The organism is Streptomyces sp. NPDC045846 (assembly GCF_056431605.1).
This window is the reverse complement of sequence record NZ_JBWKKJ010000004.1, coordinates 224,934-281,747: the sequence shown is the minus strand read 5'-3', so window position 1 is coordinate 281,747 and position 56,814 is coordinate 224,934. Positions and strand designations below refer to the sequence as shown.

At 72.0% G+C, this 56,814-nt stretch carries 50 protein-coding genes, 1 tRNA gene and 1 riboswitch (2 of these 52 running past the window's edge); of the genes, 34 read left to right on the top strand and 17 right to left on the bottom strand.

The genetic code is table 11. The annotated features are described in order from the left end of the window. The 3 genes in view from AC07F3_RS13510 to AC07F3_RS13500 are tightly spaced (at most 13 nt apart) and all read right to left on the bottom strand, a layout consistent with a single transcriptional unit that may run on beyond the window. A protein-coding gene (locus AC07F3_RS13510) for an ABC transporter permease (protein ID WP_479113558.1) crosses the window boundary here: on the bottom strand, positions 1–632 show its 5' portion. The gene continues 355 nt to the left of window position 1, outside the view; 632 of the gene's 987 nt are visible here — the first part of the coding sequence; the start codon lies at positions 630–632; the stop codon falls past the left edge of the window. Beyond that, positions 629–1,573: an ABC transporter permease gene (locus AC07F3_RS13505; RefSeq protein WP_479113556.1), complete on the bottom strand. Its 945-nt coding sequence runs from the start codon at positions 1,571–1,573 to the stop codon at positions 629–631. The genes AC07F3_RS13510 and AC07F3_RS13505 overlap by 4 nt, the downstream gene beginning before the upstream one ends. Positions 1,574–1,586: 13 nt before the next feature. Further along, on the bottom strand, positions 1,587–3,335 hold the full coding sequence (locus AC07F3_RS13500) for an ABC transporter substrate-binding protein (RefSeq protein WP_479113554.1): 1,749 nt from the start codon (positions 3,333–3,335) through the stop codon (positions 1,587–1,589). 218 nt (positions 3,336–3,553) lie between these two features. On the opposite strand from AC07F3_RS13500, the gene AC07F3_RS13495 reads away from it, so the two are divergent. The 4 genes from AC07F3_RS13495 (at position 3,554) to AC07F3_RS13480 (ending at position 7,716) form a co-directional block, all read left to right on the top strand. Then, complete coding sequence (locus tag AC07F3_RS13495) at positions 3,554–4,699, top strand: NAD(P)/FAD-dependent oxidoreductase (protein ID WP_479113552.1); 1,146 nt, start codon at positions 3,554–3,556, stop codon at positions 4,697–4,699. Positions 4,700–4,830: 131 nt separating this feature from the next. Continuing rightward, positions 4,831–5,145, top strand: coding sequence for a (2Fe-2S)-binding protein (locus AC07F3_RS13490; protein WP_479113551.1), 315 nt, complete (start codon positions 4,831–4,833; stop codon positions 5,143–5,145). A 445-nt stretch (positions 5,146–5,590) separates the two neighbouring features. Beyond that, complete coding sequence (locus AC07F3_RS13485) at positions 5,591–6,961, top strand: FAD/NAD(P)-dependent oxidoreductase (protein WP_479113549.1); 1,371 nt, start codon at positions 5,591–5,593, stop codon at positions 6,959–6,961. A 47-nt stretch (positions 6,962–7,008) separates the two neighbouring features. Next, positions 7,009–7,716 (top strand): GntR family transcriptional regulator, encoded by a 708-nt coding sequence (locus tag AC07F3_RS13480; protein WP_479113547.1) that lies wholly within the window; start codon positions 7,009–7,011, stop codon positions 7,714–7,716. Between the two features lie 25 nt (positions 7,717–7,741). Here the strand turns inward: AC07F3_RS13480 and AC07F3_RS13475 are convergent, their stop codons facing one another. Then, positions 7,742–8,617 (bottom strand): AraC family transcriptional regulator, encoded by an 876-nt coding sequence (locus AC07F3_RS13475; protein ID WP_479113545.1) that lies wholly within the window; start codon positions 8,615–8,617, stop codon positions 7,742–7,744. Between the two features lie 367 nt (positions 8,618–8,984). Here AC07F3_RS13475 and AC07F3_RS13470 point away from each other — a divergent pair, with 367 nt between their 5' ends. Then, positions 8,985–12,146 (top strand): ATP-binding protein, encoded by a 3,162-nt coding sequence (locus AC07F3_RS13470; RefSeq protein WP_479113543.1) that lies wholly within the window; start codon positions 8,985–8,987, stop codon positions 12,144–12,146. Here AC07F3_RS13470 and AC07F3_RS13465 read toward each other — a convergent pair. The 6 genes from AC07F3_RS13465 to AC07F3_RS13440 all read right to left on the bottom strand — a co-directional run bounded on the left by AC07F3_RS13465 (position 12,124) and on the right by AC07F3_RS13440 (position 16,372). Further along, positions 12,124–12,918 carry an ABC transporter permease gene (locus tag AC07F3_RS13465; protein WP_469840122.1) on the bottom strand — a complete coding sequence of 265 codons (795 nt, stop codon included), beginning with the start codon at positions 12,916–12,918 and terminating at the stop codon, positions 12,124–12,126. The two genes, AC07F3_RS13470 and AC07F3_RS13465, sit on opposite strands and share 23 nt — an antisense overlap. Next, complete coding sequence (locus tag AC07F3_RS13460; RefSeq protein WP_479113541.1) at positions 12,915–13,898, bottom strand: ATP-binding cassette domain-containing protein; 984 nt, start codon at positions 13,896–13,898, stop codon at positions 12,915–12,917. The genes AC07F3_RS13465 and AC07F3_RS13460 overlap by 4 nt, the downstream gene beginning before the upstream one ends. A gap of 132 nt (positions 13,899–14,030) precedes the next feature. Continuing rightward, positions 14,031–14,792 (bottom strand): CbtA family protein, encoded by a 762-nt coding sequence (locus tag AC07F3_RS13455; RefSeq protein ID WP_479113540.1) that lies wholly within the window; start codon positions 14,790–14,792, stop codon positions 14,031–14,033. Positions 14,793–14,811: 19 nt separating this feature from the next. Then, positions 14,812–15,033 (bottom strand): CbtB domain-containing protein, encoded by a 222-nt coding sequence (locus tag AC07F3_RS13450; RefSeq protein ID WP_479113538.1) that lies wholly within the window; start codon positions 15,031–15,033, stop codon positions 14,812–14,814. Between the two features lie 36 nt (positions 15,034–15,069). Next, positions 15,070–15,187, bottom strand: a riboswitch (cobalamin riboswitch). Between the two features lie 424 nt (positions 15,188–15,611). Next, positions 15,612–16,028, bottom strand: coding sequence for a TOBE domain-containing protein (locus AC07F3_RS13445; RefSeq protein WP_479113536.1), 417 nt, complete (start codon positions 16,026–16,028; stop codon positions 15,612–15,614). A 270-nt stretch (positions 16,029–16,298) separates the two neighbouring features. Next, positions 16,299–16,372 (bottom strand) — tRNA-Gly (locus tag AC07F3_RS13440). A 500-nt stretch (positions 16,373–16,872) separates the two neighbouring features. Here AC07F3_RS13440 and dcd point away from each other — a divergent pair. Further along, positions 16,873–17,448 (top strand): dCTP deaminase, encoded by a 576-nt coding sequence (gene dcd, locus AC07F3_RS13435; protein WP_114040691.1) that lies wholly within the window; start codon positions 16,873–16,875, stop codon positions 17,446–17,448. Positions 17,449–17,450: 2 nt separating this feature from the next. Beyond that, entirely contained in the window at positions 17,451–17,957 is a 507-nt protein-coding gene (locus AC07F3_RS13430; RefSeq protein ID WP_479113534.1) for a phosphoribosyltransferase, read from the top strand. A gap of 70 nt (positions 17,958–18,027) precedes the next feature. On the opposite strand, the gene AC07F3_RS13425 is transcribed toward AC07F3_RS13430, so the two are convergent. Then, positions 18,028–18,984 carry a Yip1 family protein gene (locus AC07F3_RS13425; RefSeq protein ID WP_479113532.1) on the bottom strand — a complete coding sequence of 319 codons (957 nt, stop codon included), beginning with the start codon at positions 18,982–18,984 and terminating at the stop codon, positions 18,028–18,030. Between the two features lie 312 nt (positions 18,985–19,296). Here AC07F3_RS13425 and AC07F3_RS13420 point away from each other — a divergent pair, with 312 nt between their 5' ends. Further along, on the top strand, positions 19,297–20,382 hold the full coding sequence (locus tag AC07F3_RS13420) for a hypothetical protein (RefSeq protein WP_479113531.1): 1,086 nt from the start codon (positions 19,297–19,299) through the stop codon (positions 20,380–20,382). A 76-nt stretch (positions 20,383–20,458) separates the two neighbouring features. On the opposite strand, the gene AC07F3_RS13415 is transcribed toward AC07F3_RS13420, so the two are convergent. Then, positions 20,459–22,750, bottom strand: coding sequence for a (Fe-S)-binding protein (locus AC07F3_RS13415; protein WP_479113529.1), 2,292 nt, complete (start codon positions 22,748–22,750; stop codon positions 20,459–20,461). Positions 22,751–23,000: 250 nt separating this feature from the next. Here AC07F3_RS13415 and AC07F3_RS13410 point away from each other — a divergent pair, with 250 nt between their 5' ends. The 9 genes from AC07F3_RS13410 to AC07F3_RS13370 all read left to right on the top strand — a co-directional run bounded on the left by AC07F3_RS13410 (position 23,001) and on the right by AC07F3_RS13370 (position 32,536). After that, on the top strand, positions 23,001–23,849 hold the full coding sequence (locus AC07F3_RS13410; protein WP_479113527.1) for an NAD-dependent epimerase/dehydratase family protein: 849 nt from the start codon (positions 23,001–23,003) through the stop codon (positions 23,847–23,849). A gap of 13 nt (positions 23,850–23,862) precedes the next feature. Next, positions 23,863–24,906, top strand: a complete 1,044-nt coding sequence (locus AC07F3_RS13405) for an MraY family glycosyltransferase (protein ID WP_479113525.1) — start codon at positions 23,863–23,865, stop codon at positions 24,904–24,906. A gap of 29 nt (positions 24,907–24,935) precedes the next feature. Continuing rightward, the gene (locus AC07F3_RS13400; protein ID WP_479113523.1) at positions 24,936–25,712 is read left to right on the top strand and encodes an FkbM family methyltransferase; all 777 of its coding nucleotides are present in this window, start codon (positions 24,936–24,938) and stop codon (positions 25,710–25,712) included. A 548-nt stretch (positions 25,713–26,260) separates the two neighbouring features. Beyond that, on the top strand, positions 26,261–28,117 hold the full coding sequence (gene dnaK, locus AC07F3_RS13395; protein ID WP_479113521.1) for a molecular chaperone DnaK: 1,857 nt from the start codon (positions 26,261–26,263) through the stop codon (positions 28,115–28,117). Continuing rightward, positions 28,117–28,752, top strand: coding sequence for a nucleotide exchange factor GrpE (gene grpE, locus AC07F3_RS13390; protein WP_479113519.1), 636 nt, complete (start codon positions 28,117–28,119; stop codon positions 28,750–28,752). Before dnaK ends, grpE begins: the two co-directional genes overlap by 1 nt. 45 nt (positions 28,753–28,797) lie before the next feature. Further along, positions 28,798–29,979, top strand: coding sequence for a molecular chaperone DnaJ (gene dnaJ, locus AC07F3_RS13385; protein ID WP_479113517.1), 1,182 nt, complete (start codon positions 28,798–28,800; stop codon positions 29,977–29,979). A gap of 1 nt (position 29,980) precedes the next feature. Beyond that, entirely contained in the window at positions 29,981–30,448 is a 468-nt protein-coding gene (locus AC07F3_RS13380; protein WP_479113515.1) for a heat shock protein transcriptional repressor HspR, read from the top strand. Positions 30,449–30,598: 150 nt separating this feature from the next. Further along, positions 30,599–31,573 (top strand): LuxR C-terminal-related transcriptional regulator, encoded by a 975-nt coding sequence (locus AC07F3_RS13375; RefSeq protein WP_479113513.1) that lies wholly within the window; start codon positions 30,599–30,601, stop codon positions 31,571–31,573. 114 nt (positions 31,574–31,687) lie between these two features. Continuing rightward, positions 31,688–32,536, top strand: a complete 849-nt coding sequence (locus AC07F3_RS13370; RefSeq protein WP_479113511.1) for a helix-turn-helix transcriptional regulator — start codon at positions 31,688–31,690, stop codon at positions 32,534–32,536. 5 nt (positions 32,537–32,541) lie between these two features. Here AC07F3_RS13370 and AC07F3_RS13365 read toward each other — a convergent pair whose 3' ends face one another. Then, positions 32,542–33,519, bottom strand: a complete 978-nt coding sequence (locus AC07F3_RS13365; RefSeq protein WP_479113509.1) for a helix-turn-helix transcriptional regulator — start codon at positions 33,517–33,519, stop codon at positions 32,542–32,544. 340 nt (positions 33,520–33,859) lie between these two features. Here AC07F3_RS13365 and AC07F3_RS13360 point away from each other — a divergent pair, with 340 nt between their 5' ends. Further along, positions 33,860–34,192 carry a Rieske (2Fe-2S) protein gene (locus tag AC07F3_RS13360; RefSeq protein ID WP_114040705.1) on the top strand — a complete coding sequence of 111 codons (333 nt, stop codon included), beginning with the start codon at positions 33,860–33,862 and terminating at the stop codon, positions 34,190–34,192. A 101-nt stretch (positions 34,193–34,293) separates the two neighbouring features. Here the strand turns inward: AC07F3_RS13360 and AC07F3_RS13355 are convergent, their stop codons facing one another. Then, positions 34,294–34,707 (bottom strand): pyridoxamine 5'-phosphate oxidase family protein, encoded by a 414-nt coding sequence (locus tag AC07F3_RS13355; RefSeq protein ID WP_479113507.1) that lies wholly within the window; start codon positions 34,705–34,707, stop codon positions 34,294–34,296. Positions 34,708–34,837: 130 nt separating this feature from the next. Here AC07F3_RS13355 and clpB point away from each other — a divergent pair, with 130 nt between their 5' ends. Together clpB and AC07F3_RS13345 are read left to right on the top strand one after the other, a co-directional pair. After that, positions 34,838–37,438 (top strand): ATP-dependent chaperone ClpB, encoded by a 2,601-nt coding sequence (clpB, locus tag AC07F3_RS13350; protein ID WP_479113505.1) that lies wholly within the window; start codon positions 34,838–34,840, stop codon positions 37,436–37,438. Between the two features lie 130 nt (positions 37,439–37,568). Then, on the top strand, positions 37,569–38,114 hold the full coding sequence (locus AC07F3_RS13345) for a type III secretion system chaperone family protein (protein ID WP_479113503.1): 546 nt from the start codon (positions 37,569–37,571) through the stop codon (positions 38,112–38,114). Between the two features lie 13 nt (positions 38,115–38,127). Here the strand turns inward: AC07F3_RS13345 and AC07F3_RS13340 are convergent, their stop codons facing one another. Further along, on the bottom strand, positions 38,128–39,345 hold the full coding sequence (locus AC07F3_RS13340; RefSeq protein WP_479113501.1) for a hypothetical protein: 1,218 nt from the start codon (positions 39,343–39,345) through the stop codon (positions 38,128–38,130). A gap of 106 nt (positions 39,346–39,451) precedes the next feature. After that, complete coding sequence (locus AC07F3_RS13335) at positions 39,452–40,642, bottom strand: pyridoxal phosphate-dependent aminotransferase (RefSeq protein WP_479113499.1); 1,191 nt, start codon at positions 40,640–40,642, stop codon at positions 39,452–39,454. A gap of 112 nt (positions 40,643–40,754) precedes the next feature. Between AC07F3_RS13335 and AC07F3_RS13330 the strand changes: the two genes are divergently transcribed. The 14 genes from AC07F3_RS13330 (at position 40,755) to AC07F3_RS13265 (ending at position 55,534) form a co-directional block, all read left to right on the top strand. Continuing rightward, entirely contained in the window at positions 40,755–41,042 is a 288-nt protein-coding gene (locus AC07F3_RS13330) for a hypothetical protein (protein WP_479113498.1), read from the top strand. Positions 41,043–41,477: 435 nt separating this feature from the next. Further along, a complete protein-coding gene (locus AC07F3_RS13325; RefSeq protein WP_479113496.1) occupies positions 41,478–42,002 on the top strand; it encodes a DUF2617 family protein in 525 nt (174 codons plus the stop codon). An 84-nt stretch (positions 42,003–42,086) separates the two neighbouring features. Then, complete coding sequence (locus AC07F3_RS13320; RefSeq protein WP_479113494.1) at positions 42,087–43,676, top strand: polyamine aminopropyltransferase; 1,590 nt, start codon at positions 42,087–42,089, stop codon at positions 43,674–43,676. Positions 43,677–43,791: 115 nt separating this feature from the next. Further along, on the top strand, positions 43,792–44,622 hold the full coding sequence (locus AC07F3_RS13315) for an SRPBCC domain-containing protein (RefSeq protein WP_479113493.1): 831 nt from the start codon (positions 43,792–43,794) through the stop codon (positions 44,620–44,622). Positions 44,623–44,658: 36 nt separating this feature from the next. Continuing rightward, entirely contained in the window at positions 44,659–45,447 is a 789-nt protein-coding gene (locus tag AC07F3_RS13310) for an aldose epimerase family protein (protein ID WP_479113491.1), read from the top strand. A gap of 23 nt (positions 45,448–45,470) precedes the next feature. Beyond that, positions 45,471–46,019 (top strand): orotate phosphoribosyltransferase, encoded by a 549-nt coding sequence (gene pyrE / locus AC07F3_RS13305; protein ID WP_053726438.1) that lies wholly within the window; start codon positions 45,471–45,473, stop codon positions 46,017–46,019. Positions 46,020–46,253: 234 nt separating this feature from the next. After that, positions 46,254–47,276 carry a class II fructose-bisphosphate aldolase gene (gene fbaA / locus AC07F3_RS13300; protein ID WP_114040713.1) on the top strand — a complete coding sequence of 341 codons (1,023 nt, stop codon included), beginning with the start codon at positions 46,254–46,256 and terminating at the stop codon, positions 47,274–47,276. A 90-nt stretch (positions 47,277–47,366) separates the two neighbouring features. Continuing rightward, positions 47,367–48,515, top strand: coding sequence for a MalY/PatB family protein (locus AC07F3_RS13295; RefSeq protein ID WP_479113489.1), 1,149 nt, complete (start codon positions 47,367–47,369; stop codon positions 48,513–48,515). 536 nt (positions 48,516–49,051) lie between these two features. Further along, complete coding sequence (locus AC07F3_RS13290) at positions 49,052–50,509, top strand: MFS transporter (RefSeq protein ID WP_479114039.1); 1,458 nt, start codon at positions 49,052–49,054, stop codon at positions 50,507–50,509. 240 nt (positions 50,510–50,749) lie between these two features. Further along, positions 50,750–51,163, top strand: a complete 414-nt coding sequence (locus AC07F3_RS13285; protein ID WP_114040715.1) for a DUF3151 domain-containing protein — start codon at positions 50,750–50,752, stop codon at positions 51,161–51,163. 299 nt (positions 51,164–51,462) lie between these two features. Then, entirely contained in the window at positions 51,463–52,224 is a 762-nt protein-coding gene (locus AC07F3_RS13280; protein WP_479113487.1) for a DUF3152 domain-containing protein, read from the top strand. 102 nt (positions 52,225–52,326) lie between these two features. After that, positions 52,327–53,187, top strand: coding sequence for a tryptophan 2,3-dioxygenase family protein (locus AC07F3_RS13275; protein ID WP_479113485.1), 861 nt, complete (start codon positions 52,327–52,329; stop codon positions 53,185–53,187). Continuing rightward, the gene (kynU, locus tag AC07F3_RS13270; protein ID WP_479113483.1) at positions 53,180–54,370 is read left to right on the top strand and encodes a kynureninase; all 1,191 of its coding nucleotides are present in this window, start codon (positions 53,180–53,182) and stop codon (positions 54,368–54,370) included. Before AC07F3_RS13275 ends, kynU begins: the two co-directional genes overlap by 8 nt. Before the next feature lie 294 nt (positions 54,371–54,664). Further along, positions 54,665–55,534, top strand: coding sequence for an alpha/beta hydrolase family protein (locus AC07F3_RS13265; RefSeq protein ID WP_479113481.1), 870 nt, complete (start codon positions 54,665–54,667; stop codon positions 55,532–55,534). A 765-nt stretch (positions 55,535–56,299) separates the two neighbouring features. Here AC07F3_RS13265 and AC07F3_RS13260 read toward each other — a convergent pair. Next, on the bottom strand, positions 56,300–56,814 hold the final stretch of the coding sequence (locus AC07F3_RS13260) for a GDSL-type esterase/lipase family protein (RefSeq protein ID WP_479113479.1). It continues 682 nt past the right edge of the window; the window shows 515 of its 1,197 coding nt (coding positions 683–1,197); its start codon lies beyond the right edge, outside the window; it ends in the stop codon at positions 56,300–56,302.

Sequence of the window (56,814 nt, the reverse complement as noted above, 5' to 3'; positions counted from 1 at the left end):
TACATGGCGGCGTACAGGAAGGCGAGGGCGATCCAGGGGAGCAGCAGGTTGGAGGCCCAGTGCAGAGGGTCGGAGGTGAGGGAGACGTACTGCGGGTAGGGCAGGAGTCCGGCCACCCGGATCAGTCCGTAGATCAGCATCACCGAGGTGAAGTAGACCGGCAGCGAGGCGGCGGCGACCGCGCCCACCATCAGGGCCCGGTCGGTGAAGGTGTCCTTGCGCAGCGCGGCGGCGACCCCGGCGGACAGGCCGAGCAGCAGCCAGAGCAGGGCCGCGCCCACGGCGAGGGAGGCCGAGACGGGCAGCCGGTCCATGAGCAGCGCCCACACGGACTCGCTGTTCTCGTACGAGTAGCCCAGGCACGGGAAGTCGCAGTGCAGGGCGTACTGGCCGGTGCCCATGGTGCGGCCGGTGAAGATCCCGGAGGCGAAGTCCCAGAACTGGCGCCACAGCGGCTGGTCCAGGCCCATGTGGGCGCGGATGGCCTCCAGGCGTTCGGTGCTGCACGACTTGCCGCAGGCGGCGGCCGCCGGGTCGGAGGGCAGGACGTAGAAGATGGTGAAGGTGACGGCGGCGATCGCGATGAGCACCCCGATCACCCCGAGCACCCTGCGGGCGAGGTAGCGGGTCATGTGCGGCTCCCCCTCGGGTCGAGGACGTCGCGCAGCGCGTCGCCGAGCAGGGTGAAGGCGAGCACGGTCAGGAACAGACAGGCGCTCGGGATGACGAAGTACATCGGGTCGGTGTCGTAGAACGACACGCTCTCGGCGATCATCTGGCCCCAGGACGGGGTGGGCGGACGCACGCCCACGCCGAGGTAGCTGAGCGCGGCCTCGGTGGCGATCATGCCGGGGACGATGAGCGTGGTGTACGCGATGACGGGTCCGGCCACCCCGGGCAGGATGTCGCGGGTCAGGATGCGCCAGGGTCCGGAGCCGCCGACGCGGGCGGCGTCCACGTACTCGCGGTGTTTGAGCGAGAGGGTCTGGCCGCGCACCACGCGGGCGATGCCGGGCCAGCCGAACAGGCCGATGACGGCGGTCATCAGCAGGATGCGGTTGACGTCCTTGGCCACCGACATCATCGCGATCATGAAGATGAGGGACGGGAAGGACATGGTGAGGTCCATCAGGCGGGAGAGCACCGTGTCGGTGCGGCCGCCGAAGTAGCCGGCCGCGATCCCGGCGGCGGTGCCCGCGACCACGACGATGGCGGTCGCGCTCAGGGCGATGAGCAGGGAGACCTGGGCGCCGTGGACGACGCGGGAGAACAGGTCGCGGCCGGTGACGGGTTCGACGCCGAGCCAGTGGTCGGCGGAGATCCCGCCGAGCGGGCCGAGCGGCTGGCCGCCGAGGTAGGGGTCGACGGCGCTCTTGTCGAACGCGTCGGGCGCCCAGCCGCACAGCGCGCTGAGCAGCGGGGCGCCCGCCGCCATGAGGAGGAACAGGACGACGACGCCGAGGGAGATCTTCACGGAGGTGCGGCGGCGCAGCTCCGCGCGGGCCAGTCGCCAGGGCCCGCGGCCGGGAGCCGCCGCGGGCGCGGCGGCGGGGGTCTTCACCGAGGTGGTCATGGTCGGGCGGGCCTCAATTCCCGCTCTTGGCGGGGTTCTTGAGCCCGATGGTGGCGTAGTCGAGCTGCCCCTCGAAGGACGTCTGGCCGTAGCCGCCCGCGATGTTGGTGCCGAGCACCAGCGGCCAGCGCCGGACCAGGACGGGGACGGCGGGGGCCTTGGCGAGGATCTCGCCGTCGAGCTGCTGCCAGGCCAGGGCCGCGGCCTTGGCGTCGGGCATCGCGGAGATCTCGTCGATGCGCTTCATGGTCGCGTCGTCGCGGAAGAGCGAGTGGTTGCCCTGGTTGCCCTTGTCCTTGATGGAGCGCCCGTCGAAGACGAACGGCAGGAACGTGGAGCCGGACGGGTAATCGGGGCACCAGCCGGAGTAGACGATGTCCGTACGGTTCTTGGTGTCGCCGATGGTGGCGTAGAACGCGGACGGGTCCACGGTCTCGATGGTGACCTTGATCCCGGCCTTGGCGAGCGACTCCTGGATGGCCTCGGCGCGGCCCTTGTCGCCGGTGGAGACGGTCATCTTCGTCGCGAAACCGCCCGCCTTGCCCGCCTCCTTGAGCAGCTCCTTGGCCTTGGCGACGTCACCGGTGGCGGGGATCTTGAGGGTGTCGGGCTGCTTGCCGCCGAAGAGGGTGGCCGGCATGTAGGCGCTGGAGAGGTCGTTGAACGCGGGCCCGCCCGACGAGGTGAGCACCGCGTCCTTGTCGAGCGCGTACATCACCGCCTGGCGCACCTTCACATCGCTGAACGGGGCCCGTCCGGTGTCCATCTGGACCATGTCGGTGCAGTTGCTGGACTCGGCGACGAGGCGGGAGCGCACCTCGGCGCTCGGCAGCACCTTCGGCGCGCTCTCGGGGCGCAGCGCCGCCCAGGAGACCGCGGAGGCGTCCGCGCCCTGGCTGGCGATGAGGCGGTCGTCGATCTGGGTGCCCTTGAGCCCCATCGTCACCACGATGCGGTCCGGGTAGGCCTTGCGGACCGGGTCGGTCGAGGCGTCCCAGTGCGTGTTGCGCACCAGGGTGAGCTGCTTGTTGCGGTCGTAGGACTCGATCTTGTACGGGCCCGACGAGAAGGGTCTGTTGTCGTACTGGGGGCCGGTGTCCTTGGCCTGGGGCACGGGCGCGAACGTGGGCATGGCGGCGGCGTTGGGGAACTCGGCGAAGGGCTTGCGCAGTTCGAAGACGATCGTGTGGTCGTCGGGGACCTTGATCGAGTCGAGGTGCTTGCCCTGGGCGGGGCCCTGGTAGCCCTCGGCGCCGGTGAGGTAGCGGGCCGCGTAGTCGGCGCCGCCCGGCAGGTCGGGCGAGAAGGAGCGCTCCACGTTGTACTTGACGTCCCGCGCGGTGATCGGCGTGCCGTCCTCGTAGGCGAGCCCGGGTCTGAGGTGGAAGGTCCAGGTGCGGGCCCCGTTGGAGGCGGTGCCGAGGTCGGTCGCGAGGTCGGGCACCAGCTCGCCGCCGGCGGTTCCCGGGGCCGCCCGGTAGGTCACCAGGGTGCGGTAGAGCAGCCGGGTGCCGAAGTCCATGTCGGTCATGACCCAGTTGCGGGCCGGATCGAGGTGGGTGAAGTCCTGGTTGGACAGGACGGTGAGGGTGCCGCCCTTGACCGGGGTGCCACCGATCACCTTGCCCACGTTCTCGACGGCGGGGTTCCCCCTGCCCGACTGGCCCGCACTCGGGTGCTTCGCCCCGGAACAGCCGGCCGCGCCGAGGGTGAGCGTCGCCGTGAGGGCCACGGCGAGGGCGGTGCAGGTGCGCTTGTTCATCAGTGGTCACTCCGTGAACAGTTCGGACAGCCCCGGGAGGCTGGAATGTGACCCGTAACATAGTAATGTGAAATTGCACTGACAAGGTGTCGGGAACTCTTTTATCCTCCCTTGGCCGTACGGGGCCCACAGGGGAGGCCCCGTACGGGAGTTGCTCGCGGGGGCATCTTGGCAGGGCTGGTGCCATGTGAAATATTACTGAGGTGTCCATGAGATCCATGCGCAGCACCTCGGACGTCATCGTCGTGGGGGCCGGGGTCGTGGGGGCCGCGTGCGCCTACTACACGGCCCGCGCCGGCCTCTCCGTCACCGTGCTCGACCGCGGGCCGGTGGCGGGCGGCACGACGGGATCGGGCGAGGGCAACCTCCTCGTCTCCGACAAGGAACCGGGGCCGGAGCTCGAACTCGCCCGCCAGTCAAGCGTGTTGTGGGCCGAGCTCGCCGAACTGCTGCCCCGCGGGGTCGAGTACGAGCCCAAGGGGGGTCTCGTCGTCGCCTCCGACGAGACGGGGATGGCCGCGCTGCGCACCTTCGCGGCGGGCCAGGAGAAGGCGGGCGTGACCGTACGCGACGTGGCGGCCGACCGGTTGCACGACCTGGAGCCGCACCTGGCGAAGGGTCTCGCGGGCGGCGTCCATTATCCCCAGGACGCCCAGGTCATGCCCGCCCTCGCCGCCGCCCACCTGCTGCGCGCCTCGGGCGCCGAGGTGCGGCTCGGCGAGGAGGTCACCGGACTGCTGACCGGGCCCGGCGGCGCGGTGCGCGGGGTGCGGACCGCCACCGGGGTGCTGCACGCGCCCTACGTGGTGAACGCGGCGGGCCCCTGGGGCGGTGAACTGGCCCGACTGGCCGGGGTGTTGCTGCCGGTGCTGCCCCGGCGCGGCTTCGTCCTGGTCACCGAACCGCTGCCGCGCGTCGTGCGGCACAAGGTGTACGCGGCGGACTACATCGCCGACGTGGCCAGCGGCTCGGCCGCGCTCCAGACCTCGCTGGTGATCGAGGGCACCCGGGCGGGCCCGGTCCTGATCGGGGCGAGCCGCGAGCGGGTCGGCTTCGACCGGGGCCTGTCCGTCGAGGCCCTGTGCCGCCTCGCGGCCGGGGCGACCGCCCTGTTCCCGGTCCTCGCCGACGTGCGGACCATCCGTACGTACGCGGGCTTCCGGCCCTATCTGCCGGACCACCTCCCGGCGATCGGGCCGGACCCGCGCGTGCCCGGTCTGCTGCACGCGTGCGGCCACGAGGGGGCGGGCATCGGGCTCGCCCCGGCGACGGGCCGGATCATCGCGGACTGCCTGGCCGGGGTCCGACCCGCCCTCGACATCGGTCCGTTCGACCCGTCCCGGTTCGACACCGGCGCCGAGTGATCGCGTCCCGGGCACCCCGTGAGCGCCGCTGGACATCCACACGCTTAGCCATCCACACGCTGAGCCGTCCACACCGCTGGGAACATCCGCACCCCCAGGAACGTCCGTACCGCCAGGAAGGGAGGCCCTTGGTGGCCCGAAACCCGCTCGAACTGGCCGGGGCCCGCCCCGGGCCCGCCTTCGAGATCACCGTCGACGGGCGCCCCGTGCCCGCACTGCCCGGCCAGTCCGTCGCGGCCGCCCTGTGGGGCGCGGGCATCCTCGCCTGGCGCACCACCCGCGTGGGGGGCCGCCCGCGCGGGGCGTTCTGCGGCATCGGGCAGTGCTTCGAGTGTCTCGCGGTGATCAACGGGGTGCCGAACCGGCGGGCCTGCCTGGTGCCCGCGGGGCCCGGTGACGCGGTCCTCACGCAGGGAGGTCACGGTCGTGCCGACCTCGCCGTCTGACCCCGCCGGGGTGGGCCCCTGCGGGCCCTCCGCGTCGGGGTGCCTGGGGGATGCCGGGCCTTCCGCTTCGGGGTGCTCGGAGGGCGTCGGGGCTTCGCCCCGGGCCCCGCGCGCTGTGGCCCCGGGGCCTGCGGCGGCCGGGGGGTGCGCTCGGGGTTCGGCTGCGGACCGTGGTGGGCTGGTCGCGCAGTTCCCCGCGCCCCTCGGGGGTGGGCGGGACGGTTCGGCTGCGGACGGTTCTGGGCTGGTCGCGCAGTTCCCCGCGCCCCTGGGGGGTGGGGGTGATGCGGGTGTGTCCGGGGCGGGGTGCGCTCGGGGTTCGGCCTCGGACCGTGGTGGGCTGGTCGCGCAGTTCCCCGTGCCCCTGGGGGGTGGGGGTGGGCCGGTGGTGGGGTATGACCTTGCTGTGGTGGGGGGTGGGCCCGCTGGGCTTGCGGGGGCCGTTGTGGCGGCTGAACTCGGGTTGCGGGTCGCTCTGTTGGACCTCGCCGGGCGGGTCGGCGGGCAGTTCTACCGGCAGCCCGCTTCCGCGCTGCGCGCCCGGCGGCCCGAGGCGCTGCACCACGACTGGGCGGCCTTCGCCGATCTCCGGGCGCGCCTGGAGACCAGCGGGGTCACGCATCTCGCGGGCCACCACGTCTGGACGGTGGAGCGCGGGGGCGACACCGACTGGACCGTCCACGCCGTGACGGGCACCGACGGCGGAGACGAGCGGCCGGTACGGGTCCGGGCGCGGGCCGTGCTGCTCGCGACCGGCGCGTACGAGCGCCAACTGCCTTTCACCGGCTGGACGTTGCCGGGCGTGGTCGGGGCTGGGGGCGCGCAGGCCATGCTCAAGGCCGGACTCGTGCTGCCGGGGAAGCGGGTGGTGGTCGCGGGGAGCGGGCCGCTGCTGCTGGCCGTCGCCTCCTCGCTCGCCGGGGCGGGGGCCGAAGTCCCCGCCGTGGTCGAGGCGTCCGGATACCTCGGGTACGCCCGGCGTCCCGGCGCGCTCGCCGCCAACCCGCACAAGCTCGCCGAGGCGGCCGTGCACGGGGCGGCGCTGCTGCGGCACCGGGTGGCGCTGCGCACCCGCAGCGCGGTGACCGAGGTGCACGGCGCCGAACGCGTGGAGGCGGTCACCGTAACGCGGCTCGACGAACGGTGGCGGCCGATCGCGGGCACGGGCCGCGAGGTCGCCTGCGACGCGCTGGCCGTCGGGCACGGCCTGGTGCCCGGGATCGAGCTGGCCACCTCGCTCGGCTGCGCCACCCGCCGCACCCCCGACCACACCCTCGCCCTCGCCCTGGACCACCGCCTGGAGACCTCCGTACGCGGACTCTGGGCGGCAGGCGAACCGGGCGGCGTAGGGGGCGCCCAACTAGCGCGCTCAGAAGGGGAGTTGGCGGCGCGCGCGATCGTGGCCCGGCTCGGCGGGAACCCCGGACCGGGCGGGCGCGTGCGGCAGTTGCGGTCGCGCCGCACCCGGCTGCGCGCCTTCGCCGAAGCCATGGCGGCCACGCACGCGCCGGGCCCCGGCTGGACCGAGTGGCTGACCGACGACACCGAGGTGTGCCGCTGCGAGGAGGTGACGGCGGGCCGCATCCGCGAGGCCGTCGAGGAGGACGGCGCCCGGGACGCGCGCACGGTCAAACTGTTCACCCGGGCCGGCATGGGCTGGTGCCAGGGCCGGACGTGCGGGACGGCGGTGTCCTGCCTCGCGGGCGGCGCCGAACCGCCCGCCGAGCGGCGCCCGTTCGCGACACCGGTCCCGCTCGGAGCGCTGGCCGCCCTGGCTCCCGAGGTCTCGTCCGAGCAGAACGATTCGCAAAAGTAACGTGACATTGTACTCTGGGTCTCCGCTCGGTACGGAGGAACAGCAGCATGGGTCACCTGAAGCAGAGCAAGGTCATCGCCACCACCGAGCGACTGCGCGACCAGGTCGCCCACGCGCTGCGTGCCGCGCTGATCTCCGGCGAACTCCGCCCCGGCCAGGTCTACTCCGCGCCCGGCCTCGCCGAGGACTTCGGCATCTCCGCGACCCCCGTACGCGAGGCGATGCTCGACCTCGCGCGCGAGGGCCTGGTGGAGCCGGTGCGCAACAAGGGGTTCCGGGTGACCGAGGTCAACGAGCGCGACCTCGACCAGTACACCGAGATCCGGGCGCTGATCGAGGTCCCCATGGTCGGCCGGATCACCCGCACCGCGGACCGCGCCGACCTGGAGGCGCTCCGGCCGGTCGCCGAGGAGATCGTGCGCGCGGCCCGCGACCACGACCTCATCGGCTACCTGGAGGCGGACCGGCGCTTCCACCTCTCGCTGCTCGCGCTGGGCGGCAACGAGCGCCTGGTGGAGACGGTCGGCGACCTGCGCAAGCGCTCCCGCCTGTACGGCCTGACCGCGCTCGACCAGCGCGACGAGCTGATCCCGTCCGCCGAGGAGCACGTCGAGCTCCTCGATCTGATGCTGGCGGGCGACGCCCGGGCCGCCGAGAAGTGCATGACCCGGCACCTGGGCCACGTCCGCTCCCTGTGGGCGAGGAGCGAGGCCGCCGAGCCCAAGCCGAAGCGCCGCCTCGGCGCGGGACGCTGAACCCGTACGCCTAACGCCTAACGCCTTACGCCCCGGTCGGGCCGGTCCGCTCGACCGGTATCCACAGGGCGGCGTCGATCGTGTCGCCCACGGCGGAGGGCGGCGTGAGCAGGATTTCCGGGCCCGGCCTGCTCTGGTACGGGTTGGAGGGGAACCACTCCATGAACACGTCCCGCCACAGGTGCTGGAGCGCCTCGGGGAACGGCCCGGTGTTCTCGAAGACGGCCCAGGTGCCCGCGGGTACCCGGAGCGAGTCGAGGTCCTCGGGCGGCTCCGCCTGGGTCAACACGGCGTACCAGTAATCCAGTTCGGTGCCCTCGGCCCGGCTCGGGTCGAGGTCGTCGCAGGCCGAGACGATGCCCCGGGGTTCCTGGTCGGACAGCCGGTGGACGCGCTGCGCAGTCTCCTGCCCGACGTTCCGGATGAACTCGGCGATGGCCGGGTTGACCCCCGCGTGCACGAGCGGGACCCGTGCCTTCCTGCCGACCAGGTGGAACGCCTCCTTCTCCACGATCCGGTACCGCATGGTGGTGCTCCCTTCGACGACGAGGCGGAAGGACATCCGGGGCTGCGAGTGCAGGGCCGCGCCGGTCCGCCGGGCCTCACCGGGACCGACGCCGTGCACGGCACGGAACGCCCGCGCGAACGCCTCCCCCGACGTGTAGCCGTAGCGGACCGCGACATCGAGCAGGGTGCGCCGATCCGCGAGCACCTCGGCGCCCGCGACGGTCAGCCGCCTGCGCCGCACGTACTCCGACAGCGGCATTCCGGCCAGGGCGGAGAACAGGCGGCGGAAGTGGTACTCCGACGTCATCGCGATGCGGGCGAGTTCGCCCACGTCGATCTCTCCGGTCAGCCGGTCCTCGATGTGGTCCATGGCCTGATTGAGCCGCTTCAGCATCTCCCGGCCTCCCTTCCTTACGCGCTCCAAGCTATGAGCGCCGTGCCCCGGCCGACCCGACATTCTGTGCCCATGCCGATCGGGTAACCCCTTGACCCCGCTTTCGTCCGCGGGCCGCGGACGGCCGGTCGCGCAGTTCCCCGCGCCCCTAGCAGGGTCGTGCTGGGCTGCATGGGCATCTTTAGCCCGTCCGGCGTTTGAGGACGAGCGCCGTTCAGGCGCGAACGGGGTCTGGGGCGGAGCCCCAGGAGTTCTGGTCAGCCCTCAACCCCCGGAGGGTCTCGGGAAGGGGCGGGGTGGGGGACCAGGCCCGGTCGGAAGCGGACCGCGGGGGCGCGCGGGGCGCCACGCTGACTAGTCTGCTCAGGTGACCACCGAGTTGACCTTGCTGACCCGCGTCGCCTACCGCGGCCAAGAGGTGACGGCCCCCCGCCTGCGCGGCCTCCTCGCCCTGCTCGCAGAGGACTTGAGGGCGGGCTGCAGCACCGGGCGCCTCGTGGAGGGGCTGTGGCCCGAGGAACTGCCGGAACGCCCGGGCAAGGCGGTCCAGGTACTGGTCTCCCGCGTGCGCTCCCAGCTCGGCCCGGAAGTGATCGCCAGCACCCCGGCCGGCTACCGGCTCGCCCTCGCCGAGGACCAGGTCGACAGCTCGGCCCTGCTGCTGCACGCGGCGGCGAGCGAGGCGCGGGCCCGGGCCGGTGAGCCCGGCGAGGCGCTGGCCGAGGCCGAGGCGGGCCTCGCCCTGTGGGACGGCGTCGTGGACGCGGGGTCCGGCGAGGACCTGCACGACCCGGTCGCCGCGCTGCGCCTCGCCCGCGCCGGTGCGTACCGCACGCTGACCCGGTGCAGGGCGCTCGCGCTCGCCCGGGTGGGCCGCCGGGCCGACGCGGTCAGACCGCTGGCCCAGCTGGCCCGCGAACTGCCGCGCGACGAGGAGGTGTTGGCGGAGCTGCTGCGCTGCGAGGCCGCGACGGCCGGCCCCGCCGCCGCCCTCACCCGGTACGACACCTACCGGCGGGCGCTGCGCAACGAGCTCGGCGCCGACCCGGGCCCCGAACTGACCGCGCTGCACCAGGAGTTGCTGCGCGGCGAGGCCCCCCTGGTGCGGCACGGCGTGCTGCACGAGCCGAACCCGCTGCTCGGAAGGGACGCCGACCTCGCCGCGGTCGGCGGGCTGCTGCGCACCGCGCGGGTCGCCACCATCGTGGGCCCCGGAGGCCTCGGCAAGACCCGGCTCGCCCACGCGGTCGCGCGCGAGGCGGAGCAGCGGATCGTGCACTTCGTGCCGCTGGCCGGTGTGACCCTCGACGACGACGTGACCGCCGAGGTCGCCTCGGTGCTCGGTGCCAGCGCGGTGCGGTCGGTTCCGGGGCCCGCCGGGCTGGTCGCCGGGATCGCCGGAGCGCTCGGCCCGGGTCCCGCGCTGCTCGTCCTGGACAACTGCGAGCACGTCATCCGGGGCGCCGCCGAGCTGGTGCGGGCCCTGGTGTCGCGCTCGAAGGAGCTGCGCGTCCTGGCCACCAGCCGGGCACCGCTCGGCCTGACCTCCGAGTCCGTGTACGCGCTGCCGGAGCTGGGCCTCGTATCCACCGTGGAGCTGTTCCGCCAGCGGGCCCGGGCCGCCCGGCCGGACGCGGAGCTGCCCGAGCGGGCCGTCGAGGAGCTGTGCCGCCAGCTGGACGGCCTGCCGCTGGCGGTAGAGCTGGCCGCGGCGAGGGTCCGGGTGCTGTCCGTGCCCGAGATCGCCGGGCGGCTGCGGGACCGGTTCGCGCTGCTGCGCGGCGGCGGCCGTGACGTGCCCGAGCGCCACCGCACCCTGCGGGCCGTGGTCGAGTGGAGCTGGAACCTCCTGGAGCCCGAGGCGCAGGCCGCGCTGCGGGTCCTGTCGGTGTTCCCCGGCGGCTTCAACGAGTCCGCGGCCGAGCACGTCCTGGGCGACGAGGACGCGCTGTTCCTCCTGGAGCAGCTCGCCGACCAGTCGCTGATCAAGGCGGCCGACACGGCGTCCGGGGTGCGCTTCCACATGCTGGAGGCGGTACGGGAGTTCAGCGCCGCACGCCGGGCGGACGCGGCCGAGGAGGAGGCGGTCACGGACCGGTTCCTGGCCTGGGCTCGGGACTTCGGCCGGGCCCACAACGACGCCCTGTTCCGGCCGGACTCGCTGTCGTCGTGGGAGTTCGCCAGGAGCGAGCAGGACAACCTGGTGCTGGCCCTGCGGCACGCGCTCGTCCGCGACGACGGCCCGGCCCTCGCGGGCCTGACCGCGGTGCTCGCCTCGCTGTGGGCCACGGACTCCAACTACAGCCGCCTGGTGGGCATCGCCGCCGACACCGCGGGACCGCTCTCCCACTTCCGCCCGGGCCCCGAGGACGTCGAGTCCCTCCGGAGCGCGTCCGTGGTGTGCACCCTGAGCCTGTTCATGGGCTACGGGCCGCACGCCGTACGGCAGTTGGTCACCCTGCGCAGGCTGCCGCCCGCCGAGCCGGACACCCTGCTGCGCGCGCTCGACGTGGTGCTGCGGGCACTGCCCGACGCGCACCCGCCGCACTACACGCGCCTGCTGGAGCTGTGCGCGTCCGAGAACGCGATGCTGGCGGGCGTCGCGGAGTGCATCGCCAGCTATGTGTGGGAGTACGAGCGCGAGGTGGACCGGGCCCTCGAATCGGCCCGGCGCGGCATCGACGCCCTGGTCACCCTGGGCAATCCGGCCACCGAGATGCTGGGCCACGGCCGCATCAGCGAGCTGTGCCTCCAGACCGAGCGGGGCGAGGAGGCGTACCGGCATCTGCTGGCCACCGTGGAGGTCCTGGAGCGGGCCGGTGAGTGGGCCGAGGCGGCCGGCTGGCACGACCTGGCCGGGGTGCGCTGGGGGCTCGTCCTGGCGTGTCTGCAACGCGGCGAGATCGAGGAGGCGGAGCGCTGGCTGGAGATGGCCTCCCTGGAGCAGGTGCCCGAGTCGACCCGGGTCTTCAGCCCGGAGACCGGGTCGCGCGCGGAGATCGCCCTGTCGCGGGGCCTGACCGAGCTCGGGCTCGGCCTGTGGCGGCAGGCGGTCGCCCAGCTCCGCCAGGTCGAGGCGCTCTACCCGGACGACCCGTTCGTGGAGACGTGGTCCCAGCAGCTCCAGGCGACGGCGGTGGCCGCGCACGCCCGGTACGGCAGGCTCGAACCGGTCGCGGATCTGGTGGCCCGACTGCGTACGCGCGCCCTGGAGTTGACCGAGCGGACGGGCGGCGAGGGCAGTCCCGCCGAGCTGCCGGTGTCCGGCACCGTGCTGCTGGCCGTGGGCCTCGCCGAGCTCGCGCGGGGCAACACCGCGGCCGTACGCCTCGTCGCGATAGCCGAACGGCTGCGCGTGCACCGCGAGTTCCCGACGATGTCCTCCGCCCGGGCCCGGCAGGCCGCCGAGGACGCCGACGGGGCGGCGTACGCCGACGCGGTGTCGGAGTACGCCGCCCTGGGGCGTGACGAGCTCGAGGCGGCCGCCGCGCTGGTGCTGCGCGGCATCAGCGCTGCGGGTCTTGGTTGAACTTGGCCTTCGACCAGAAGTAGCCGAGCACCGTGAGGCCGACGGCCCAGGCGATGGCGAGCCATCCGTTGTTGCCGATCTCCGTGCCGAGCAGCAGACCGCGCAGGGTCTCGATGGCCGGGGTGAAGGGCTGGTACTGGGCGATCGGCTGGAACCAGCCCGGCATCGAGTGCAGCGGCACGAACGCGCTGGACAGCAGCGGCAGCAGGATGAGCGGCATCGCGTTGTTGCTCGCTGCCTCGGCGTTGGGGCTGATCAGGCCCATGCCGACGGCGATCCAGGTGAGCGAGAGGGCGAAGAGCACGAGCAGCCCGAACGCCGCGAACCAGTCCAGGACGGTGGCGTCGGTGGAGCGGAACCCGATGGCCACGCCGACCGCGCCGACGACCACGACACTGAGGATCGACTGGAGCACACTGCCGATGACGTGCCCGACGATCACCGAGCCGCGGTGGATCGCCATGGTGCGGAAGCGGGCGATGATGCCCTCGGTCATGTCGTTGGAGACGGAGATCGCGGTGCCCACCACGGTGCTGCCGATGGTCATCAGGAGCACGCCGGGGACGATGTAGGCGATGTACCTGGCCCGGTCGGGACCGCCGCCGCCGATGCCCATGCTCATGGTGTCGCCGAAGATGTAGACGAAGAGCAGCAGCAGCATGACGGGCGTGAGCAGCAGGTTCAGGGTGAGCGAGGGGTAGCGCCGGGCGTGCAGCAGGTTGCGGCGCAGCATGGTGGCGGAGTCGCGGACGGCGAGGGACAGGGAGCTCATCGGACGTTCTCCTTCTGGGCGCAGGCGGCGGCCGGTACGGGGGTGTCGGTGTGGCTGGTCAGGGCGAAGAACACGTCGTCGAGGTCCGGGGTGTGCACGGTCAGCTCGTCCGCCTCGATGCCGGCGGAGTCCAGCCAGTCGAGGATGGCGCGCAGCTCGCGCTGGGTGCCGTCGCTCGGGATCTGCAACGACAGCGACTCGTCGTCGCGGGTGGCGTCGCGCAGGGCGAGGGCGGCGCTCTCGTAGGCGCGGGGCTCGGCGAACCGGAGCAGCACGTGGCCGCCGGGGACCAGCCGCTTCAGCTCCTTGGCGGTGCCCTGGGCGACCAGCCTGCCGCCGTTCAACACCGCGATCCGGTCCGCGAGTTGGTCGGCCTCCTCCAGGTACTGGGTGGTGAGGAAGACGGTCACGCCGCCCGCGACGAGGCCGCGGATGATGTTCCACATGTTGTGCCGGCTGCGCGGGTCGAGTCCGGTGGTCGGCTCGTCCAGGAAGATGATCCGGGGGTTGCCGACCAGCGTCATGGCGATGTCCAGGCGCCGCTTCATGCCGCCGGAGTAGGTGGAGGCGGGCTTCTTCGCCGCCTCGGTCAGGTCGAAGCGCTCCAGGAGCTCGGCGGCGACCCGGCGGCCCTCGCGGCGCGAGAGGTGGTGCAGGTCGGCCATGAGCAGCATGTTCTCCTCGCCGGTGATCAGACCGTCCACGGCGGAGAACTGCCCGGTGACACCGATCGCGGCGCGGACCGCCTGCGCCTCGGTGGCCAGGTCGTGGCCGCCGACCCGCAGCTGCCCGGCGTCGGGGCTGATCAGCGTGGAGAGGATCTGTACGGCGGTGGTCTTGCCCGCGCCGTTCGGGCCGAGCAGCGAGAAGACGGTGCCCGCCGGGACGGCGAGGTCGATGCCGTCGAGGACCGTCTTGTCCCCGTAGGACTTGCGAAGCCCGGTGACTTCGATCGCGAGGTCGTTCGTCGTTTTCGTCATGCCGCAGAGCTTGCGGCCGAGCGGGTTCAGCGCGGTTTCAGGCGGGTTTCAGGGGCCTGGGGGGCCTGAAGTCCGGGAGATGCCGAAGGGCCCGCCGGGTGCGCGCCGACGGGCCCTCGGCTACTCAATTGCCTATTGGTGCACGTGAGTTGGAGGCTTGGCGGGCTCTCTTTCGGTGGCCGCGGGCGGGGGCGTGAGGACCCGTTCCGCGAGGTGTCCGAAGACAAGGCCGAAGGCGGTCCACAGGGTCAGCTGGATGGCGAGCGCCGCGAGGCGGAACTGCCACAGCAGGGTCGCGGAGAAGTCCTTGGGCACCTCGTCGACGGCCGGAAGGAAGCCGTAGGCGAGGCCGGTGACCAGCACGAAGAAGGCGCCGGCCGCGATGGTGGCGTTCCAGTTGCCCAGGCGCGGCGCGAGGCGCCTGCCGAGGATCACCGTGGCGAGGGCGAGCAGCACGCCGAGCGCCATCATCAGGAAGTACAGCAGGGTGCGTCTGCCGATGGTGTCGGGTTCGCCGACGGACGGCGGGTTCGCCGGGTACTTCAGGAACGGCACCAGGTAGACCGCGATCAGCGCGGCGGACGACAGCAGCAGGGCGGTCGCCCGGGGGCCGAAGCGGCCGATCCGGCCGAGCGCGAAGCAGAGGGCGAGCGCCGCGATGCCGCCGAAGGCGACACCGTAGACGAGGACGCCGGTGGCCAGGCCGCCGGTGGACTGGAGGGTGCGGCTGACGGCTTCCATGCCGTGATCGTGGGTGTGGGCGTCCTCGTAGGCGATGGCGGCGTCCACCCGCGGTTCGCCGAGGAGGTAGGCGACGGCGAGCGCGAGCAGCCCGGCGGCGAGGCCGGCGAGCATGCCGCGCACGAGGAGGCCCCGTACGGTCGTGGAGTTCATGGGGGCGGCCCGCTGCCGCTCAGTGGCAGGGGAAGCCGAGCAGGTGCCGGCCGTCGTGCACCCACTCGTGCACGTTCGCGCCGGAGACGAGGGAGGTGGCGCCCTGCTCGGCGCCGATGAAGTAGAGCAGGACCAGCATCAGGATGCCGAAGAAGACCGCCCAGGGGGCGATCGCGCCGATCGGCAGCTTCGCGGGTACGGCGGTGGGCGTGCTGGTCGGCTGGGCGGCGTACTGCGCCATGGCAGGACCTCCTGGGGGAACTCGCGTCCCGACTTGGTGGTGCACAGGACGACGGCTACGGGTCTGACTCGCCCGGCTGGGTGGCGGGCATACAGTGGCGCGACCGTGCCGGAGTCCCACCGGCTTCCGTTCTGCCGTCGTCATCAGCGACGAGAAGGTAGCGCGAAGCGGGAAGGGGGCCAAGGGCGCACGGAGGCCCCGGGGGCGCGCAGCGCCGCCAACTCGGCCTACCGCGGCCCGACTTGTCCTGACCGGGAGAACGCTCCATGACCGCCGGATTGCTGCTGATCTAGCCGCCCGCGGGCCGGGCGCCGCGCGAGGCACGCTTCGACGACGGCGACCCCCTGTCCCCCTCGGACCCGACCCGGGCCCGAAGGGCGACGCCCGAACTCCGCCCGTACGCAGCCCTGTTGACTGCAGTCTCGCCAGGCGGCGGAGGTGTTCGGCCGGGACGCGGTCGAGGTGCCCGAGCCGGCCGGCCGGGCGGACCGCCGGAACGTACGGGTGGGGCGGGCGCTGTGACGCGGGTGGGCGGGCCCGGGATGTGGATGGGCCCGGCCGACGCGTCGGAGGGGTGATCAGACGGAGAGCGAGATCTCGGTCGACTTGATCAGCGCGACGACCGTGCTGCCGGACGTGAGCGCGAGGTCGGCGACGGCGTCCTTGGTGATCGCGGCGGTCAGCTCGCCGCCCTGGACGTCGACCTTGACGGACGCCATGGCGCCGCCGGTGGCGATGTCGGCGACGGTGCCCGGGATCTGGTTGCGGATGGACAGACCCTCCACGGGGCCCGTGGCGAGCGAGACCTCGGTGGACTTGACCAGGGCCTTGACCGCGGAGCCCTCGGCGAGACCGAGCTCCTTGACGGCCTCCAGGGTGATCGCGGCCGTGACGACCTGGCCGCCCTCCAGCCGGACCTTGACGGTCGCCATGACCTCGCCGGGAGTGATGGCGGTGACGGTTCCGGCGATCTGGTTGCGGATGCTCAGGCTCATGGAGAAACGCCTCACGTGGTTGGTAGCGGTTTGTCAGGCTTTGACCTGCAACATGCTCCACGCTATCGGCGCGGCGAGCCCCCGTCGCGAAGGCCATCGCATCCGCGACCCTCGCCCGCCGGTACACCTGGCAGATCCGACCACCCCGAAGGCCCCGACTTTCCCGGGCCCCGCGACCCGGCCGGAAGCCCCGCGAAACGACAGCCCTTCGACCAGACCCGGAAAACAAACAACCCCCAGGCCGCGGGCCTGGGGGTGCATCAAGCGAAATGGAGCGAGTGACGGGAATCGAACCCGCGCTCTAAGCTTGGGAAGCTTATGTTCTACCATTAAACTACACTCGCGTGATCGTTTCCCATGGGGAAGCGGTCGTCGCTCACTCTACCCCATGCTCGGCCCCCGGTGGATTCACCGGGGGCCGTCGTGCTGTCGGGGGCCGGGATCCCGGTGCGGGCGGGGGGAGTTGGGGCGTACCGTGAAGGGTGTGCGCGTGGTCGGAGTGCCGCGTGGATCGCCGTCCTGTTCATCCCCTAATGTGGTGGTTTCTCCGTCCATGCTTGTTGGGGAAGGGACTTGAGCGACTTGATGGACTCGTTGGAGCGCACTGTCGTCCGTTGCGCCGGAGGGCATGTCTTCACCACGGATTCGTTTCCGATGCAGCAGCTCGGCACCGAGCGGATCGGGCCCGGTCGGCTGATCCGCTGTCCCCGGTGCGCACGGCTGCGTCATGCCGTGCCGGTGCTGATCGAACAGCGGTAGGGCCGGGCCGGTAGCCGCGGTGGACCACAGGCGCGCGGAGCCGTCCGATTGCGGACGGGCCGCGCGCCTTGCGTATCCTCGGGACGTGCTTCTCTCAGACAAGGACATCCGGGCCGAGATCGACTCCGGGCGGGTACGGATCGATCCCTACGACGAATCCATGGTGCAGCCGTCGAGCATCGACGTGCGCCTCGACCGCTTCTTCCGGGTGTTCGAGAACCACCGCTACCCGCACATCGACCCCGCCATCGAGCAGGCGGACCTGACGCGGCTCGTCGAGCCGGACGGGGACGAGGCGTTCATCCTGCACCCCGGGGAGTTCGTGCTCGCGTCGACGTACGAGGTCATCTCGCTCCCCGACGACCTCGCCAGCCGTCTGGAGGGCAAGAGCTCGCTCGGCCGGCTCGGGCTCGTCACGCACTCCACCGCCGGGTTCATCGACCCCGGCTTCTCCGGCCACGTGACCCTCGAGCTCTCCAACGTCGCCACGCTGCCGATCAAGCTGTGGCCGGGGATGAAGATCGGGCAGCTGTGTCTGTTCCGGCTGAGCTCGTCCGCCGAGGAGCCTTACGGGTCCGAGCGGTACGGATCCCGCTACCAGGGCCAGCGCGGGCCGACCGCCTCGCGGTCCTTCCTCAATTTCCATCGGACCCAGGTGTGAGCATGAACGACCAGAACGACGTGCGCGAGAACCTCACCTACGAGAAGTTCGGCGGCGCGATCCGCGAGCTCGCGCAGACCATCGCCGACGACGGCTACGAGCCCGACATCGTGGTGTCCATCGCGCGCGGCGGTGTCTTCGTCGCGGGCGGGCTCGCCTACGCCCTCGACTGCAAGAACATCCACCTGGTGAACGTCGAGTTCTACACGGGTGTGGGCACCACGCTGGAGATGCCGGTCATGCTGGCGCCCGTGCCCAACGCCATTGACTTCTCCGGCAAGAAGGTGCTGATCACGGACGACGTGGCCGACACCGGCAAGACGCTGAAGCTGGTGCACGACTTCTGTGTCGAGCACGTCGCCGAGGTCCGCAGCGCCGTCATCTACGAGAAGTCCCACTCCCTCGTGAAGTGCGAGTACGTGTGGAAGCGCACCGACGAGTGGATCAACTTCCCCTGGTCGGTCGAGCCGCCCGTCGTGCGGCGCGAGGGCCAGGTCCTCGACGCCTGAGCCGCGTCGCGGGAACAGCGAAGGGCCCCGCCGGGTCGCGACCCGGCGGGGCCCTTTCGCGTGCGTACGGCTAGATCGTGCCCAGTTTGATCAGCGAGAGCAGCGCGATCAGCTGGATCGCGGAGGCGCCCAGCGCCTTCGGCCAGGGCAGGTCGTGGGACTTGCTCACCATCGAGGTGAACAGCGCGCCCGCCGCCAGCCAGGTCGCCCAGCCGAGGACCTGGACCACGCCGTTGTTCCCGCCCAGGAACAGGGCCAGGAGCAGGCGCGGCGCGTCCGTCAGGGACATGATCAGCATCGAGAGGCCCACCGTCGGCTGCCACCCGCCGTCGCCGCCGAGCTGGCGGGCCAGGGTGTGGGTGACCGCGCCGAGGATCAGCCCGCCGACCACGAAGACGACGCCGGTGATGAGGACCACCGGGGCCGCCTTGGACAGCGCGGTGCTGATGACGTCCTCGCGGGCCTTGTCGAAACCGAAGATCGCCAGCATCCCGTAGAGGAACGTGACGATCAGCGCCGGGCCCCACACCGGGTAGTCCCGCATCTGCCAGAAGGTCGGGCCCGGCCGCGTCACGATGCCGGACAGGAGCTCCTTCCAGTGCAGCCGGGGCCCGCTGGGCGGGGCCGTGACCGCGCCCGCCCGGTAGGTCGCGCCGTCGCCGTACGGGTCCTCGCCGACGCTGAACGCCTGGGTGTGGCCCGGGTTGTTCGCGTACGGGTCCTGGGCGGGGGCGTAGCCCTGCGGCTGGCCCTCGCCCTGGTAGTACGGGTCGCCGAAGTACTCCGGCTCGTCCTGCTGCGGATAGGGCTGCCGGTACTGCGGCTGCCTGCCGCCGTACTGCGGCTGTCCCTGCCCGTAACCCTGCGGTCGCTGCTGCTGTGCGTGCCCCTGCCCATGCCCGTACTGCGGCTGCTGCCGGCCGTCCGGCCACTGCTGTGCCGGCGCCTGCTGCTGCCCTTGCTGTTGCGGTTGCCGCGGGGGGCGGTTGTTGTCCCGGCCGCCGCGTCCGATCCTGAATCCAGCCACGAATCGAACGTACCTGTTCCGCCGGTACGCCAACCGGGGGCCGCCGGAACCGGACGCCTTTGCGGCTGAGCTGTGACATCCCCTAGGGGATCCCGGAGCCGAGGCCCGCGAGGGGGCCCTTTTCGCAGTGTTTTGGTTGAATCCGGATCTGTTTACACGGCCGCGCCTCAAGCAGGAGGTAGCCGTTACATTGCCTACGCATTACCCAAACATCGCACTCGTAACTTTGTTGATGTCACCGCCACAAAGGGCCACGGACACGACATAACAGACAAGCCTCAGGCTTCTACGACGTTACGAGGAAGAGCACCCATGCGCGCCACCCGCCGAACCATCCGCACCGCCGCCATCGCCACCGGAGCCATCGCCGCTCTCGCCCTCCCGGCCGGTGCCGCCTTCGCCGACTCGCCCACCGCCCCGTCCGACCCCGGCGCCCGCCAGCAGGTGCTGCCCGGCACCGACGACCCGAAGCAGGACGACAAGAAGGACCAGGTCCTGCCCGACACGGACGGCAAGAAGGACGAGCAGTCGAAGAAGGACGACGGGTCGAAGAAGGATGACCAGTCCAAGAAGGACGAGCAGTCCAAGAAGGGCGACGCGAAGGATGACAAGAAGGGGGACGACTCCAAGAAGGAGGCGCGTTCCTTCGTGAAGTCCGTCAGGCTCGCGGACGGTTCCATCGCCAAGGTCTACAAGCTCGGCCAGAACCACTACGAGGCCGAGATCTGGGCGAACGGCGCCAAGCTCGACACCCTCGTCGCCAAGGGCGCCTCCGCCACCGGACAGAACAACGGCCTGTACGTCGTGCTGAACCCGGACGGCACCGTCACCTCCTGGATCGACGGCGGCAAGAAGAAGGACGGCAAGAAGGACGACAACAAGAAGGACGGGGGGTCCAAGAAGGACAGCAAGAAGTCCGACGTCGTCTCCGCCGTGAAGATCACGATGCCGGACGGCCGGATCGCCAAGCTGATCAAGACCAGCAACGGGCCTCGTGTGGAGATCTCCATGCCGAACGGCACCTTCCTGGGCGCGATCGACCTGAAGGACCCCTCCGCCCTCAACGACGGCTGGACCTACAAGATCGTCAACGCGGGCAAGGGCGTGTACAAGTTCGTCGTCATCGACGGCCGGAGCGGTGGCAACAGCTGGGTCTACGACTTCGACGGCAAGCTGATCGAGAAGTACACCGTCCAGAAGGACGGCAAGAATAAGCAGCAGCAGGACAAGACCGTCACCGCTGTCGTTCCCAAGGGCGGCGTCAAGGCGGGTGCCGAGGGCGTCTCCGACGCGTCCTCCGACCAGACCCCGATGCTCGCGGCCGGTGGCGGGCTGGCCGCCGCGGGCGCCGCGGGCCTCGGCTTCGCGATGCTGCGCCGCCGCGGCCACCAGGGCTGACCGCCCGGCGCGACGGAAAGCGGCCGGTTCCGCCCTCGGGCAGAACCGGCCGCTTCCGTGTGCGGGTGAACCGGTGTTACTTCACCGGCTCGGGCTCCGGCTCGCTCTCCGCCTCGGCGGTGCCGGCCGGGTCGACCGGGGTCTTCACCGAGTCGAGGAGCAGCTGCGCCACGTCCACGACCTGGAGGTTCTCCTTGGCCTTGACGCCCGTGGCGGAGCCACTTTCGGATGCTGCCTTCTTGCCGTTGACCGAGTCGGTCAGCATGACGAGGCAGAACGGGCAGGCCGTCGAGACGATGTCCGGGTTGAGGGACAGGGCCTCGTCGACGCGCTCGTTGTTGATGCGCTTGCCGATCCGCTCCTCCATCCACATGCGCGCACCACCGGCGCCGCAGCAGAAGCCGCGCTCCTTGTGGCGGTGCATCTCCTGCTGGCGCAGGCCCGGGACGGCCGACATGATCTCGCGCGGGGGCGTGTAGACCTTGTTGTGGCGGCCCAGGTAGCACGGGTCGTGGTACGTGATCAGACCGTCGACCGGGGTGACCGGGACCAGCTTGCCCTCGTCGATGAGGTGCTGGAGCAGCTGCGTGTGGTGGATGACCTCGAACTCGCCGCCCAGCTGCGGGTACTCGTTCGCGATCGTGTTGAAGCAGTGCGGGCAGGTCGCGACGATCTTCTTCGCGGACTTCGGCTTCTTGGTCTCCGGGGCGTCCTCGTCCTCGCCGTACGCCATGTTCAGCATGGCCACGTTCTCCTGGCCGAGCTGCTGGAACAGCGGCTCGTTGCCGAGGCGGCGGGCGGAGTCACCGGTGCACTTCTCGTCGCCGCCCATGATGGCGAACTTGACGCCCGCCATGTGCAGGAGCTCCGCGAAGGCCTTGGTGGTCTTCTTCGCCCGGTCCTCCAGGGCGCCCGCGCAGCCGACCCAGTACAGGTAGTCGACCTCGGTGAGGTCCTCGATGTCCTTGCCGACGATCGGGACCTCGAAGTCGACCTCCTTGGTCCACTCGACGCGCTGCTTCTTGGCGAGCCCCCAGGGGTTGCCCTTCTTCTCCAGGTTCTTGAGCATCGTGCCCGCCTCGGACGGGAACGCGGACTCGATCATCACCTGGTAGCGGCGCATGTCGACGATGTGGTCGATGTGCTCGATGTCGACCGGGCACTGCTCGACGCAGGCGCCGCAGGTGGTGCAGGACCACAGGACGTCCGGGTCGATGACGCCGTTCTCCTCGACCGTGCCGATCAGCGGGCGTTCGGCCTCCGCGAGCGCGGCGGCGGGCACGTCCTTGAGCTGCTCCTCGGTCGCCGTCTCGTTGCCCTCCATGTCCTTGCCGCCGCCCGCGAGCAGGTACGGGGCCTTGGCGTGCGCGTGGTCGCGCAGGGACATGATGAGGAGCTTGGGCGAGAGCGGCTTGCCCGTGTTCCAGGCGGGGCACTGCGACTGGCAGCGCCCGCACTCGGTGCAGGTCGAGAAGTCGAGGATGCCCTTCCAGGAGAAGTGCTCGATCTGCGAGACGCCGTAGACGTCGTCCTCGCCCGGGTCCTCGAAGTCGACCGGCTTGCCGCCCGACGCCATCGGCTGGAGCGCGCCGAGGGCGACGCCGCCGTCCGCCTCGCGCTTGAAGAAGATGTTCGGGAAGGCCAGGAAGCGGTGCCAGGCCACGCCCATGTCGGTCTTGAGCGCGACGGTGATCATCCAGATGAAGGACGTCGCGATCTTCAGGCCCGCGAAGAAGTACGTGAGGTTCTGGAGGGTGGACAGGTCCATGCCGCGGAACCAGGCGACGACCGGGTACGAGACGAAGAACGAGGCCTCGTAGCCGTCCACGTGGTGCTGGGCGCCCTCCAGGGCGTGCAGCGTGAAGATGCAGATGCCGACGATGAGGATGACGGCTTCGACGAAGTACGCCTGGCCCGTGTTGGAGCCCGAGAACCTGGACTTGCGGTCCGGGCGGCCCGGCCGGTTCAGCTGCCGGATGACGATGAGCGTCAGGATGCCGAGCGTGGTCATCGTGCCGAGGAACTCGACGAAGACGTTGTACGGCGCCCAGTCGCCGATGATCGGCAGGATCCAGTCGGCCTTGAAGAGCTGGCCGATGGCGTTGACGATCGTCAGGAGCAGCGAGAAGAAGCCCACGGCCACGAACCAGTGCGCGACGCCGACGATGCCCCATTTGTTCATGCGGGTGTGGCCGAGGAACTCCTTCACCACGGTGACCGCACGCCGGTAGGGATCGTCCGTGCGGGTGCCGGCGGGCACGGGCTGGCCGAGCCGCACGAAGCGGTAGATCTGCACGAGGGCACGGCCGAACAGCGCTACGCCGACCGCGATTAGGACCAGCGACACGATGATCGCGGCGAGTTGCATGAGGGGGCTCCTCGGGCCTGCGAGGTGGGGTACGGGGGACGGGCTCGAACGGATTACTAAGCAGTAACTTACCCAGTCCACCTGAGCGTACCCACTTCTACCGCCGCACTGTAGCCGCGCACGCGGTGATCTGTGTCGCTCAGCGTGCCCTTGGTCGGCGCCGGATATCCATCGTGTTATTCACCACATATGCGGACATAACAAACTAACTTGTTGTCCGCCACGTCGATCGAACCGAATGGGCGTCCCCATGACAGCTCCCGCCACGTACCTCGTCACCGGTGGTGCCGGATTCATCGGCTCGCACCTGGCCGATGCGCTGCTCGGCCGGGGCCACACCGTGCTCGTGCTCGACGACCTGTCCACCGGGGCCCGCGCCAACCTCGCCGCCGCCTGGTCCGATCCGCGGCTGCGCTTCGTGCGCGGCTCGGTCCTCGACGAGCGCCTGGCCGACGAACTCACCGCCCGCTGCGACACCGTGGTCCACCTCGCGCCGGTGACCGGAGCCATCGGTGCGGCCGCGCTGCGGCACGGCCGCCGGCTGCTGATCGCGGCGGCGGACGGCCGGGGCGAGGCGGACGCGGGCGCCACCGTCGTACGCCACGGCGACACCGTCGGGCCGCGCCAGTCGCCCGGGCACGCCACCCTCCTGACCCGGCTCGTGCGCCGGGCGGTCGCGGGCGAGCCCCTGGTGGTGCACGGCGATGCCGCGCGCACGTGCCGCTTCCTCGACGTCGCGGACGCCGTCGACGCGCTGCTCGCCCTGCTCGGCCACCCCGGCGCCCCGGGCGCGGAGTTCGACATCGTGGGCAGTGCGGAGATCACCGTGATGGCCCTGGCCGAGCGCACGCTGGCCCGCGCCGGCGGCGCCTCGGTCATCCGCCACTTCCCCCATGTCGTCGACCGCGTCCCGTACGGCAGGACCGCGGCCCGGCCGCTCGACGCGACGCGGCTGCGCGAACTGACCGGCTGGCGGCCCGCCCGCGGCATCGACGACATCCTGGACGCGGCGATCGGGCGGGCCCGCAGCGCCGCCCCCGTCGTGCTGCCCGGACTCCGAGCGCCCGCCGCGTCGCCGGCCGGGCAGCACCACGGCTGAGGGGGCGGCCGACATGCTGCACGGGCTCGCGGCCGCCACGGCGGCCCTCGTACTGACCGCCCTGCTCGCCGCCCTGGTCCGCACCCTGGTGCTCCGGTTCGGCCGCGCCCGCCGGGGCGACACCACCCCGCACCTGGGCGGCATCGCCGTCGCGCTCGCCACGCTCGGCGTGGCCTGCGCGGGCCCGCTGCTCGGGGTCGCCGAACTCGGCCCGGGCGTCGCGCCGCTGCTCGCCGCGGCCGGGGCGGTCGCGCTGCTCGGCCTGATCGGCGACCTGCGGCCGCTGGGCGTACGGGTACGGCTCGTGGCGGAGGCGGCCGCCGCGACCGCGGTGGTCGCGCTGGCCGGGCTGTCGCCCGGCGCGGGTGCGCTCGCGGTGCTGTGGATTGTGTTCGTCACCAACGCCTTCCAGCTCCTGGACAACTCCGACGGCGCGATGGGCGCGGTGGCCGCCGTCACCGCGCTCGGCCTCGCGGTGTGCGCCATCGCCGAGGGGCGCCCCGGACACGGGCTCCTCCTGAGCGTGCTCGCCGCCGCCCTCACCGGGTTCCTGCTGCACAACTGGCACCCGGCCCGCATCCACCTCGGCGACTGCGGCTCCCTGTTCACCGGGTTCCTGCTCGCCGCGTCCGCCGTGACCGTGCACGCGGGGGAGCCCGGCGAGCGGACCAGCGCCGAGCTCTTCATGCTCACCCTGGTCGCCCTCACCGACACCCTGCTCGTGCTCGTCTCGCGGCGCCGCGCGGGCCGCCCGCTGACGCGCGGCGGCGGCGACCACATCGCGCACCGGCTGCGGGGGCTCGGCCTCACCATCCAGGGTTCGGCCGTCGTCCTCGGCGTCGTGTCGCTGGCCGGCACCCTCATCGGGCTCCAGATCCACGACGGGCGCGTCGCCCCGGTCGCGGTGCTGCCGCTGGCCCTCGTCGTACCGGTCGCGGTCGTGCTCCTTCTGCGGGTGCCGGTGTACGGACCCGCCTCGCGCCGCCGCACCCCGCACGCCCGCACCCCGCAGGAGAGCGCCACCGCCTCCGTCGACCTCGCCGGGGGCCGCGGATGACCCCGTTTCCAGCAGGGAGCAGCAGCCACGTGATCACCACCCTCCTGCGCCACCTGCGCCGCACGGTGCGCCGCCTCGGCGTCGACGTGGTGCGCCACCGTCCCGGCGGCCACGACCTGGTCAGGCTGCTCGCGCGGTACGAGATCGACCTGGTCCTCGACGTCGGCGCGCACCGCGGCGACTTCGGCGCGCTGCTGCGCGAGGCGGGCTACCGGGGCCGGATCGTCTCCTTCGAGCCGCTGCGCGGGCCCCGCGCCGAGCTGCGCCACCGCGCCGCGCTCGACGACACCTGGAGCGTGCTGCCGTACGCGCTCGGCGACCGCACCGGCACCGCCCCCCTCAACATCTCCGGCAACGCGGGCCCCGCGAGCTCCTTCCTGCCGATGCTGCCCCGCCACCGCGAGGCGGCCCCCCGCACCGCGTACACCGGCGACGTCATCGTGCAGACCCGGCGTCTGGACGAGGTGTGGGAACAGGTCACCGCCCCCGGCGAGCGGGTCTTCCTCGCGCTGGACGTGCAGGGGTACGAGGCCCAAGTCCTCGACGGGGCGGGGGAGTTGGCGGACGAGATCTGCGGGGTGCGGATCGGGGCGCCGCTGGTGCCGCTCTTCGAGGGCGGGCGGCTCTTCGACGAGCTGCTCGCGCTGACCCGGGAGCGGCTGGGGCTGACCCTGATGTCGCTGGAGCCGGGGTTCACCGACCCGCGTGAGGGGCGGATGCTTCAGTGCGCGCTGGTGCTGTTGCGCGAGGACGTCGCCGAGTCCGTGTCCTCGGAGCTGGTTCCGGCTCAGGCCGCGGCGGGCTGAGCGGGGTTCGCGGGGCGGGGTGGGTCGCTCAAGGGGTGCCCCTTGGCCCCTTTGCCCCTCGGCCCCTTTGCCCCTCGGCTCCTTTGCTCCCTCGGCCCCTTGGTGGCGCGGTCCGTTCGGCTGGCGGGCCGTGCGTGGTTCTTCGCGCAGTTCCCCGCGCCCCTTCGCCCTCGTTCGGCTGCCGACCGTGGTCGGTTGCTCGCGCAGTTCCCCGCGCCCCTTCGCCCTCGTTCGGCTGCCGACCGTGGTCGGTTGCTCGCGCAGTTCCCCGCGCCCCTTCACCCTCGTTCGGCTGCCGACCGTGGCTGGTTGCTCGCGCAGTTCCCCGCGCCCCTTCAGGCGCGCGCAGTTCCCCGCGTCCCTTCAGGCTCGTGGGTCTTGAGGGTTTTTCTAGGGCCGGGTGGGGGTGATCGTGCAGGTCACAGGGGTGGGCGCGTGTAAGGGGCGTATAAAAGTTGAGTCTGGGGGGCTCAGCTCTGTTGACCGAGGGGGAGGGATGATGCATCCTTGAGCCAGTTCCACTCAAGTAGTCAGTTGGAGGAATCGAAATGGCACGTGCGGTCGGCATCGACCTGGGCACGACTAACTCCGTCGTCAGCGTTCTTGAAGGCGGCGAGCCCACCGTCATCACCAACGCAGAGGGCGCCAGGACCACGCCGTCCGTCGTCGCCTTCGCGAAGAACGGCGAGGTGCTGGTCGGCGAGGTCGCCAAGCGCCAGGCGGTCACCAACGTCGACAGGACCATCCGGTCGGTCAAGCGCCACATGGGCACCGACTGGAAGATCGAGCTCGACGGCAAGAGCTTCAACCCGCAGCAGATGAGCGCCTTCATCCTGCAGAAGCTGAAGCGCGACGCGGAGGCCTACCTCGGCGAGAAGGTCACCGACGCGGTCATCACCGTGCCGGCGTACTTCAACGACTCCGAGCGCCAGGCGACCAAGGAGGCCGGCGAGATCGCGGGCCTGAACGTCCTGCGTATTGTCAACGAGCCGACGGCCGCCGCCCTGGCCTACGGTCTCGACAAGGACGACCAGACCATTCTCGTCTTCGACCTCGGTGGCGGCACCTTCGACGTGTCCCTCCTGGAGATCGGCGACGGCGTCGTCGAGGTGAAGGCCACCAACGGTGACAACCACCTCGGTGGTGACGACTGGGACCAGCGCGTCGTCGACTACCTGGTCAAGCAGTTCCAGTCCGGTCACGGCGTGGACCTGTCCAAGGACAAGATGGCCCTCCAGCGCCTGCGCGAGGCCGCCGAGAAGGCCAAGATCGAGCTGTCCTCGTCCACCGAGACCTCGATCAACCTGCCCTACATCACGGCGTCCGCCGAGGGCCCGCTGCACCTGGACGAGAAGCTCACGCGCGCCCAGTTCCAGCAGCTGACCAGCGACCTCCTGGAGCGCTGCAAGACGCCGTTCCACAACGTCATCAAGGACGCGGGCATCAACCTGTCCGAGATCGACCACGTCGTTCTCGTCGGTGGCTCCACCCGCATGCCGGCCGTCGCCGAGCTCGTCAAGGAGCTGACCGGCGGCAACGAGGCCAACAAGGGTGTGAACCCGGACGAGGTCGTCGCCATCGGCGCCGCCCTTCAGGCCGGTGTCCTCAAGGGCGAGGTCAAGGACGTCCTGCTCCTCGACGTCACCCCGCTGTCCCTCGGCATCGAGACCAAGGGAGGGATCATGACGAAGCTCATCGAGCGCAACACCACGATCCCGACCAAGCGCTCCGAGATCTTCACGACGGCCGAGGACAACCAGCCGTCCGTGCAGATCCAGGTCTACCAGGGCGAGCGCGAGATCGCGGCGTACAACAAGAAGCTCGGGATGTTCGAGCTGACCGGTCTGCCGCCGGCCCCGCGCGGTGTCCCGCAGATCGAGGTCGCCTTCGACATCGACGCCAACGGCATCATGCACGTGACCGCGAAGGACCTCGGCACGGGCAAGGAGCAGAAGATGACCGTCACCGGTGGCTCCTCGCTGCCGAAGGACGAGGTCAACCGGATGCGCGAAGAGGCCGAGAAGTACGCCGAGGAGGACCACGCGCGCCGTGAGGCCGCCGAGTCCCGCAACCAGGGCGAGCAGCTCGTCTACCAGACCGAGAAGTTCCTCAAGGACAACGAGGACAAGGTCCCGGCGGACGTGAAGACCGAGGTCGAGACCGCCGTCGCCGAGCTGAAGGAGAAGCTCAAGGGCGAGGACTCGGCCGAGATCCGCACCGCCACCGAGAAGGTCGCCGCCGTCTCGCAGAAGCTGGGCCAGGCCATGTACGCCGACGCCCAGGCCGCGCAGGGTGCGGCCGCGGGTGCCGAGGGCGCCCAGCAGGCCAAGCCCGAGGACGACGTGGTCGACGCCGAGATCGTCGACGACGAGAAGCCGCACGACACGAAGGGTGGCGCCGCCTGATGACGGAGGAGACCCCGGGCTTCGAGGAGAAGCCCGACGTCCCCTCCGGCGCTCAGGAAGACGCCGAGCCGAAGGCCGCCGACTCCTCCGACGAGGGGAAGGCGGCCCCGGCCGGGGACGCAGCCAAGGACATCGCTCTGCAGGCTCAGCTGGACCAGGCCCAGACGGCGCTCACCGAGCGCACCACGGACCTCCAGCGCCTCCAGGCCGAGTACCAGAACTACCGCCGCCGCGTGGAGCGGGACCGCGTCACGGTCAAGGAGATCGCCGTCGCCGGCCTCCTGACCGAGCTGCTGCCCGTGCTCGACGACATCGGCCGGGCCCGGGAGCACGGCGAGCTGACCGGCGGCTTCAAGTCGGTGGCCGAGTCCCTGGAGACGGTCGCCGCGAAGATGGGCCTCCAGCAGTTCGGCAAGGAGGGCGAGCCCTTCGACCCGACGGTCCACGAGGCCCTGATGCACAGCTACGCGCCGGACGTCACCGAGACGACCTGTGTGGCGATCCTGCAACCGGGTTACAAGATCGGCGAGCGTACGATCCGCCCCGCGCGGGTCGCGGTGGCCGAGCCCCAGCCGGGCGCGGCCAAGGAAGAAAAGTCGAGCGACGAGGAGAGCGGTGGCCCCGACAAGGGCTGACGCAGCGGTCATTGAAGAAGTGATCGTCCGGAAGGAGGGACGTCGATGAACACGAAGGACTTCGTCGAGAAGGACTACTACAAGGTTCTCGGCGTCCCCAAGGACGCCACCGACGCGGAGATCAAGAAGGCGTACCGCAAGCTGGCGCGGGAGAACCACCCCGACGCCAACAAGGGCGACGCCAAGGCGGAGGAGCGCTTCAAGGAGATCTCCGAGGCCAACGACATCCTCGGCGACCCCAAGAAGCGCAAGGAGTACGACGAGGCGCGCGCCCTGTTCGGCAACGGAGGCTTCCGGGCCGGTCCGGGCGCGGGCGGCGGCAGCTTCAACTTCGACCTCGGTGACCTCTTCGGCGGGCAGCAGCCCGGCGGCGCCGGAGCCGGCGGCTTCGGCGGCGGCCTCGGGGACGTGTTCGGCGGCCTGTTCAACCGGGGCGGCGCGGGCGCGGGCACGCGCACCCAGCCGCGCCGGGGGCAGGACCTGGAGTCCGAGGTGACGCTCAGCTTCACCGAGGCGGTCGACGGGGCCACCGTCCCGATCCGGCTGTCCAGCCAGTCCCCCTGCAAGGCCTGTTCGGGCACCGGCGACAAGAACGGCACCCCCCGGGTGTGCCCGACGTGTGTCGGTACCGGCCAGGTCTCGCGCGGCTCGGGCGGCGGCTTCTCGCTGACCGACCCGTGCGTGGACTGCAAGGGCCGCGGCCTGATCGCCGAGAACCCGTGCGACATCTGCAAGGGCAGCGGGCGGGCGCGCTCCTCGCGCACCATGCAGGTCCGCATCCCGGCCGGGGTCAGCAACAACCAGCGCATCCGGCTGCGCGGCAAGGGCGCTCCCGGTGAACGGGGCGGCCCCGCGGGCGACTTGTACGTCGTCGTCCACGTGGACGCGCACCCGGTCTTCGGCCGCAAGGACGACAACCTCACCGTCACGGTGCCGGTCACCTTCGCGGAGGCCGCGCTCGGCGCCGAGGTCAAGGTGCCCACGCTCGGCGGCCCGCCGGTCACCCTGAAACTGCCCGCGGGCACCCCCAACGGCCGTACGATGCGGGCCCGCGGCAAGGGCGCGGTCCGCAAGGACGGCACCCGGGGCGACCTGCTCGTCACGGTCGAGGTGACCGTGCCGAAGGAGCTGGACGACAAGGCCCGCGAGGCCTTGGAGACCTTCCGCGAGGCGACCGCGGGCGAGGACCCGCGGGCAGAGCTGTTCCAGGCCGCGAAGGGAGCATGAGATGGACCCCCGCCAGCGTCGGCAGTCCCCGTTCGGGGGCCGGGCGTACGAGTTGAACGACGAGACGCCGGTGTACGTCATCTCGGTGGCGGCCCAGCTCTCCGGTCTGCATCCGCAGACCCTGCGGCAGTACGACCGCCTCGGCCTGGTCTCGCCCGACCGCACGGCCGGGCGCGGCCGGCGGTACTCGGCCCGCGACATCGAACTGCTGCGTACGGTGCAGCAGTTGTCGCAGAACGAGGGCATCAACCTGGCGGGCATCAAGCGCATCATCGAGCTGGAGAACCAGGTCGCGGCGCTCCAGGCCCGGGTCGCCGAGCTGTCCTCGGCGGTCGAGGGCGCGGCCGTCGCGATGCAGCAGCGCGAGGCCCAGGTGCACGCCTCCTACCGCCGGGACCTGGTCCCGTACCAGGACGTGCAGCAGGCCGGCGCGCTGGTCGTCTGGCGGCCCAAGAGACCGTCGGAGTAAGGCGGTTGGCCCCGGCCCCCGTACGCGCGTGAGAAGGCCCGCCGTTCCCTTCCGGGGCGGCGGGCCTTCGCGTGCCCGGTGATCTCCGTGAAGCGGGGTCCCGTTGGGGATATGGTCATCGGGCTCGGTCGCAGGGAGGCGGGGGAGAGGATGTCTGAGCAGGTGGCGCATCCGCACGGGGCGGACCGGCTGTGCCCGGCCGGGGAACGGGCGTACGCGGACGCGCTGCGGGCCGGGCGCATCGCACGGGAGAACGTGGGCGACGCCACCTGCCTGATCGACCTGGGGCTGCTGCACCCGGACCCGGGCGCCCTCCAGTGGCTGCTTCCGACCTCGCCGCAGACGGTGATGGCGCGCCTGCTGCGCGGCATCCACGAGGACATCGCGGCGAGCCAGGCCCGGACGGGTGTGGTGGCGGCGGCGTTCGAGCGCTTCGCCGCGCTGGACGCGCCCGCGTCGGCCGGTACCGAGGCCATCCGCGTCCTGGACGGCATCCCCCGCATCAACGCGGCCATCGACGACGCCATCGCCGGCTGCGCCACCGAGGCGCTCACCATCCAGCCGCGCGGCATCCGCCCCGAGCACATCCTGTCGCAGGCGCTGCCGCGGGCCCTGGACATGGTGGGGCGCGGGGTGCGGATGCGCACCCTGTACACGCACGTCGCCCGCTACGGCACCGGCCTCACCGACTACCTGCGGCAGCTGGAGGGCCACGCGGTCGAGGTGCGCACCCTGGACGAAGTCACCGACCGGCTGCTCCTGTTCGACCGTACGGTGGCGATCATCCCGGCCGCCGCGGACGACAGCAGCGCCCTTGAGCTGCGGCACCCGGCGCTGGTGGAGTACCTGGCCACCGTCTTCGAGCGGCTGTGGCGGCTCGCGGTGCCGATGACCGAGTCGGTGCCGGCCGCCACCGACATCGAGGGCGTCACCCATCGCGAGCGGGTCATCGCGGCGCTGCTCGCGGAGGGACACCAGGACGCGGTGATAGCCCAGCGGCTCGGCATCAGCGTGCGCACCTGCCGCCACCACATCAGCCGCCTCGCCGACGTGCTGGGCAGTTCGAGCCGCACCCAACTAGGCGTCCGCATCGCGCAGTCGGGCCTGGACGCGCACCCCCGCTAGTCCCGGGAGCGCTCGACATCTGGACATGTCAAGCTTTAATCCACCTCCGGTTGATGCAGTGCAGCAACATGATGGTGGTGGCCCGGCGGCTCCGGATGCATCGTGGTGTTCAGTATGAGCAGCTCACCTCGGGGGGACGCGGGGCCGGGAAGCGGCGAGGTGGACGCCGCGGCCGCGGCTCTGCTCGTGCGCGGCGTCCACGACGACCTGGCCGACGCGGAGCGCCGCGCGGGCGCGGTCGCCGAGGCCTTCGAGCGGTACGCGTCGATCGGCCTGCCCGCCGCCGAGCCCTGCGCGACCGTCCGGGTCCTGGACGGCTTCGAGCGGATCGACGCGGCCATCGCCGGGGCGTCGGCCGCGTGCGGCACCGAGATGCTGACCGTGCAGCCCAACGGGATCCGCTCGCCCAGCATCCTGGCGCACGCCTCGACGCGCGACCCGGCGCTGGTGGCGCGCGGCGCCCGGATGCGCACCCTGTACACGCACGTGGCCCGCTACGGGCACGCCCTGAACGCCTATCTGGAGCGGCTGGGCGACGGCGCGGAGGTGCGCACCCTGGACGAGGTCCCCGACCGCATGATGATCTTCGACCGGGAGGTGGCGTTCCTGCCCGCCAACCCGGACCGCACCAGCGCCCTGGAACTGCGCCAACCCGCCCTCGTCGGCCACCTGGTGAGCGTCTTCGAGTCGCTGTGGAGCCGGGCCGTCCCGCTCGCCGATCCGGTACCGGCGGCGACCGGCATCAGCGGCATCACCCATCGCGAGCGGGTCATCGCGGCGCTGCTCGCCGAGGGGCACCAGGACGCGGTCGTCGCCGAGCGGCTCGGCATCAGCGTGCGCACCTGCCGCCACCACATCGGCCGGCTCGCCGAGGCGCTCGGCAGCTCCAGCCGGGCCCAACTCGGCGTGCGCATCGCCCGGGCCGGGCTCGGCGGTCCCCCGCACCCCGGCGCCCCGCGGTGACGGCCTCAGGCGTCCTGGTCGAGGATGCCGGACTGGGCGATGAGGAAGCCGAGTTGGGCCCGGCTGCCGCTGCCGAGCGCGGCCGCCAGCTTGGCGATGTGCGCGCGGCAGGTGCGTACGTTCATGCCGAGGCGGCGGGCGATGGCCTCGTCCACGTGGCCCTCCACCAGGAGCTTGGCGATGGAGCGCTGGACGCCGGTGATGCCGGCCGTCTCCAGGTGGTAGGGCACTTCGTCGTCCCAGGGGACGGCGTACTGCCAGAACTGGTCGAAGACGCCCACCAGGTACTGCACGAGCCCCTCGTGGCGCAGTTCCAGGGCGACTTGGCGGTCGCTGCGCGCGGGGATGAAGGCGACCTTGCGGTCCATGATGATGAGCCGGTCGATGATCTCCTCCAGGGTCCGCACCTCCAGACCGTACGGAGTGATCCGCTCCACGTAGCCGATGGTGGCGGAGTGGTGGCGGGCGGTGTGCTGGTAGAGGGTGCGCATCTCGACACCGCGGGCGATCAGCGGCTCGATGCGGCGCAGTCCGGCCTCGAAGGTCTCGGGGCGGCGGCCGCTGCCGGGCTGGATGACGAGGAGTTCCTCGCTGCACTCGTCGATCACGCGGTCGAGCGTCGCGTTGATCAGTTCCAGGCCTTCGAGGACGGTGATCGCGTGGGTGCCGCTGAGCGAGGGCGTCGCGATCGACATGAACGGCTCGAAGGTGTCGGCGAGGGCGACCGAGAGGTTCCTGCGTTCCTGGATCTCGCGTTCCAGCGGCTGGGTCAGCAGGTTGAGCACCACCGTGGGCGGAACCGGGCGCAGCAGCTGGGCGTCGTCGGGATCGGGGCGCAGCAGGGTGAGGTCGACCAGACACGGGGCGGAGTCGGCCTCTGAGCGGGTAATCCCGCCTGTGCGCAGGGCAAGGGCGTACAGAGCCGTTCCCGTCTCGCACAGATCGACCGGGCCGTGATCGTGTCCTATGTGCCCCTGTTTCAACCTAGTTGCACCCCCCTCATCCTTTTGAATTACAGGAACATGATGCCTGGCTGCGCTGGTGCAAGTGGCCGGAGTGGGCCATCGTCGTATCCGCGGGGGGAGGTAATGATCAAAAGAGGTGGAGATCGGCCATGAGCAGGATGGTTCGAGCACTAAGCACGACAGCCGTTGTGGCGGCTGCTCTCTGCGCTCTCTCGGCGCCTGGGGACCTCACTTGGGAGACCCACCCCGCGAACTCCGGAGTCGCGACCGCCCAGGACCCCACCTGGGAGATCGCACCGAGGACCGTGGCGATAGGCGCGGACCTCACCTGGGAGTCCGCTCCTGCGGGTGCTGTCGCATGAGCTTTCCGCCCGACGACCGCACCTTCCGGCGCGAAATGGCCACGGCCTACCGCTCGGGGTGGCATTTCATCGACCTCGCCACGGCAGTTCCGCATCGTGGCGATTCGTTGACGGTCACCCTGCTCGGTGAGCCGATCCTGATCGCCCGTGAGGACGACGAGGACGTCCGTGCCTACCGGTGCCTGCGCCGGCCGCGCGGGGCACCGCAGCCCATCCGCTGCGTGGTCCGGTACGGCATGGTCTTCGTGAACCTCGACCAACGTGACCACCAGCTTTTCGAGTCGGAGGCCCAACCCGATTCATCCACCGCCACCCCCCGCAGTGCCTGACGCGATCCCCCGTCGTTGTACATCGCGCAGGCGCTTCCCCCACACAGCGGCGCCATCGTGGACCTGAACACGGTGGCGCCGCTGTGCTGTCCGGGTACGGATCAGGTGTTGCCCATCGCCCTGGTCAGCCTGATCTCGATGAGCACCCGGTCCGGGTTCGGGGCCGGGGTCCGCTGGTAGCGCTCCGCGTAGCGCTCCACCGCCTCCGCGATCAGCTCGGGCTCCGTGCGCACCACCGCGCGCCCCTCCAGCGTCGCCCAGCGCCTGCCCTCCAGCTGGCAGACCGCGACCCGCGCGCCCGCCGGGTCCGCCGCGACCGCGGCCACAATGTTGGCGACTTTTCGGCTCCTGCGGTTGCAGATGACGCGCGCCAGCCCCGCCTCCGGGTCGTACGTCACCCCCACCGGCGCCACGTGCGGCGAACCGTCCGGCCGGGGCGTGGTCAAGGTGCAGAGGTGGCGCTCCCGCCAGAAGCTGAGATAGGCGCTGTCGGGATTGCGTACGTCGGTGGCCATGGTCCGGAAATCTAGCGGCCGCCCTTCCTTCGGCTCACCTTGAGCGGAATAGGCTCAACTTTGTGTACGTTGGAAGGGTCATAGGCGGTGAAGCCATGCCCAGTCGTACGACGAGGAGGAGCGAACACACGTGGATGCCGAGCTGACGAACAAGAGCCGGGACGCGATCAACGCCGCGAGCAACCGCGCCGTCGCCGGGGGACACCCGGATCTGACCCCCGCGCATCTGCTGCTCGCGCTCCTGGAGGGCCAGGACAACGAGAACATCGTCGACCTGCTGGCCGCCGTGGACGCCGACCAGGCCGCCGTGCGCTCCGGCGCGGAGCGGATCCTCGCCGGGCTCCCCAGCGTGACCGGCTCCACCGTGGCCCCGCCCCAGCCCAACCGCGAACTGCTCGCCGTCATCGCGGACGCGTCGCAGCGCGCCAAGGAGCTGGGCGACGACTACCTCTCCACCGAGCACCTGCTCATCGGCCTGGCGGCCAAGGGCGGGCAGGCCGGTGAGATCCTCTCCCAGCAGGGGGCGAGCGCGAAGAAGCTCCTTGAGGCGTTCGAGACGAGCAGGGGAGGGCGCCGGGTGACCACACCCGACCCGGAGGGTCAGTACAAGGCGCTGGAGAAGTTCGGTACGGACTTCACGGCGGCCGCCCGCGAGGGCAAGCTCGACCCGGTCATCGGCCGGGACCAGGAGATCCGCCGGGTCGTGCAGGTGCTGTCCCGGCGCACCAAGAACAACCCGGTGCTCATCGGCGAGCCCGGCGTCGGCAAGACCGCCGTCGTCGAGGGCCTCGCCCAGCGCATCGTGAAGGGCGATGTGCCGGAGTCGCTGAAGAACAAGCGGCTGGTCTCGCTCGACCTCGGCGCGATGGTCGCGGGCGCGAAGTACCGCGGCGAGTTCGAGGAGCGCCTCAAGACCGTCCTCTCCGAGATCAAGGAGAGCGACGGCCAGATCATCACGTTCATCGACGAGCTGCACACCGTCGTCGGCGCGGGCGCCGGCGGCGACTCCGCGATGGACGCGGGCAACATGCTCAAGCCCATGCTGGCGCGCGGCGAGCTGCGCATGGTCGGTGCGACCACCCTCGACGAGTACCGCGAGCGCATCGAGAAGGACCCGGCGCTCGAACGCCGCTTCCAGCAGGTGCTTGTCGCGGAGCCGAGCGTCGAGGACACCATCGCGATCCTGCGCGGGCTCAAGGGCCGGTACGAGGCGCACCACAAGGTGCAGATCGCGGACAGCGCGCTGGTCGCGGCCGCGACGCTCTCCGACCGGTACATCACCTCCCGCTTCCTGCCCGACAAGGCGATCGACCTCGTCGACGAGGCGGCCTCCCGGCTGCGGATGGAGATCGACTCCTCGCCGGTCGAGATCGACGAACTCCAGCGCGCCGTCGACCGGTTGCGCATGGAGGAGCTGGCGCTGAAGAACGAGACCGACGCCGGCTCGGTGCAGCGCCTGGACAAGCTGCGCAAGGACCTCGCCGACAAGGAGGAGGAGCTGCGCGGCCTGACCGCCCGCTGGGAGAAGGAGAAGCAGGGCCTCAACCGGGTCGGTGAGCTCAAGGAGAAGCTCGACGAGCTGCGCGGCCAGGCCGAACGCGCCCAGCGCGACGGCGACTTCGACTCCGCCTCCAAGCTCCTGTACGGCGAAATCCCGGGTCTGGAGCGGGAGTTGGAGGAGGCCGCCGAGGCCGAGGCCGAGCAGGAGAAGTCCAAGGACGCCAAGGACACGATGGTCAAGGAGGAGGTCGGCCCCGACGACATCGCGGACGTGGTCGGCGCCTGGACCGGCATCCCCGCCGGGCGCCTGCTCGAAGGCGAGACGCAGAAGCTCCTCCGCATGGAGGCCGAGCTGGGCAAGCGCCTGATCGGCCAGTCCGAGGCGGTGCAGGCGGTCTCGGACGCGGTGCGCCGCACCCGGGCCGGCATCGCCGACCCCGACCGGCCGACCGGCTCGTTCCTCTTCCTGGGCCCGACGGGCGTGGGCAAGACGGAGCTCGCCAAGGCGCTCGCGGACTTCCTCTTCGACGACGAGCGGGCCATGGTCCGCATCGACATGTCGGAGTACAGCGAGAAGCACTCGGTGGCCCGCCTGGTCGGCGCGCCTCCCGGCTACGTCGGCTACGAGGAGGGCGGCCAGCTCACCGAGGCCGTGCGCCGCCGCCCGTACAGCGTCGTGCTCCTGGACGAGGTGGAGAAGGCCCACCCCGAGGTCTTCGACATCCTGCTCCAGGTCCTCGACGACGGGCGCCTGACCGACGGGCAGGGCCGCACGGTCGACTTCCGCAACACCATCCTGATCCTCACCTCCAACCTCGGCAGCCAGTACCTGGTCGAGCCCTCGACCAGCGCGGAGGACAAGAAGCGGCAGGTGCTCGACGTGGTGCGGGCCTCCTTCAAGCCGGAGTTCCTCAACCGGCTCGACGACCTGGTGGTCTTCTCCGCCCTCACCAAGGACGAGCTGTCCCACATCGCCGAGCTCCAGATCGGCCGCCTCGCCCAGCGCCTGGCCGACCGCCGGCTCACCCTGGACGTCACCCCCGCGGCGCTGGAGTGGCTCGCGGACGAGGGCAACGACCCGGCCTACGGTGCGCGCCCGCTGCGCCGCCTGATCCAGACCGCCATCGGCGACCGGCTCGCCAAGGAGATCCTGGCGGGCGAAGTGACCGACGGAGACACGGTTCGCGTCGACCGATTCGGGGAGGGGCTGATCGTGGGGGCCGCGCGGTAGGGCCGATCCCGCCACCTCCCTCCAAGTCAGCCGATTCGGTCAGCCCGCAGCGGATACCCGGGGGCAGGGGTTGCCAGTCCTGCCCCGGCATGGGGGAGGATGACCGGAACCGTACGAAGGAAGATTCACGATGAGCATCGACCCGTCCTCGATTCCGAATTTCGGGGCTCAGCCCGCCGGTCCGCAGCCTGGCGGCGCCCCCGCCGGGCCCGTGGTCCCCGACCAGGATCTGGTCAAGCAGCTCCTGGACCAGATGGAGCTCAAGTACGTCGTGGACGACGAGGGCGACCTCGCCGCGCCGTGGGAGGATTTCCGTACGTACTTCATGTTCCGCGGCGAGGACGACCAGCAGGTCTTCTCGGTGCGGACGTTCTACGACCGGCCGCACAGCATCGACGACAAGGTCCGGATCCTGGAGTCGATCGACGACTGGAACCGCCGCACCCTGTGGCCCAAGGTCTACACGCACACCCACGACGACGGCACCGTCCGCCTCATCGGCGAGGCGCAGATGCTGATCGGCACGGGCGTCGCCCTGGAGCACTTCGTGTCCTCCGTGGTGAGCTGGGTGCGCGCCTCGATCGAGTTCGACAAGTGGCTCCTGGAGCAGCTGGGCCTGGAGAAGGACGTCGACGGTGACGAGGGCGACGAGGCCGGCGAGTCCGGCTCCGAGTGAGCCCCCGGCGGATTCACAGCGCCATGGTGGCCAGCGTCAGCAGATAGGCCCCGTAGCAGAACGAGAGCCCGGCCAGGGCGGCGGTCACCGTGATCGCCGCCCGGGGCCGGGCTCTCGTCAGTGCGCGGGCGAGCGGGATCAGGAGCGGGAACGCGGGCAGCAGGAAGCGCGGCTTCGACTCGAAGAAGCCCGACCCGCCGAGGGCGATGAGGACCAGGACGGCCGTGTAGACGAGCAGCGGCAGCGCCGGCCGGTCCAGGGCGAACAGCACGAACAGCACGACCATCACCGCGGTCAGCAGCGCGGCCATCGTGAACCCCAGGTCGTAGGGGGTCAGCGCCATCCGCTTGAGGAAGTGCGGCCAGCCCGCGCCGAAGTCGAACCGGGACGTCCACCCGGCCTGCACCGAGAAGTAGCCCCCGACCGGATCGCCCTCGCGCACCCCCACCCACAGGACGTACCCGCACCAGCCCAGCGGCGCCAGCAGCGCGCCCGCCCACAGCCGCCAGGACCGCCCCTCGCCCTGCCGGGCCGCGTGCCCCGCCGCCACGAGCACCGCCGCGGCCACGGCGACGGCGTTCGGCCGGGAGAGACCGGCGAGCAGCGCGAGCGAGCCCGCCCACAGCCAGCGGCGTTCCAGGACCGCCCACAGCGACCAGGCCGCCAGCGCCGTCATGACGGGCTCGGTGTACGCCATCGTCAGCACGACGGCGTGCGGCAGGAGGCCCCACAGCAGGACGAGCAGGGTGCCCACGGGGCGGCCGTACAGGCGCTCCCCGATGAGGTAGATCGCCCAGGCCGCCAGGGCCGCCGCCGTCCAGGACACGAGCAGCCCCGCGGTGCCGCCGGTCACGGGCAGCACCGTGGTCACGGCGCGGATCAGGCCCGGGTAGAACGGGAAGAACGCCAGGTCGCTCTGGACCGAGCCGTCCGGCCAGAACAGGGTGCGGCCGTAGCCGTGGGCCGCGATCCGGGTGTACCAGTCGGCGTCCCAGGAGGTGGCGAGCCGGGCGCGCGGCGAAAGCCCCCGGTGCCAGGCCGCGGCCGCCATCAGCAGGAACCCGGTCAGCCGCGCGGCGGCGAACAGGCCGAGCGCGGGGACCGCCCGGCGCAGGGTGCCCGTCCGGAGCGGGGCACTCACGATGCCGCCGGCCCGGCGGCCGCGGGCGGGGGCGGTGATCTCGGCGGACAGGGGGCACCTCCGGGCGCGCGGGGTCGTCAGACCGACCATCAGCGCGGATCCCGCCGCCCGCGACCGCTGGGCCCCCGACCGGGTAGAACTCCGCCCGCCCGGCGGCGCCCGTGCGTGTCGTCGTGACAGCGGGGGAGGCCGTGCGCTACCCGGCCAGCGCCTTGAGGCGGGCGACCGCCTCTTCGAGCACCGACGTCCGCTTGCAGAAGGCGAACCGTACGAAGGGGGCGCCCTCGTCGCGGTGGTCGTAGAAGACGGCGTTGGGGATCGCCACGACGCCGCAGCGCTCGGGCAGCGCCCGGCAGAACGCGAAGCCGTCGCTCTCGCCCAGCGGGCGGATGTCGGTGGTCACGAAGTACGTGCCGGCCGGGCGGAACACCTCGAACCCGGCCGCCGCAAGACCCGCGCTCAGCAGGTCCCGCTTGGCCAGGTGGTCGGCGCGGAAGTCGGCGAAGTAGGAGTCCGGCAGCCGCAGCGCCTCGGCCACCGCGTACTGGAAGGGCCCCGACGCCACGTACGTCAGGAACTGCTTGGCCGAGCGGACCGCCGCCACGAGCGCGGGCGCGGCCGTCACCCAGCCGACCTTCCAGCCCGTGAACGAGAACGTCTTGCCCGCCGAGCCGATGGTGACCGTGCGCTCGCGCATGCCGGGGAAGGAGGCGAGCGGGACGTGCTCGGCGCCGTCGAAGACGAGGTGCTCGTACACCTCGTCGGTGACCACCAGCAGGTCGCGCTCACAGGCGAGTTCGGCGACCGCGGCGAGCTCGGCGCGGGTCAGGACCGTGCCGGTCGGGTTGTGCGGGGTGTTGAGGAGGATCAGCCGGGTGCGGGGGGTGACGGCGGCGCGCAGCTCGTCGAGGTCGAGGACGAAGCGCCCCTCCCCGGCGCGCAGGGTCACCGGGACCCGGGCGGCCCCCGCCATCGCGATGCACGCGGCGTACGAGTCGTAGTACGGCTCCAGGGCGATGACCTCGTCGCCGGGTTCGAGCAGCGCGAGCAGGGAGGCGGCGATCGCCTCGGTGGCGCCCGCGGTGACCAGGACCTCGCTGTCGGGGTCGTGGGAGAGGCCGTAGTGGCGCAGCTGGTGCTCGGCGATCGCGGTGCGCAGTTCGGGGACGCCGGGGCCCGGCGGGTACTGGTTGCCGCGGCCCTCGCGCAGCGCGCGGACCGCCGCCTCCCGTACGGCCTCGGGCCCGTCGGTGTCGGGGAAGCCCTGGCCGAGGTTGATGGACCCGGTCCGCTGGGCGAGGGCGGACATCTCGGCGAAGATCGTCGTCCCGAAGTCGGCGAGGCGGCGGTTGAGGAGGGGGCGCGCGCTGGAGGTCATGACGGCCATCCTGCGGGCAACCTCTGGAGTTGCTCAAGTGTGCTTTGGCGCCGGGCCGCCCAGGGCATCCCCCTTCCACGCGGGACGACGGGGGACCGCGGCCGAGAGGACGGTGGGGGGAATGGACAGCGCGATCGAGTTGGGGATCCTTGCTCTGGTGCTGCTGATCATCGCGGTCAGTCCGGCGGCGCGGCGGCGCCGCAAGGGCATGGCGAAGCGCCGGAGGTCGGGCTCGTCGTCCGCCGCCGGGGGCTCCGCGAGCTGGTGGGCCGGGGGAGCGGACGGCGGGGGCGGCGGCGGTCACCACGGTGGGCATCACGGCGGCGGCCACCACTCCTGCGGGGGCGGCCACCACTCGTGCGGAGGCGGCCACTCCTCCTGCGGCGGCGGGGGCTGCGGCTCCAGCTGAGCACCGGAACGCGCACCGCGGGCGTACGGGATCGCGCGGTGCGCGCCCACCGGATCGCGAACTCCGCGCCCGGCACGAGGAGTTCGCGCATCATCCGGCGGGTCGGCCGGACCGCGGGCGGTCGCGGCTGTCACGGGGCAGCCGATTCCGCCGCCGGTCGTGCCCGTTGTGCGCCCGGTCGGCTTTCGCCGGCCGGGCGCCTTCTTTCACGCCTGTAGTTGAACGTTTGAACCGAGTGGCCCCCGAGGGGATGGAAACCCCATCAAGTTGGGTAAAAAAGCTGTGACCGCCGCGCACTTCATGATTCCCTCGCAGATGAGAAACGACGCAGCCCTCGGGCCCCGGGCGATCACAGAGCGGTCCCCCGTCCTTCGTTGCGGTCCGAGTCGACATCGGTCACCCACCCGCCAGATGTGTGTTTTGCGGAGCCCACCCATGCTCACGACCCTCAAGACCGCCTACACCGACACGCGTGCCGCCGACCTCGCCTGGGCGCTGGGCCGCGAGCCGCTGCCCGCCCTGGCCGTACTCGACCTCGAACTGACCGGCGCCAAGCTCCAGTTGCGGCTGCTCGGAGCCTCGCACCAGGTGCTCCTCGACGAGGAGCGCGGAACCTGTTCGGAAACCGTCGCCTGCATGCCCGGCAGCAGTACGCCGCTGCCGCTCGGCGTGGCGAAACGGCTCGGGGAGTGGGACTACGAGTTCGCCGCACGCGTCGAGACGCTCTCGCGGGGCTCGTTCGCGGGGCGCGCGCAGGAGCTCCTCGCCCTGGTCGCCGACCATCCCCACGGGCTGGCCGGAACGTTTCCGGGCTCGCCGCACGCGTTCACGGCGATGCTCGCGCAGCGCGGCGACGGACAGGTGTGGTGGCGCACCTGGCACGCCTACCCGCAGGAGGGGCAGTTGGTGGTGACGCGGACCCGGGTCGGCGTGCGGGCGCCCGCCCCCGTCGGGCTCTGAGGTACACGATTCCCGGGCGGTTGGCTCCAGTTGAACCCGTGTGGGTGACAGGATGCGAACGGAGTGTCACGTAGCGTTCGCAAGGTGATCGAACCGCTTCCCGCTCCCGTGAGTAGTCCGCGGTCGGGTCGGTTCCTCGTCCTGGCCGTGGTGTTCGTCTGTGCCGCCTGCGGTCTCGTGTACGAGCTCGAACTGGTGGCCCTGGCCTCGTACTTGATCGGCGACTCGGTCACCCAGGCCTCGGTGGTCCTGTCGGTGATGGTGTTCGCGATGGGCGTCGGCTCGCTGCTCGCCAAACGGCTGCGCTGCCGGGCCGCCGTCGGCTTCGGGCTCATCGAGGCCGCGCTCGCCCTGGTGGGCGGCTGCTCGGCGATGGCGCTGTACGCGACGTTCGCCTGGTTCGGCGGCTCGCGCTACGCGCTGGTCGCCTTCTCGCTCGCCATCGGCATGCTGATCGGCGCCGAGATCCCGCTCCTGATGACCCTCATCCAGCGGGTCTCGCGGCGCGCCGCCGGGGACGCGAGCGGCACCGTGGCCGACCTGTTCGCCGCGGACTACGTGGGCGCGCTCGTGGGCGGCCTCGCGTTCCCCTTCCTGCTGCTGCCCCAGCTCGGCCAGCTGACCAGCGCGTTGCTCACCGGCGCGGTCAACGCGGTCGCGGGCGGCTCGCTCGTCCTGCTGCTCTTCGGCCGCGACCTGTCCCCGCGCGCCCGCTGGTCGCTGCTCGCCGCCAACGCCCTCGTCCTGGCCGTGCTCGCCCTGACCACCGCCATGGTCGACGACTTCGAACAGGCCGCGCGCCGCGCCGTGTACGGGGGGCAGGTGCGGGTCGCCGTCCAGACCCGCGTCCAGGAGATCGTCCTGACCGGCAGGGGCGGCGCCCCGCTCGACCTGTTCCTGGACGGACGGCTGCGGGTCAACGGCCGCGACGAGTCCCGCTACCACGCGGCCCTGGTGGGGCCCGCGCTCGACGGCGGCCCGCACGGCCGCGTGCTGATCCTGGGCGGCGGCGACGGCCTCGCCGCGCGCGAAGTGCTGCGCCGGCCCGGGGTGCGCTCCGTCACCCTCGTCGAGCTCGATCCGGGCCTTGTCCAACTGGCGCGCAGCGACCCGCAGTTGGCGGCCCTGAACGGCCATGCCTACGGGGACCCCCGGCTGCACCCGGTCATCGGCGACCCCTTCGGCTGGCTGCGCGGCGACGGCTACGCCTCGGGCGCGTACGACGTGGTCGTGTCGGATCTGCCCGACCCGGGCGTGACCGCCAGCACCAAGCTCTACTCGCAGGAGTTCTACGGGCTCGCCGCCCGCGTCCTGGCGCCCGGCGGGCGGCTCGTGGTGCACGCGGGGCCGGTGGCGGGCCGGCCGCGCACGTTCTGGACCGTCGCCTCGACCGTGCGCGCGGCGGGCCTGACGACCTTCGCCTACCGCGCGACCGGACGCGGCGCCGGGTTCACCGGGGGCCCCGACCACGCGTCCGCCCCGGCGAAGTCCCCGCGCGACTGGGGGTTCGTCCTGGCCGCCAGGCCCGCCCCGCGTCCGCTCGCGGCGGGCGGGCCGCCGTCCGGGTCGCCGCCCGCGGTGCGGCTGCCCGCCGGAACCGAGCCGCTGGCCCCGCCCGAGGGCGCCGCCGGGTTCCCGCCATCGACGCTGGTGCACCCGCGCTACGCCGACTGAGGCGCCCCGCGCGGGCGGCCTGGGCGGGCCGGAGCCGGGCCAGCGCGGGGCGGGCCGGTGATCGGCGCCGCGTTTGCGCAGACGCGACGGCCGGCGCTGAGTAGGCTCGGTGGCTATGGAGCATGAGGTGTTCGTTCCGGTTGAGGCCCAGTCACTCCGGCAGACGCTGCGCGATCCCGGCCGGGTCGCGCGCTGTGTGCCGGGGCTCCAGCAGGATGCGGGCGAGCCGCCCATAGCGGGCCGGCTGAAGGTCCGCCTCGGCGGGAGCACCATCACCTACCGGGGCGCCCTGCGCATCACCGAGCAGGACGACGACGCGTTCGCCTTCGAGGGCGAGGGGGTCGAGGTCCGCGGCGCGGGCGCGGCCAAGCTCACCCTGACCGTACGGCTGGAACCGGCCTCCGGCGGCACCACCCTCGCCTTCGCGGGGACCGCCCTCGCGGAGGGCCGGGCCGCCGACGTACCGGCCGACGCGGCCCACGCCTCCGCCCTGCGCCTGCTCGACCGGTTCGCCGCCGCGCTGGCCCGGCCGGCCGACGGCGAGGAGAGCGCCGACACGGACCTCGCCGCCGACCCCGGGCCCGCTCGCGAGGCGGAGCTCGACCCCGAGCTCGACACGGACCTCAACACCGACCTCGACGCGGAGAGCCTCGCCTCCGTCTTCGACGCCGAGGTGCCGCCGCCGTCCCTGGACCGGCTCGCCGACGAGGAGTTCGCCATCGAGGTGGGCGAGCCCATGCCCGCCGAGGCCGCGCACGCCCGGCGCACCATGATCGGCCGCAGCGCCGAGGAGGTCGACCACGCACCGCCGCGCGGCCGGTACGCCCCGGTCCCCGCCCCCTCGGGCAGCACCGCCAGTGCCACGCTGCGCTGGGTCGCCCCGGCCGCGGCCCTCGCGCTGGCCTCCGCGGTCGTCGTCGGCCGCGCCCTCAGGCGACGGCGCTGACCCCACGGCCGGGGCCCACCGGCTAGGGTCGAAGGCGTGAGCAGTGACCAGATCAAATTGGGCGCCGGCGCCGCCGAACTGACCGTCGACGCGGGCAACGGCTGCCGCATCAGCAGCCTGCGGATCGACGGCACCGAGGTGCTGCGCCAGGGCGACAAGTACGGCTGCTTCCCGATGGTGCCGTGGTGCGGCCGCGTCGAGAACGGCCAGTTCCGCGATGGCGGCGTCAAGTACCAGCTGCCGCTCAACTCGCCCCCGCACGCCATCCACGGCACGGCCCGCGACCACGCGTGGAAGACCGCGCGGGTCTCCGGCACCGAGGCCGTGTTCACCTACGAGCTGGCCGAGCCCTGGCCGTTCACCGGCAGGGTCACCCAGATCTTCGAGCTGACCCCGGACGCGCTGACCGTGCGCATGGGCGTCGAGACGTACGAGAACTCCTTCCCGGCGCAGGTCGGCTGGCACCCCTGGTTCGTGCGGGAGCTCGACGGCAGCAAGGTCGAGCTCGCCTTCGACGCCGCGTGGCAGGAGGAGCGCGGCGCGGACCACCTGCCCACCGGACGGCGCATCGAGCCGCTGCCGGGTCCCTGGGACGACTGCTTCGGGATGCCCGACGGCGTGGACGTCACCCTCACCTGGCCCGGGCGGCTCGAACTGAAGGTGACCAGCCCCAGCGAGTGGGTCGTCGTCTACGACGAGCAGGACGAGGCCGTGTGCGTGGAGCCGCAGTCGGGCCCGCCCAACGGGCTCAACACACTGCCCCGCCTGGTCACCCCCATCGACCCGCTGGAGCTGACCACGACCTGGACCTGGCGCCGCCCGTAGAGCGGGCCCTTAAGCTCTTGGGTATGACTGACGTACGCGCTGACCTGCTCCAGCAGATCAAGGACAAGGCCGTGGTGCACGGCAAGGTGACCCTCTCCTCCGGGATCGAGGCCGACTACTACGTCGACCTGCGCCGGGTCACCCTTGACGGCGTCGCCGCGCCGCTGGTCGGCCAGGTGATGCTCGACGTCACCGCCGAGTTCGACTTCGACGCGGTCGGCGGTCTGACCATGGGTGCCGACCCGGTGGCCGGCGCGATGCTGCACGCGGCCGCCGCCCGCGGCCGCACCCTGGACGCCTTCGTCGTCCGCAAGGCCGCCAAGGCGCACGGCATGCAGCGCCAGGTCGAGGGCCCGGACATCAAGGGCCGCCGGGTCCTGGTCGTCGAGGACACCTCCACCACCGGCGGCTCGCCGCTCACCGCCGTCGAGGCGGTCCGCGCGGCGGGCGCCGAGGTCGTCGCCGTCGCCACGATCGTGGACCGGGCGACCGGTGCCGCCGAGAAGATCACCGAGGGCGCGGGCGTGCCGTACGTCTTCGCGTTCTCCTCGACGGAGCTGGGGCTCGCGTAAACCTCGCGCCCCGGGTCGGAAAGTCGTGACCTAGGTCCCGGGATATGGGCAGCCATCCCCTGACCTGCGCGTTCTTGAAGGGGCGGGCCGTTTCACGTGAAACGGCCCGCCCCTTGCGCATCCGCGGGGTGGAGCCGCGGCCAGAGTCTGGAAAGATGGGCCGCGACGATGACGTCGCCCCCAGGTCAGGGCCAGCACATATCGCACACCCCGCACATCACAAGGAGCGGACAGATGCCCATCGCAACCCCCGAGGTCTACAACGAGATGCTCGACCGGGCGAAGGCAGGCAAGTTCGCCTACCCGGCCATCAACGTGACCTCGACCCAGACCCTGCACGCTGCGCTGCGCGGCTTCGCGGAGGCCGAGAGCGACGGCATCATCCAGATCTCCACCGGTGGTGCGGAGTTCCTGGGTGGCCAGTACAACAAGGACATGGTCACGGGCGCGGTCGCCCTGGCCGAGTTCGCGCACGTCGTCGCCGCCAAGTACGACATCACGGTCGCGCTGCACACCGACCACTGCCCCAAGGACAAGCTGGACGGCTACGTCCGCCCGCTCCTGGAGGTGTCCGCCGAGCGCGTCGCCAAGGGTCTGAACCCGCTGTTCCAGTCCCACATGTGGGACGGCTCCGCCGAGACCCTCGCGGACAACCTGGCCATCGGCCAGGAGCTGCTCGCCAAGGCCGCCGCCGCGAAGATCATCCTTGAGGTCGAGATCACCCCGACCGGCGGCGAGGAGGACGGCGTCAGCCACGAGATCAACGACGAGCTGTACACGACGGTCGACGACGCGCTGCGCACCGCCGAGGCGCTCGGCCTGGGCGAGAAGGGCCGCTACCTGCTGGCCGCGTCCTTCGGCAACGTCCACGGCGTCTACAAGCCGGGCAACGTCGTGCTCCGCCCCGAGCTGCTCAAGGACCTCCAGGCGGGCGTCGGCGAGAAGTACGGCAAGGCCTCGCCGTTCGACTTCGTCTTCCACGGCGGCTCCGGCTCGACCGCCGAGGAGATCGCGACGGCCCTGGAGAACGGCGTCGTCAAGATGAACCTCGACACCGACACCCAGTACGCCTTCACCCGCCCGGTCGCGGACCACATGTTCCGCAACTACGACGGCGTCCTGAAGGTCGACGGCGAGGTCGGCAAGAAGTCCACCTACGACCCGCGCACGTGGGGCAAGCTGGCCGAGGCCGGCATGGCCAAGCGCGTGACCGAGGCGTGCGCGAACCTGCGCTCGACCGGTACGAAGCTGAAGTAGGCGCTGTTCGTACATCCGCTTACGCACGGCTCGGGCCCGGTGTCCCCTCGCGGGGGTGCCGGGCCCGAGCCATGTCCCGGGGAGGCCCGCATGACCACGTACGACTTCGACATACCCGTTGACCGGCGCGGCACCTGGAGCATCCAGTGGGACGGGGTGGCCGACCGGTTCGGGGCGCCCGGGCTGCTGCCCTTCACCATCTCCGACATGGACTTCCCCTCGCCGCCCGAGGTGCTCGCGGCGCTCCAGGAGCGGGTCGCGCACGGCGTGTTCGGCTACACCGACTGGCAGAACGAGGAGTTCCGCTCGGCGGTGCGCGACTGGTACCGCAGCCGGCACGACACCGAGATCGACACCGCGCGGCTGGTCTACGCGCCGTCCGTCCTCAACCAGCTCTCGCAGCTCCTGCGCATGTGGACCGAGCCGGGTGACGCGGTCGTCGTCCACACCCCTGTGTACGACGGCTTCCGCAAGGCCGTCGGCGGGCTCGGGCGCGAGCTGCGCGGCGTCCCGCTCGACGATCCGGCCGCGCTCGAAGCGGCGCTGGCGGGGCCGCGGAGCCGGGTGCTGCTCCTGTGCTCGCCGCACAACCCCACCGGCCGGGTGTGGACGGAGCGCGAACTCGCGCACTTCGCTTCGCTGGCCCAGCGGTACGGGGTCGCGGTGATCAGCGACGAGATCCACGCGGACTTCGTCCACGACGGCCACCGGCACCTGCCGTGGACGCGGTTCGGGCGGGGCCGCTGGGCGCTGATCACCTCCGGCACGAAGTCCTTCAACTTCCCCGCGCTGACGGGTTCGTACGGGCTGATCGGGGACGCGGCCGACCACGCGGAGTTCGTCCGCCGCATGGAGACCGGCGAGGGCCTCGGCTCGCCCGCGGTGCTGTCGTTGACCGCGCACATCGCGGCGTACCGGGAGGGTGCGGGGTGGCTGGACGCGCTCCGGGCGTACGTCGCCGGGAACCTGGAGCTGGTGGCCGCGCGCCTCAACTCGGCGTTCCCCGCGCTGAGTTGGGCTCCTCCGCAGGCCGGGTACCTCGCCTGGATCGACCTGCGGGCGCTGGGGGTGGACGAGGGGGCGTTGCAGCGGGAGCTGGTGGAGGTCGAGAAGGTGGCGATCATGCCGGGTGGGGTTTATGGGGCGCCGGGGTTCGTTCGGCTGAACGTGGGGTGTGCGCGGGGGAAGGTGGGGGTGGGGGTGGAGGCGTTGACGCGTGCGCTGGCGAGGCTGGGCTGACCTTTCCCCCCCCCGCCCTTGCCGCTCGCGGGGCCCCCTGCCGGGGGAGGGGGTTCTGGCGAAGTTCCCCGCGCCCCTTGGTCCCTTCGGCCGCGGACCGTGCTGGGTCGCTCGCGCAGTTCCCCGCGCCCCTTGGCGGCATGGTGCTGGCCAGCAGGGGCAACCTCAGCCTGTCCGGCGATTGAGGACGAGCGCCGTTCAGGCGCGATCGGGGTCTGGGGCGGAGCCCCGGGGCCTCTGCGGACCGTGCGGGGTTGCTGTCGCAGTTCCCCGCGCCCCTTGGCGGCATGGTGTTGGCCCGCATGGGCATCCTCAGCCTGTCCGGCGTTTGAGGACGAGCGCCGTTCAGGCGCGATCGGGGTCTGGGGCGGAGCCCCGGGGCCTCTGCGGACCGTGCCCGCTTCTCGAGCAGTTCCCCGCGCCCCTGGCAGGGCTGCACTTGACGGGGTGGCCATGCAGGCCGTCCGGCGGTGGGGGCCGGGGTTTCGGGGGTGGGTGGGGTGGGGGACAGTCGTGCTGTGGCGGACAACGTACGCATGGGCACCGGCCCCGGCCGCTGGGTGCTGCTCACCACCGTCCTCGGCTCGGGCATGGCCCTCCTCGACTCGACGGTCGTGAACGTCGCCCTGCCCCACATCGGCACGGACCTCGACACCGACATGGCCGTCCTCCAGTGGACCGTCAACGCCTACATGCTCACCCTGGCAGGGCTCATCCTGCTCGGTGGCGCCCTGGGCGACCGGTACGGCCGGCGGAAGGTGTTCGTCATCGGGGTGGTCTGGTTCGCCGCCGGGTCATTGCTGTGCGGGCTCGCCCCCGACGCCGGGGTGCTCATCGCCGCCCGCGCCCTCCAGGGCATCGGTGGCGCCCTGCTCACCCCCGGCTCCCTCGCCATCATCCAGGCGAGCTTCCACCCCGACGACAGGGCCCGCGCGGTCGGCGTGTGGTCCGGGCTCGGCGGGGTCGGGGCCGCCGTGGGCCCGTTCCTGGGCGGCTGGCTGGTGGACGGCCCCGGCTGGCGCTGGGTGTTCCTGATCAACGTGCCGCTGGCCGCGCTCTGCGTACCGGTGGCCCTGCGCCACGTACCGGAATCGCGGGATCCGCGCACGCACACGGGCCGGTTCGACGTACTGGGCGCGGCCCTCGGGGCGCTGACCCTCGCGCTGGTGACGTACGCGCTGATCGAGGCGCCGGGGCAGGGCTCGTCGGGGCTGGTGGTGGGGGCCGGGGTCGCGGGACTCGGCCTCGGCGCGGCCTTCGTACGGCGCGAGCGGCGGCTGGCCGACCCCATGCTGCCGCCGGACATCTTCCGCTCGCGGATCTTCACCGCGGTCAACGCGGTGACGGTGTGCGTGTACGCGGCGTTCGGCGGGTTCTTCTTCCTCGCGGCCCTCCAGCTCCAGGTCGTCGCCGGGTACTCGGCGCTCGGCGCGGGCGCGGCGCTGCTGCCGACGACGGTGCTGATGCTGCTGCTTTCGGCGCGTTCGGGGGAGCTGGGGCAGCGGCTCGGGCCGCGCGTGCCGCTCACCGTCGGGCCGCTGCTGTGCGCGGCGGGGATGCTGCTGATGCTGCGCGCCGGGGAGCACGCGTCGTACGTACGCGACGTCCTGCCCGCGCTGATCGTGCTCGGGCTCGGCATGGTCACCCTGGTGGCGCCGCTCACCGCGACGGTGCTCGGCTCGGTCGACGAGGGGCGGGCGGGGCTGGCCAGCGGCATCAACAACGCGGCCGCGCGGGCCGCCGGTCTGATCGCGGTGGCGGCGTTGCCGCTGGCTGCGGGGATGGGGCCGGAGGCGTACCGGTCGGCGGCGGAGTTCGGGGCGACGTTCCGGCGGGCCATGCCGATGTGTGCGGGGGCGTTGGTGCTGGCCTCGGTGGTGGCCTTTCTGGCCGTGCGGCGGTCGGTGGGGCCGGGGGTTGTGCCGGCGTGTCGGATGCAGTGTGGGGTCTCTGGGCCGGCCCTGGAGCCCGACCACGGCGACCCCTCGCCGTGACCCCCCTGGGGCTCCGCCCCCGGCCCCCCATGGACACCCGTTTCGATCCGCGGACCGTGCGGGGTTGCTCGCGCAGTTCCCCGCGCCCCTGTAGGTGGGCCAGCATGGGCATCTTCAGCCCGTCCGGCGTTTGAGGACGAGCGCCGTTCAGGCGTGATCGGGGGCTGGGGGCGGAGCCCCGGGAACGCTCTTCGCCCCCGGAGGGTCTCGGGGAGGGGCGGGGTGGGGGAAACTGGCCGCATGTCCATTCACGAGAACCTGCTCGGGGGCCCCGCCCCGACCCTGCTGCCCGACGACCCGGAGCCGCGCGAACTGCTGGCCACCGGCACCGCCCCCGCGGACGTCGCCGCGAAGTACCCCACCTCCTCCCTCGCCTGGGCACAACTCGCCGACGACGCCTTCGACGCCGGCCGCACCGTCGAGTCGTACGCCTACGCCCGTACCGGATACCACCGCGGCCTGGACTCGCTGCGCCGTGCCGGGTGGAAGGGACACGGCCCGGTGCCGTGGGAGCACGAGCCCAACCGCGGCTTCCTGCGCGCCCTGCACGCCCTCGCGCGCGCCGCGCAGGCGATCGGTGAGGCCGCCGAGTACGAGCGCTGCACCACCTTCCTGCGGGACTCCTCGCCGCTCGCCGCCGACACCCTGGGCTGATCCACTTCGGTCCGATCGGGAACGCCCGGGCCGTTCGCGCCATCTGTATGGCTGGAACGGACGGCCCGGGCAACCTGCGGAGCGGCACCATCGCACGCGCCCGGCCGCATGGACAGGCTGGCGCGGAGGCCCCACTCCTCTTCCCCCCAACTCCAGCCGGGATCAATGGAGTTGACGTCTTGGGCAAGCGAGGCGCCCGCAGTGCGATCGGTCATGGCCGCAGACGGTCGGGGGAGGGAACCCCGGCGCGGACGCCGGGGCGGGAGGGCCGCGGACGGGCCCGCCGGGCGCGCACACGCGTGCTGCTCGTCGTCGGGTGTCTGCTCGGCGCCACCCTGGTCGGCGGGGTCGCGCTCGCCCGGTGGCCCGGCGGCGCCCACGAGCCCGTCGTGGAACCCGGCAACGTCGGCGCGAGCCCCATGGAGGACCGCGCCCCGCTGCCCCTGGACCCGTCGTCCGGCAGACCGGCGCCCACCACGAGCCCGAAGACGGCCATCCCCCTGTCCGGCCCCGGCACCTTCACCACCGCCCAGACCTCCGGCGAGGTCGTCGGCACCGGTGGCCCGCTGCGCCGCTACGAGGTGCAGGTCGAGGACGGCGTGGACCTGTCCGCCAAGCAGGCCGCCCTCGACGTCCAGACGATCCTGGCCGACCCGCGCAGCTGGGCCGCGCACGGCAAGGGCCGCTTCCAGCTCGTCTCCGGCGGCGCCGACGTCGTCATCAAGATCGCCACACCGAAGACCACCGACCGGCTCTGCGCCGTCAACGGTGACACCGGCGGCGAGCTGAACTGCGAGGTCACGGGCGGTGTCATCGTCAACCTCAAGCGCTGGGTGACCGGTTCGCCGCAGTACGACGGCCCGCCCGCCGAGTACCGGCACCTGATCATCAACCACGAGATAGGCCACATGATCGGCTACCACGCGCACATGGCCTGCCCGGGCCCCGGAAAACCCGCCCCCGTGATGCAGCAGCAGATCAAGGGCCTGAACGGGTGCAGGTCCAACGCCTGGCCCTACACCGCGGACGGGACCTTCGTCTCAGGCCCCTCGGTGCCCTGACGCAGCGCACGCGACCGTGCTTATGATGCCGGTGGGGACCGGGGCTCCGATGCCGACCAAGGAAGGGGCGGACCGCTACCCGGACACATCGAGGAGACAGCGATGTCATCAAAGATGTCCGATCCGGTCGTGCCGCCCGAGCAGGGCGACGAGCCGGAGACCCCGAATCTGGACTTCGAGGGCACGACACCGTACGAGGACTACGTCCAGGCGGACGTCCTCACCCACCTCCAGCACCTGCGCTCCGACGACCCGGGCGAGATGGTCTTCCTGGTCACCACCCAGGTCATGGAGCTGTGGTTCACCGTCATCGTGCACGAGTGGGAGACCGCGTCGCGGGCGCTGCGCGAGGACCGGGTGCAGGTCGCCGTCGACGCCCTGAAGCGTTCGGTGCGCGAGCTGGAGGCGCTGAACGCCTCGTGGACGCCGCTGGCGCAGCTGACCCCGGCGCAGTTCAACTCCTACCGGTCCGCGCTCGGCGAGGGCTCCGGGTTCCAGTCGGCGATGTACCGGCGGATGGAGTTCCTGCTGGGCGACAAGTCGGCGTCGATGCTGGTGCCGCACCGGGGCGCGCCGCGCGTGCACGCCGAGCTGGAGAAGGCGCTCGGCGAACCGAGTCTGTACGACGAGGTCCTCGCGCTGCTCGCGCGGCGCGGGTACGCGGTGCCGCCCGCCGTCCTCCAGCGGGACCTGACCCGCAAGTACGAGCCGAGCGCCGAGGTCGAGGCCGTCTGGGCCGAGCTGTACGCGGGCGACCAGAACGGCGAACTGGTGCGCCTGGGCGAGGCGTTGACCGATGTCGGCGAGCTGGTGTGGCGCTGGCGCAACGACCACCTCGTGGCGACCCGGCGGGCCATGGGCGCCAAGTCCGGCACCGGCGGCTCGGCCGGGGTGGCCTGGCTGGAGAAGCGGGCCACCAAGAGCGTCTTCCCCGAGCTGTGGACGGCGCGCAGCCATGTCTGAGGCACTGGCCAAGAAGGCCGCGGCGCTGGACGCCGCTGACGAACTCGCCCGCCACCGCGACCTGTTCGCCCTCGACGACGGTGTGGTCTACCTCGACGGCAACTCGCTCGGAGCGCTGCCCCGGCACGTTCCGGCCCGTATGCAGGACGTCATTGCCCGCGAGTGGGGGCAGCTGCGCATCCGCTCCTGGGAGGAGAGCGGCTGGTGGACGGCGCCGGAACGCGTCGGCGACCGGATCGCCCCGCTGGTCGGCGCGCCCGCGGGCAGCGTCGTGGTCGGCGACTCGACGAGCGTGAACGTCTTCAAGGCGCTGGTCGGCGCGGTCCGTCTCGCCGCGGACGACCGCGACGAGATCCTGGTCGACGCCTCCACGTTCCCCACCGACGGGTACGTCGCCGAGTCCGCGGCGCGCATGACGGGCCGCGGGATCCGGGCGCTGGCTCCCGCCGACATCCCGGCCGCGCTCGGCCCGCGCACGGCGGTGGTTCTGGTCAACCACGTGGACTACCGCACGGGCCGCCTCAACGACCTGCCGGGGATCACGCGGGCGATCCAGGCGGCCGGGGCGCTGGCGGTCTGGGACCTGTGCCACAGCGCGGGCGCGCTGCCGGTCGGCCTGGCCGCGCACCGGGTCGACTTCGCGGTGGGCTGCACGTACAAGTACCTGAACGGCGGCCCTGGTTCACCGGCGTACCTGTACGTGCGCGACGACCACCAGCCCCGCTTCGACACCCCGCTGCCCGGCTGGAACTCGCACGAGGACCCCTTCGGGATGCGGCCGCGCTACGTGCCGGGCGAGGGTGCGGTACGGGGCCGGGTCGGCACCCCCGACATCCTGTCCATGCTGGCCCTGGAGTCGGCGCTCGACGTGTGGGACGGCGTCTCCGTCGAGGCGGTCCGTGCCAAGTCCCTCGCCCTGACGGACTTCTTCCTGGAGTGCGTCGAGGCGCACGTCCCGGCCGGGCGGGTGGCGTCGGTGACCCCGGCCGCCCACGCGGAACGCGGCAGCCAGGTGTCCCTGAGCTGCGAGGGAGCGGGCGAGGTGATGCGCGACCTCACCGCGCGCGGCGTGGTCGGCGACTTCCGCCGCCCCGACGTCCTGCGCTTCGGCTTCACCCCGCTGTACGTGGGCTTCGCGGACGCCGAGCGCGCGGCGCGGGAGCTGGCGTCCCTGCTCGGCTGAGCCGCACCGCCCCCGGGTGCCCCGGAGGCCCTGAGTTTGAGTCGCCCCCGCCCCCGGGTGGGTGTCCCGGACGCCCTGCGTTTGAGCCGCCCCGCCGCCGCGTGGGTGCCCCGGAGGTCCTGGGTTTCGGGTCGCTCTGCGGTACGTGGGTTTCGCGGATGCCGGGCGGGCGGTGGGGGAGCCGGCGGTGCTGCTCGGCTGAGCCGCACCGCCCCGGGTGGGTGTCCCGGAGGCCCTGGTAGCGTCCGGGGCTACCCGGGTGATCAACCGGCGTGGCCTGGCGAAAGGTTGGGAATGACGGACCCCGCAGAGCGTGACGCGGCCGAAGAGGCGTCCGCCTTCTCCCATCCCGCCGTCGCCCCGGACAGCAGTGCCGCGTACGGCGACCACCCGGACCAGGTGATCGACTTCTACGCCCCGCGCGACGGCCGCGCGGGCGCCCCCCTCGTGGTGCTGCTGCACGGCGGTGCCTGGCGCGCCCCGTACGACCGCGTACACCTCTCCCCGTTCGCGGACTTCCTGGCCCGGCGCGGGTTCGCCGTGGCCAACGTCGAGTACCGGCGCGGGAGTCTGCTGCCGCAGCAGGGCGGCGAGGGTCCGGTGGCGGGGCGCTGGCCGGACACCTTCGACGACGTGGCGGCGGCCCTGGACGCGCTGCCCTCCCTCGTACGGGACGCCGTCCCGCAGGCCGACCCGCGCCGCACCGTGCTGGCCGGTCACTCGGCGGGCGGCCACCTCGCCCTGTGGGCGTCCGCCCGTCACGTCCTGCCCGAGGGCTCCCCGTGGCGCACCCCCGCCCCCGCGGCCCTGCGCGGCGTTGTGGCCCTGGCCCCGATCGCCGACTTCGCGAAGGCGATCGAGCTGGAGGTCTGCTCCGGGGCTACGCTCCAACTCCTCGGCGGGCTGGCCGAGTTGCCGAACCGGGCCCCCCACGCCGACCCGGCCGCCCTGCTACCCACCGGCATCGCGACGACCGTGGTGCAGGGCCGTGAGGACGTCGTCGTACCGCAGGCGGTGGCGGAGGCGTACGTTGACGCGGCGGCGAAGGCGGGCGAAACGGTGGGGCTGACTCTTCTGGAGGAGGTGGGCCACTTTCCTCTGATCGACCCGGCGGCGGATGCGAGCGCGGTGGCCGCAGAGGAAATCGCCCAACTCGCCTATTGAGCGGCGCTCCATCCCAGCCCCGTTCGCGCCTCGAGAGCGCTCGTCCTCAATCGCCGGACGGGCTGAGGCTGCTCATGCGGGCCAGCACCATGCCGCCAAGGGGCGCGGGGAACTGCGCGAGCAACCCCGCACGGTCCGCAGAGGCCCTGGGGCTCTGCCCCAGACCCCGGTTCGCGCCTGAACGGCGCTCGTCCTCAAACGCCGGACGGGCTGAGGTTGCCGATGCGGGCCGGCACCGTACCGCTAGGGGGCGTGGGGGAGGCATGCCCGCGTGGGCACCCCGTCAGGTGCAGCCTTGTTAGGGGCGCGGGGAACTGCGCGGGTGACCCAGCACGGTCCGCAGGGCCCTGGGGCTCTGCCCCAGACCCCGGTTCGCGCCTGAACGGCGCTCGTCCTCAAACGCCGGACGGGCTGAGGATGCCGATGCGGGTCGGCACCGTACCGCTAGGGGCGTTGGGGAGGTATGCCCGCGTGGGCACCCCGTCAGGTGCAGCCTTGTTAGGGGCGCGGGGAACTGCGCGGGTGACCCAGCACGGTCCGCAGAGGCACTGGGGCTCTGCCCCAGACCCCGTTCGCGCTTGAACGGCGCTCGTCCTCAAACGCCGGACGGGCTGAGGTTGCCCCTGCTGGCCAGCACTGACCCTGCTAGGGGCGCGGGGAACTGCGCGAAAGGCCCCCACCGGCCCGCAGGTGAAACCCGCTCAACCCGAGCCCCGCTCAACCCGAGCCCCGCTCATGCCGACCCCCGCTCATGCCGAGCCCCGCTCAAACCCTTGGCACCCCCAACAACCCACCCCCAAACGCAAGTTGGGCAAACCGAGCCCCCACAAGCCGATGCGTGGCCGCATCGGGATGCAGCTCGTCCGGCAACGGCAGCCGCCCCACGTCATCCACCCCGTACAACTCCCGCCCATCCAGATACCGCAGGTTGGGGTCGGAAGCAGCCCGCCGAGACACGATCGCGGCCAGCTCGGACCGGATCACGCGGAGCGTGAGGCGCCCGGGGTCTGCCGGATCCCCCGCCGCCCGGAACCGCAGCCGCCCCGCGGCGAGCTCGGTGAGGTCCGGGAGGCTGGGTCCCGGCGTCTCCTCGTGGATGGGGCACAGCAGGGGCGACACGACCAGCAGGGGCACATCGGGATGCCCTTCCCGGATCGTGTCGAGGAACCCGTGCACCGCCGGCCCGAACGCCCGCAGCCGCATCAGATCGGTGTTGACCAGATTGATGCCGATCTTGACGCTGATCAGATCGGCAGGCGTGTCCCGCATCGTGCGCGCGG

Coding starts and splice junctions, on each gene's coding strand:
- pyrE (WP_053726438.1), top strand. CDS start 45,471: ATGACTGACGTACGCGCTGACCTGCTCCAGCAGATCAAGGACAAGGCC.
- AC07F3_RS13360 (WP_114040705.1), top strand. CDS start 33,860: ATGAGCTTTCCGCCCGACGACCGCACCTTCCGGCGCGAAATGGCCACG.
- AC07F3_RS13405 (WP_479113525.1), top strand. CDS start 23,863: ATGCTGCACGGGCTCGCGGCCGCCACGGCGGCCCTCGTACTGACCGCC.
- AC07F3_RS13460 (WP_479113541.1), bottom strand. CDS start 13,898: ATGACGAAAACGACGAACGACCTCGCGATCGAAGTCACCGGGCTTCGC.
- AC07F3_RS13295 (WP_479113489.1), top strand. CDS start 47,367: ATGACCACGTACGACTTCGACATACCCGTTGACCGGCGCGGCACCTGG.
- AC07F3_RS13455 (WP_479113540.1), bottom strand. CDS start 14,792: ATGAACTCCACGACCGTACGGGGCCTCCTCGTGCGCGGCATGCTCGCC.
- dnaK (WP_479113521.1), top strand. CDS start 26,261: ATGGCACGTGCGGTCGGCATCGACCTGGGCACGACTAACTCCGTCGTC.
- AC07F3_RS13275 (WP_479113485.1), top strand. CDS start 52,327: ATGTCATCAAAGATGTCCGATCCGGTCGTGCCGCCCGAGCAGGGCGAC.
- AC07F3_RS13380 (WP_479113515.1), top strand. CDS start 29,981: ATGGACCCCCGCCAGCGTCGGCAGTCCCCGTTCGGGGGCCGGGCGTAC.
- AC07F3_RS13290 (WP_479114039.1), top strand. CDS start 49,052: ATGGGCACCGGCCCCGGCCGCTGGGTGCTGCTCACCACCGTCCTCGGC.
- AC07F3_RS13335 (WP_479113499.1), bottom strand. CDS start 40,642: ATGGCCGTCATGACCTCCAGCGCGCGCCCCCTCCTCAACCGCCGCCTC.
- AC07F3_RS13355 (WP_479113507.1), bottom strand. CDS start 34,707: ATGGCCACCGACGTACGCAATCCCGACAGCGCCTATCTCAGCTTCTGG.
- AC07F3_RS13475 (WP_479113545.1), bottom strand. CDS start 8,617: ATGCTGAAGCGGCTCAATCAGGCCATGGACCACATCGAGGACCGGCTG.
- AC07F3_RS13415 (WP_479113529.1), bottom strand. CDS start 22,750: ATGCAACTCGCCGCGATCATCGTGTCGCTGGTCCTAATCGCGGTCGGC.
- AC07F3_RS13315 (WP_479113493.1), top strand. CDS start 43,792: ATGGAGCATGAGGTGTTCGTTCCGGTTGAGGCCCAGTCACTCCGGCAG.
- AC07F3_RS13330 (WP_479113498.1), top strand. CDS start 40,755: ATGGACAGCGCGATCGAGTTGGGGATCCTTGCTCTGGTGCTGCTGATC.
- AC07F3_RS13480 (WP_479113547.1), top strand. CDS start 7,009: ATGGGTCACCTGAAGCAGAGCAAGGTCATCGCCACCACCGAGCGACTG.
- kynU (WP_479113483.1), top strand. CDS start 53,180: ATGTCTGAGGCACTGGCCAAGAAGGCCGCGGCGCTGGACGCCGCTGAC.
- AC07F3_RS13450 (WP_479113538.1), bottom strand. CDS start 15,033: ATGGCGCAGTACGCCGCCCAGCCGACCAGCACGCCCACCGCCGTACCC.
- grpE (WP_479113519.1), top strand. CDS start 28,117: ATGACGGAGGAGACCCCGGGCTTCGAGGAGAAGCCCGACGTCCCCTCC.
- AC07F3_RS13345 (WP_479113503.1), top strand. CDS start 37,569: ATGAGCATCGACCCGTCCTCGATTCCGAATTTCGGGGCTCAGCCCGCC.
- AC07F3_RS13505 (WP_479113556.1), bottom strand. CDS start 1,573: ATGACCACCTCGGTGAAGACCCCCGCCGCCGCGCCCGCGGCGGCTCCC.
- AC07F3_RS13325 (WP_479113496.1), top strand. CDS start 41,478: ATGCTCACGACCCTCAAGACCGCCTACACCGACACGCGTGCCGCCGAC.
- fbaA (WP_114040713.1), top strand. CDS start 46,254: ATGCCCATCGCAACCCCCGAGGTCTACAACGAGATGCTCGACCGGGCG.
- AC07F3_RS13370 (WP_479113511.1), top strand. CDS start 31,688: ATGAGCAGCTCACCTCGGGGGGACGCGGGGCCGGGAAGCGGCGAGGTG.
- AC07F3_RS13465 (WP_469840122.1), bottom strand. CDS start 12,918: ATGAGCTCCCTGTCCCTCGCCGTCCGCGACTCCGCCACCATGCTGCGC.
- AC07F3_RS13445 (WP_479113536.1), bottom strand. CDS start 16,028: ATGAGCCTGAGCATCCGCAACCAGATCGCCGGAACCGTCACCGCCATC.
- AC07F3_RS13265 (WP_479113481.1), top strand. CDS start 54,665: ATGACGGACCCCGCAGAGCGTGACGCGGCCGAAGAGGCGTCCGCCTTC.
- AC07F3_RS13500 (WP_479113554.1), bottom strand. CDS start 3,335: ATGAACAAGCGCACCTGCACCGCCCTCGCCGTGGCCCTCACGGCGACG.
- AC07F3_RS13285 (WP_114040715.1), top strand. CDS start 50,750: ATGTCCATTCACGAGAACCTGCTCGGGGGCCCCGCCCCGACCCTGCTG.
- dnaJ (WP_479113517.1), top strand. CDS start 28,798: ATGAACACGAAGGACTTCGTCGAGAAGGACTACTACAAGGTTCTCGGC.
- AC07F3_RS13495 (WP_479113552.1), top strand. CDS start 3,554: ATGCGCAGCACCTCGGACGTCATCGTCGTGGGGGCCGGGGTCGTGGGG.
- AC07F3_RS13340 (WP_479113501.1), bottom strand. CDS start 39,345: ATGGTCGGTCTGACGACCCCGCGCGCCCGGAGGTGCCCCCTGTCCGCC.
- AC07F3_RS13410 (WP_479113527.1), top strand. CDS start 23,001: ATGACAGCTCCCGCCACGTACCTCGTCACCGGTGGTGCCGGATTCATC.
- AC07F3_RS13375 (WP_479113513.1), top strand. CDS start 30,599: ATGTCTGAGCAGGTGGCGCATCCGCACGGGGCGGACCGGCTGTGCCCG.
- AC07F3_RS13430 (WP_479113534.1), top strand. CDS start 17,451: ATGAACGACCAGAACGACGTGCGCGAGAACCTCACCTACGAGAAGTTC.
- AC07F3_RS13420 (WP_479113531.1), top strand. CDS start 19,297: ATGCGCGCCACCCGCCGAACCATCCGCACCGCCGCCATCGCCACCGGA.